Source organism: Pantoea sp. S62 (assembly GCF_016658625.1).
GTDB classification, from domain to species: domain Bacteria; phylum Pseudomonadota; class Gammaproteobacteria; order Enterobacterales; family Enterobacteriaceae; genus Pantoea; species Pantoea vagans.
Genome location: NZ_JACVVI010000002.1, coordinates 400,183 through 453,883 on the forward strand (window position 1 = coordinate 400,183; position 53,701 = coordinate 453,883).

At 53.3% G+C, this 53,701-nt stretch carries 71 protein-coding genes and 1 pseudogene (1 of these 72 cut by a window edge); 57 read left to right on the top strand and 15 right to left on the bottom strand.

Going from position 1 to position 53,701, the window contains the following annotated elements; all coding sequences use genetic code 11:
* The 32 genes from IBT54_RS04405 to IBT54_RS04560 form a co-directional block, all read left to right on the top strand.
* A protein-coding gene (locus IBT54_RS04405) for a DUF1133 family protein (protein WP_201251632.1) crosses the window boundary here: on the top strand, positions 1-534 show its 3' portion. Its footprint begins 36 nt before the window's first position; 534 of the gene's 570 nt are visible here — the last part of the coding sequence; the start codon falls outside the window, past its left edge; the stop codon is at positions 532-534.
* Positions 535-648: 114 nt separating this feature from the next.
* The gene (locus IBT54_RS04410; RefSeq protein ID WP_201251633.1) at positions 649-1,689 is read left to right on the top strand and encodes a site-specific DNA-methyltransferase; all 1,041 of its coding nucleotides are present in this window, start codon (positions 649-651) and stop codon (positions 1,687-1,689) included.
* A 34-nt stretch (positions 1,690-1,723) separates the two neighbouring features.
* Positions 1,724-2,110 (top strand): putative holin, encoded by a 387-nt coding sequence (locus tag IBT54_RS04415; RefSeq protein WP_201251634.1) that lies wholly within the window; start codon positions 1,724-1,726, stop codon positions 2,108-2,110.
* Positions 2,107-2,403, top strand: a complete 297-nt coding sequence (locus IBT54_RS04420; protein WP_236262893.1) for a phage holin family protein — start codon at positions 2,107-2,109, stop codon at positions 2,401-2,403. Before IBT54_RS04415 ends, IBT54_RS04420 begins: the two co-directional genes overlap by 4 nt.
* The gene (locus IBT54_RS04425) at positions 2,396-2,863 is read left to right on the top strand and encodes a glycoside hydrolase family protein (protein ID WP_201251636.1); all 468 of its coding nucleotides are present in this window, start codon (positions 2,396-2,398) and stop codon (positions 2,861-2,863) included. The genes IBT54_RS04420 and IBT54_RS04425 overlap by 8 nt, the downstream gene beginning before the upstream one ends.
* Positions 2,863-3,117, top strand: coding sequence for a hypothetical protein (locus IBT54_RS04430; RefSeq protein ID WP_201251637.1), 255 nt, complete (start codon positions 2,863-2,865; stop codon positions 3,115-3,117). The genes IBT54_RS04425 and IBT54_RS04430 overlap by 1 nt, the downstream gene beginning before the upstream one ends.
* Before the next feature lie 252 nt (positions 3,118-3,369).
* A complete protein-coding gene (locus IBT54_RS04435) occupies positions 3,370-3,711 on the top strand; it encodes a hypothetical protein (RefSeq protein WP_201251638.1) in 342 nt (113 codons plus the stop codon).
* Between the two features lie 175 nt (positions 3,712-3,886).
* On the top strand, positions 3,887-4,051 hold the full coding sequence (locus tag IBT54_RS04440; protein WP_201251639.1) for a hypothetical protein: 165 nt from the start codon (positions 3,887-3,889) through the stop codon (positions 4,049-4,051).
* Between the two features lie 38 nt (positions 4,052-4,089).
* Positions 4,090-5,007: a hypothetical protein gene (locus tag IBT54_RS04445; RefSeq protein ID WP_201251640.1), complete on the top strand. Its 918-nt coding sequence runs from the start codon at positions 4,090-4,092 to the stop codon at positions 5,005-5,007.
* Between the two features lie 14 nt (positions 5,008-5,021).
* On the top strand, positions 5,022-5,279 hold the full coding sequence (locus tag IBT54_RS04450) for a hypothetical protein (RefSeq protein ID WP_201251641.1): 258 nt from the start codon (positions 5,022-5,024) through the stop codon (positions 5,277-5,279).
* A 179-nt stretch (positions 5,280-5,458) separates the two neighbouring features.
* Positions 5,459-5,962 carry a DUF1441 family protein gene (locus IBT54_RS04455; RefSeq protein WP_201251727.1) on the top strand — a complete coding sequence of 168 codons (504 nt, stop codon included), beginning with the start codon at positions 5,459-5,461 and terminating at the stop codon, positions 5,960-5,962.
* 2 nt (positions 5,963-5,964) lie between these two features.
* Positions 5,965-8,082, top strand: a complete 2,118-nt coding sequence (locus IBT54_RS04460; RefSeq protein ID WP_201251642.1) for a phage terminase large subunit family protein — start codon at positions 5,965-5,967, stop codon at positions 8,080-8,082.
* Positions 8,082-8,297 (top strand): hypothetical protein, encoded by a 216-nt coding sequence (locus IBT54_RS04465; RefSeq protein ID WP_201251643.1) that lies wholly within the window; start codon positions 8,082-8,084, stop codon positions 8,295-8,297. Before IBT54_RS04460 ends, IBT54_RS04465 begins: the two co-directional genes overlap by 1 nt.
* An 8-nt stretch (positions 8,298-8,305) precedes the next feature.
* A complete protein-coding gene (locus IBT54_RS04470; protein WP_201251644.1) occupies positions 8,306-9,814 on the top strand; it encodes a phage portal protein in 1,509 nt (502 codons plus the stop codon).
* Positions 9,774-11,861: a ClpP-like prohead protease/major capsid protein fusion protein gene (locus IBT54_RS04475; RefSeq protein ID WP_201251645.1), complete on the top strand. Its 2,088-nt coding sequence runs from the start codon at positions 9,774-9,776 to the stop codon at positions 11,859-11,861. The genes IBT54_RS04470 and IBT54_RS04475 overlap by 41 nt, the downstream gene beginning before the upstream one ends.
* A gap of 65 nt (positions 11,862-11,926) precedes the next feature.
* On the top strand, positions 11,927-12,262 hold the full coding sequence (locus IBT54_RS04480; RefSeq protein WP_083068456.1) for a capsid cement protein: 336 nt from the start codon (positions 11,927-11,929) through the stop codon (positions 12,260-12,262).
* Positions 12,262-12,621 carry a head-tail joining protein gene (locus IBT54_RS04485; protein ID WP_201251646.1) on the top strand — a complete coding sequence of 120 codons (360 nt, stop codon included), beginning with the start codon at positions 12,262-12,264 and terminating at the stop codon, positions 12,619-12,621. Before IBT54_RS04480 ends, IBT54_RS04485 begins: the two co-directional genes overlap by 1 nt.
* 1 nt (position 12,622) lies before the next feature.
* Positions 12,623-13,285 (top strand): hypothetical protein, encoded by a 663-nt coding sequence (locus IBT54_RS04490; protein ID WP_201251647.1) that lies wholly within the window; start codon positions 12,623-12,625, stop codon positions 13,283-13,285.
* A 7-nt stretch (positions 13,286-13,292) separates the two neighbouring features.
* The gene (locus IBT54_RS04495) at positions 13,293-13,847 is read left to right on the top strand and encodes a hypothetical protein (protein ID WP_201251648.1); all 555 of its coding nucleotides are present in this window, start codon (positions 13,293-13,295) and stop codon (positions 13,845-13,847) included.
* Complete coding sequence (locus IBT54_RS04500; protein WP_201251649.1) at positions 13,840-14,439, top strand: phage baseplate assembly protein V; 600 nt, start codon at positions 13,840-13,842, stop codon at positions 14,437-14,439. Before IBT54_RS04495 ends, IBT54_RS04500 begins: the two co-directional genes overlap by 8 nt.
* 38 nt (positions 14,440-14,477) lie before the next feature.
* Positions 14,478-15,947 carry a phage tail sheath C-terminal domain-containing protein gene (locus IBT54_RS04505; protein WP_201251650.1) on the top strand — a complete coding sequence of 490 codons (1,470 nt, stop codon included), beginning with the start codon at positions 14,478-14,480 and terminating at the stop codon, positions 15,945-15,947.
* Positions 15,944-16,450 carry a phage major tail tube protein gene (locus IBT54_RS04510; protein ID WP_135909362.1) on the top strand — a complete coding sequence of 169 codons (507 nt, stop codon included), beginning with the start codon at positions 15,944-15,946 and terminating at the stop codon, positions 16,448-16,450. The genes IBT54_RS04505 and IBT54_RS04510 overlap by 4 nt, the downstream gene beginning before the upstream one ends.
* A gap of 63 nt (positions 16,451-16,513) precedes the next feature.
* Positions 16,514-16,801, top strand: a complete 288-nt coding sequence (locus IBT54_RS04515; RefSeq protein ID WP_147788341.1) for a phage tail assembly protein — start codon at positions 16,514-16,516, stop codon at positions 16,799-16,801.
* A 114-nt stretch (positions 16,802-16,915) separates the two neighbouring features.
* On the top strand, positions 16,916-18,592 hold the full coding sequence (locus IBT54_RS04520) for a hypothetical protein (protein WP_201251651.1): 1,677 nt from the start codon (positions 16,916-16,918) through the stop codon (positions 18,590-18,592).
* A gap of 5 nt (positions 18,593-18,597) precedes the next feature.
* On the top strand, positions 18,598-19,059 hold the full coding sequence (locus tag IBT54_RS04525; RefSeq protein ID WP_370585062.1) for a phage tail protein: 462 nt from the start codon (positions 18,598-18,600) through the stop codon (positions 19,057-19,059).
* Entirely contained in the window at positions 19,034-19,249 is a 216-nt protein-coding gene (locus tag IBT54_RS04530; protein WP_163657268.1) for a tail protein X, read from the top strand. The genes IBT54_RS04525 and IBT54_RS04530 overlap by 26 nt, the downstream gene beginning before the upstream one ends.
* Before the next feature lies 1 nt (position 19,250).
* A complete protein-coding gene (locus IBT54_RS04535; protein ID WP_201251652.1) occupies positions 19,251-20,342 on the top strand; it encodes a late control protein D in 1,092 nt (363 codons plus the stop codon).
* Positions 20,343-20,370: 28 nt separating this feature from the next.
* Positions 20,371-20,718 carry a GPW/gp25 family protein gene (locus IBT54_RS04540; protein ID WP_201251653.1) on the top strand — a complete coding sequence of 116 codons (348 nt, stop codon included), beginning with the start codon at positions 20,371-20,373 and terminating at the stop codon, positions 20,716-20,718.
* Positions 20,708-21,622, top strand: coding sequence for a baseplate J/gp47 family protein (locus tag IBT54_RS04545; protein ID WP_201251654.1), 915 nt, complete (start codon positions 20,708-20,710; stop codon positions 21,620-21,622). Before IBT54_RS04540 ends, IBT54_RS04545 begins: the two co-directional genes overlap by 11 nt.
* Complete coding sequence (locus tag IBT54_RS04550) at positions 21,615-22,169, top strand: phage tail protein I (RefSeq protein ID WP_201251655.1); 555 nt, start codon at positions 21,615-21,617, stop codon at positions 22,167-22,169. The genes IBT54_RS04545 and IBT54_RS04550 overlap by 8 nt, the downstream gene beginning before the upstream one ends.
* Before the next feature lie 2 nt (positions 22,170-22,171).
* Positions 22,172-23,482 (top strand): phage tail protein, encoded by a 1,311-nt coding sequence (locus IBT54_RS04555; RefSeq protein WP_201251656.1) that lies wholly within the window; start codon positions 22,172-22,174, stop codon positions 23,480-23,482.
* Entirely contained in the window at positions 23,482-23,805 is a 324-nt protein-coding gene (locus IBT54_RS04560) for a hypothetical protein (RefSeq protein WP_201251657.1), read from the top strand. Before IBT54_RS04555 ends, IBT54_RS04560 begins: the two co-directional genes overlap by 1 nt.
* A gap of 22 nt (positions 23,806-23,827) precedes the next feature.
* Here the strand turns inward: IBT54_RS04560 and IBT54_RS04565 are convergent, their stop codons facing one another.
* Positions 23,828-23,983 (bottom strand): hypothetical protein, encoded by a 156-nt coding sequence (locus IBT54_RS04565; RefSeq protein WP_201251658.1) that lies wholly within the window; start codon positions 23,981-23,983, stop codon positions 23,828-23,830.
* Between the two features lie 493 nt (positions 23,984-24,476).
* Here IBT54_RS04565 and IBT54_RS04570 point away from each other — a divergent pair, with 493 nt between their 5' ends.
* The 4 genes from IBT54_RS04570 to IBT54_RS04585 all read left to right on the top strand — a co-directional run bounded on the left by IBT54_RS04570 (position 24,477) and on the right by IBT54_RS04585 (position 25,840).
* Positions 24,477-24,665 carry a hypothetical protein gene (locus tag IBT54_RS04570; RefSeq protein ID WP_201251659.1) on the top strand — a complete coding sequence of 63 codons (189 nt, stop codon included), beginning with the start codon at positions 24,477-24,479 and terminating at the stop codon, positions 24,663-24,665.
* Between the two features lie 255 nt (positions 24,666-24,920).
* On the top strand, positions 24,921-25,160 hold the full coding sequence (gene ycgZ, locus IBT54_RS04575; protein WP_201251660.1) for a regulatory protein YcgZ: 240 nt from the start codon (positions 24,921-24,923) through the stop codon (positions 25,158-25,160).
* A gap of 71 nt (positions 25,161-25,231) precedes the next feature.
* Positions 25,232-25,510, top strand: a complete 279-nt coding sequence (locus IBT54_RS04580; protein ID WP_201251661.1) for a hypothetical protein — start codon at positions 25,232-25,234, stop codon at positions 25,508-25,510.
* Positions 25,511-25,576: 66 nt separating this feature from the next.
* Positions 25,577-25,840, top strand: coding sequence for a biofilm development regulator YmgB/AriR family protein (locus IBT54_RS04585; protein ID WP_236262902.1), 264 nt, complete (start codon positions 25,577-25,579; stop codon positions 25,838-25,840).
* Between the two features lie 10 nt (positions 25,841-25,850).
* Here the strand turns inward: IBT54_RS04585 and IBT54_RS04590 are convergent, their stop codons facing one another.
* Complete coding sequence (locus IBT54_RS04590) at positions 25,851-26,135, bottom strand: hypothetical protein (RefSeq protein WP_236262903.1); 285 nt, start codon at positions 26,133-26,135, stop codon at positions 25,851-25,853.
* Positions 26,136-26,435: 300 nt separating this feature from the next.
* Between IBT54_RS04590 and IBT54_RS04595 the strand changes: the two genes are divergently transcribed.
* The gene (locus IBT54_RS04595; RefSeq protein WP_201251662.1) at positions 26,436-26,696 is read left to right on the top strand and encodes a hypothetical protein; all 261 of its coding nucleotides are present in this window, start codon (positions 26,436-26,438) and stop codon (positions 26,694-26,696) included.
* Positions 26,697-27,010: 314 nt separating this feature from the next.
* Here the strand turns inward: IBT54_RS04595 and IBT54_RS04600 are convergent, their stop codons facing one another.
* Positions 27,011-27,172 carry a hypothetical protein gene (locus IBT54_RS04600; protein WP_201251663.1) on the bottom strand — a complete coding sequence of 54 codons (162 nt, stop codon included), beginning with the start codon at positions 27,170-27,172 and terminating at the stop codon, positions 27,011-27,013.
* Positions 27,173-28,350: 1,178 nt separating this feature from the next.
* Between IBT54_RS04600 and IBT54_RS04605 the strand changes: the two genes are divergently transcribed.
* From IBT54_RS04605 to IBT54_RS04630, 6 genes and pseudogenes are all read left to right on the top strand, one after another.
* The gene (locus tag IBT54_RS04605) at positions 28,351-28,590 is read left to right on the top strand and encodes a hypothetical protein (protein WP_033786031.1); all 240 of its coding nucleotides are present in this window, start codon (positions 28,351-28,353) and stop codon (positions 28,588-28,590) included.
* A complete protein-coding gene (gene umuC, locus IBT54_RS04610) occupies positions 28,590-29,852 on the top strand; it encodes a translesion error-prone DNA polymerase V subunit UmuC (protein WP_201251664.1) in 1,263 nt (420 codons plus the stop codon). The genes IBT54_RS04605 and umuC overlap by 1 nt, the downstream gene beginning before the upstream one ends.
* 200 nt (positions 29,853-30,052) lie before the next feature.
* Positions 30,053-30,226: pseudogene (locus IBT54_RS04615) on the top strand (isocitrate/isopropylmalate family dehydrogenase); the annotation flags it as partial.
* Positions 30,227-30,567: 341 nt separating this feature from the next.
* Entirely contained in the window at positions 30,568-30,765 is a 198-nt protein-coding gene (locus tag IBT54_RS04620; RefSeq protein WP_013357527.1) for a hypothetical protein, read from the top strand.
* Positions 30,766-30,928: 163 nt separating this feature from the next.
* Positions 30,929-31,129, top strand: coding sequence for a hypothetical protein (locus IBT54_RS04625; RefSeq protein ID WP_013357528.1), 201 nt, complete (start codon positions 30,929-30,931; stop codon positions 31,127-31,129).
* Positions 31,130-31,426: 297 nt separating this feature from the next.
* Positions 31,427-32,437 (top strand): glycosyltransferase family 9 protein, encoded by a 1,011-nt coding sequence (locus tag IBT54_RS04630; RefSeq protein WP_147788327.1) that lies wholly within the window; start codon positions 31,427-31,429, stop codon positions 32,435-32,437.
* Here the strand turns inward: IBT54_RS04630 and IBT54_RS04635 are convergent.
* The 4 genes from IBT54_RS04635 to IBT54_RS04650 all read right to left on the bottom strand — a co-directional run bounded on the left by IBT54_RS04635 (position 32,431) and on the right by IBT54_RS04650 (position 34,756).
* Positions 32,431-32,760: a DUF1493 family protein gene (locus tag IBT54_RS04635; RefSeq protein WP_147788326.1), complete on the bottom strand. Its 330-nt coding sequence runs from the start codon at positions 32,758-32,760 to the stop codon at positions 32,431-32,433. The two genes, IBT54_RS04630 and IBT54_RS04635, sit on opposite strands and share 7 nt — an antisense overlap.
* Positions 32,760-33,821, bottom strand: coding sequence for a glycosyltransferase family 9 protein (locus tag IBT54_RS04640; RefSeq protein WP_147788325.1), 1,062 nt, complete (start codon positions 33,819-33,821; stop codon positions 32,760-32,762). The genes IBT54_RS04635 and IBT54_RS04640 overlap by 1 nt, the downstream gene beginning before the upstream one ends.
* A gap of 352 nt (positions 33,822-34,173) precedes the next feature.
* Positions 34,174-34,344 (bottom strand): hypothetical protein, encoded by a 171-nt coding sequence (locus tag IBT54_RS04645; RefSeq protein ID WP_013357533.1) that lies wholly within the window; start codon positions 34,342-34,344, stop codon positions 34,174-34,176.
* A 163-nt stretch (positions 34,345-34,507) separates the two neighbouring features.
* Positions 34,508-34,756 (bottom strand): YqjD family protein, encoded by a 249-nt coding sequence (locus tag IBT54_RS04650; RefSeq protein WP_013357534.1) that lies wholly within the window; start codon positions 34,754-34,756, stop codon positions 34,508-34,510.
* Between the two features lie 180 nt (positions 34,757-34,936).
* On the opposite strand from IBT54_RS04650, the gene IBT54_RS04655 reads away from it, so the two are divergent.
* Entirely contained in the window at positions 34,937-35,149 is a 213-nt protein-coding gene (locus IBT54_RS04655) for a DUF2767 family protein (protein ID WP_013357535.1), read from the top strand.
* A gap of 19 nt (positions 35,150-35,168) precedes the next feature.
* On the opposite strand, the gene IBT54_RS04660 is transcribed toward IBT54_RS04655, so the two are convergent.
* From IBT54_RS04660 to IBT54_RS04670, 3 genes are all read right to left on the bottom strand, one after another.
* Positions 35,169-36,179 (bottom strand): Ppx/GppA phosphatase family protein, encoded by a 1,011-nt coding sequence (locus tag IBT54_RS04660; RefSeq protein WP_201251665.1) that lies wholly within the window; start codon positions 36,177-36,179, stop codon positions 35,169-35,171.
* A gap of 23 nt (positions 36,180-36,202) precedes the next feature.
* The gene (locus IBT54_RS04665) at positions 36,203-36,760 is read right to left on the bottom strand and encodes a hypothetical protein (protein ID WP_013357537.1); all 558 of its coding nucleotides are present in this window, start codon (positions 36,758-36,760) and stop codon (positions 36,203-36,205) included.
* A 61-nt stretch (positions 36,761-36,821) separates the two neighbouring features.
* The gene (locus IBT54_RS04670) at positions 36,822-37,151 is read right to left on the bottom strand and encodes a hypothetical protein (protein WP_201251666.1); all 330 of its coding nucleotides are present in this window, start codon (positions 37,149-37,151) and stop codon (positions 36,822-36,824) included.
* Positions 37,152-37,365: 214 nt separating this feature from the next.
* On the opposite strand from IBT54_RS04670, the gene IBT54_RS04675 reads away from it, so the two are divergent.
* The 3 genes from IBT54_RS04675 to IBT54_RS04685 all read left to right on the top strand — a co-directional run bounded on the left by IBT54_RS04675 (position 37,366) and on the right by IBT54_RS04685 (position 38,543).
* A complete protein-coding gene (locus IBT54_RS04675; protein WP_013357539.1) occupies positions 37,366-37,545 on the top strand; it encodes a hypothetical protein in 180 nt (59 codons plus the stop codon).
* 186 nt (positions 37,546-37,731) lie between these two features.
* A complete protein-coding gene (locus IBT54_RS04680; protein ID WP_107319547.1) occupies positions 37,732-38,115 on the top strand; it encodes a hypothetical protein in 384 nt (127 codons plus the stop codon).
* A 14-nt stretch (positions 38,116-38,129) separates the two neighbouring features.
* Entirely contained in the window at positions 38,130-38,543 is a 414-nt protein-coding gene (locus IBT54_RS04685; RefSeq protein WP_201251667.1) for a GNAT family N-acetyltransferase, read from the top strand.
* Here the strand turns inward: IBT54_RS04685 and IBT54_RS04690 are convergent, their stop codons facing one another.
* Positions 38,544-39,206 (bottom strand): MBL fold metallo-hydrolase, encoded by a 663-nt coding sequence (locus tag IBT54_RS04690; RefSeq protein ID WP_201251668.1) that lies wholly within the window; start codon positions 39,204-39,206, stop codon positions 38,544-38,546.
* Between the two features lie 22 nt (positions 39,207-39,228).
* Positions 39,229-40,152: a muramoyltetrapeptide carboxypeptidase gene (gene ldcA, locus IBT54_RS04695; protein WP_179291199.1), complete on the bottom strand. Its 924-nt coding sequence runs from the start codon at positions 40,150-40,152 to the stop codon at positions 39,229-39,231.
* A 166-nt stretch (positions 40,153-40,318) separates the two neighbouring features.
* Here ldcA and emtA point away from each other — a divergent pair, with 166 nt between their 5' ends.
* Complete coding sequence (emtA, locus tag IBT54_RS04700; RefSeq protein WP_081093833.1) at positions 40,319-40,948, top strand: membrane-bound lytic murein transglycosylase EmtA; 630 nt, start codon at positions 40,319-40,321, stop codon at positions 40,946-40,948.
* 10 nt (positions 40,949-40,958) lie between these two features.
* Here the strand turns inward: emtA and IBT54_RS04705 are convergent, their stop codons facing one another.
* Positions 40,959-41,915 carry a sugar-binding transcriptional regulator gene (locus tag IBT54_RS04705; RefSeq protein WP_013357545.1) on the bottom strand — a complete coding sequence of 319 codons (957 nt, stop codon included), beginning with the start codon at positions 41,913-41,915 and terminating at the stop codon, positions 40,959-40,961.
* A 184-nt stretch (positions 41,916-42,099) separates the two neighbouring features.
* Between IBT54_RS04705 and IBT54_RS04710 the strand changes: the two genes are divergently transcribed.
* The 8 genes from IBT54_RS04710 (at position 42,100) to IBT54_RS04745 (ending at position 51,146) form a co-directional block, all read left to right on the top strand.
* Positions 42,100-43,041 (top strand): D-ribose ABC transporter substrate-binding protein, encoded by a 942-nt coding sequence (locus IBT54_RS04710; RefSeq protein WP_201251669.1) that lies wholly within the window; start codon positions 42,100-42,102, stop codon positions 43,039-43,041.
* 2 nt (positions 43,042-43,043) lie between these two features.
* The gene (locus tag IBT54_RS04715; RefSeq protein ID WP_201251670.1) at positions 43,044-43,643 is read left to right on the top strand and encodes a DUF2291 family protein; all 600 of its coding nucleotides are present in this window, start codon (positions 43,044-43,046) and stop codon (positions 43,641-43,643) included.
* Positions 43,643-45,157, top strand: a complete 1,515-nt coding sequence (locus IBT54_RS04720) for a sugar ABC transporter ATP-binding protein (RefSeq protein ID WP_201251671.1) — start codon at positions 43,643-43,645, stop codon at positions 45,155-45,157. Before IBT54_RS04715 ends, IBT54_RS04720 begins: the two co-directional genes overlap by 1 nt.
* 2 nt (positions 45,158-45,159) lie before the next feature.
* Positions 45,160-46,266 carry an ABC transporter permease gene (locus tag IBT54_RS04725; RefSeq protein ID WP_013357549.1) on the top strand — a complete coding sequence of 369 codons (1,107 nt, stop codon included), beginning with the start codon at positions 45,160-45,162 and terminating at the stop codon, positions 46,264-46,266.
* 183 nt (positions 46,267-46,449) lie between these two features.
* On the top strand, positions 46,450-47,280 hold the full coding sequence (locus tag IBT54_RS04730) for a transketolase (protein ID WP_033732315.1): 831 nt from the start codon (positions 46,450-46,452) through the stop codon (positions 47,278-47,280).
* Complete coding sequence (locus IBT54_RS04735; protein ID WP_013357551.1) at positions 47,273-48,217, top strand: transketolase family protein; 945 nt, start codon at positions 47,273-47,275, stop codon at positions 48,215-48,217. Before IBT54_RS04730 ends, IBT54_RS04735 begins: the two co-directional genes overlap by 8 nt.
* A gap of 2 nt (positions 48,218-48,219) precedes the next feature.
* Positions 48,220-49,707, top strand: a complete 1,488-nt coding sequence (locus IBT54_RS04740) for an FGGY family carbohydrate kinase (protein ID WP_201251672.1) — start codon at positions 48,220-48,222, stop codon at positions 49,705-49,707.
* 20 nt (positions 49,708-49,727) lie between these two features.
* Positions 49,728-51,146, top strand: coding sequence for an L-fucose/L-arabinose isomerase family protein (locus IBT54_RS04745; RefSeq protein WP_147788315.1), 1,419 nt, complete (start codon positions 49,728-49,730; stop codon positions 51,144-51,146).
* A 117-nt stretch (positions 51,147-51,263) separates the two neighbouring features.
* Here IBT54_RS04745 and IBT54_RS04750 read toward each other — a convergent pair whose 3' ends face one another.
* Together IBT54_RS04750 and IBT54_RS04755 are read right to left on the bottom strand one after the other, a co-directional pair.
* A complete protein-coding gene (locus tag IBT54_RS04750; RefSeq protein WP_033732318.1) occupies positions 51,264-52,394 on the bottom strand; it encodes a mechanosensitive ion channel family protein in 1,131 nt (376 codons plus the stop codon).
* Positions 52,395-52,490: 96 nt separating this feature from the next.
* Entirely contained in the window at positions 52,491-53,225 is a 735-nt protein-coding gene (locus IBT54_RS04755) for a flagellar brake protein (protein WP_033782778.1), read from the bottom strand.
* Between the two features lie 209 nt (positions 53,226-53,434).
* On the opposite strand from IBT54_RS04755, the gene IBT54_RS04760 reads away from it, so the two are divergent.
* Positions 53,435-53,683 (top strand): GlsB/YeaQ/YmgE family stress response membrane protein, encoded by a 249-nt coding sequence (locus tag IBT54_RS04760; protein WP_013357556.1) that lies wholly within the window; start codon positions 53,435-53,437, stop codon positions 53,681-53,683.
* Positions 53,684-53,701: the final 18 nt, after the last annotated feature.

Genomic DNA, 53,701 nt, shown 5'->3' on the forward strand with positions numbered 1-53,701 from the left:
TTTGAGTTGAGAACGCTGGAGCGCGTCTGGCTTCAGGGGAAATTAAAAATGTGGGGCCGCTGGTCATCAATTAATGAATGCCCCCAGGCACCAGACATGTTTAAAAAACTTTTGAAACGGTATGTCGTCACACATAACGATTTAAGCAACGTCCTCAAGAAACTGAAAAGAATAGGCTGCTCGAAAGAATTAGAGGCATGGGTTGAAAACATGATGCGGGAAAGCCTGCGTTCAAGCCTGACGTTCTGCACAGATGACGAAGCGTTAGTGATGGACAGAGTTATCGCCAGCGTTTTTATTAACGATCAACCGTTGCGCCACCTTATTGAGGGGCATTACCGCGACAGGGTGAGCATGCGCGACCTTGCTGATGAGCTTAATGAGAATCACCCAGATTGGAGTTACTCAACCTGTCGACGCCGGATAAAGACATGGCTATCAGTTGCTGAATATATGCTGTACCAGCCAATGAACGATGCATTCGAATTCAATAGCGCAAGATTTTACTTGAATAGTGAACCAGTGACTGATTAAATATCTGTATGCTTCGCACGATTGCATCCGCAAGCAACCCCTCTTTAAGACCCGCCTCAGAGCGGGTTTTTTTATTCCTGGTTTTTACCTGTATATATTTGTGAAATTATTGTGATGCAAAAAATATCGATGCCCGGCGTTGAATTATTCAATGCTGACTGTTTGCGCGTGTTGAAAACCATGCCAGACGATTCAATTGACCTGATTGTTACCGACCCGCCATATTTCAAAGTTAAGCCGCTAGGTTGGGACAATCAGTGGAAAGGGGACGCGGATTATTTACAGTGGCTGGATTGCTGCTTGGCGGAGTTCTGGAGAGTGCTGAAGCGCAATGGCAGCATCTATCTGTTCTCAGGGCATCGACTTGCATCTGATATCGAAATCATGATGCGTAACCGCTTCAACATTCTCAATCATATCATCTGGGCTAAGCCAAGTGGACACTGGAAGGGCTGCAACAAAGAAAGCCTTCGAGCCTACTTCCCTGCCACAGAGCGAATACTGTTTGCAGAGCATTATCAGGGGCCGTACAAACCAGACACGTACGCTCGAAAATGCAATGAGCTGAAACAACAGGTGCTAAAGCCTTTAATTGATTACTTCCGCGATGCCCGCGCTGAGCTGGATATAACCGCTGCTCAGATAGTTGAGGCGACAGGCAAGAAAAACATGGCTTCGCATTGGTTCGGCACTAGTCAGTGGCAGCTACCCAGCGAGGCCGATTACCTCAAATTGCAGTCGCTATTCACTGAGATAGCCATCGCACGCCATCAGACAGGAACGCTAGCCACACCGAACCACCAGCTGGTGGACACGTATCACTCCCTGAACCGTAAATATCTGGAGTTGCAGGAGGAATTTAAAGACCTGCGCCGGTATTTCGGCGTCACTTTAGCGGTTCCCTATACAGACGTATGGACACATAAACCGGTTCAGTTTTACCCCGGCAAGCACCCATGCGAAAAACCTGCTGACATGCTGGAGCAGATTATTAACGCCAGCAGCAGGCCGGGTGATGTGGTCGCTGATTTCTTCATGGGGTCAGGGTCAACTATAAAGGCGGCAATAAAGCTGGGCCGTTCTGCAATTGGCGTTGAACTGGAAGAGGAACGATTCCGGCAGACGGTTAGCGAATTGAATCAGCTAATCGAGTAAATCAGAATTTATTAATCATTAAGAGGTACCGCTAATGGCTGAGCCATTAAGCACCGGCGCTACGGCAACCGTAGCTGGCTGGGGCATTGTCACGTCTGCGCTGGTGGGGTTTGTCACCTCTGTAGATTACTCAATCGCGTTTGGGGCGTTTGCCGGTTCGATGTGTTTTATCGTCACCGCCAGCAATCTGACGCGACGACAGATATTTGGTTATTTTCTCTTTGGCTATGCAGCTGGCGTATTTGGAGCCGGGTTTGTTGCGGACAAAGTAGAGGACTATCTGGATTACCGCGAAAAACCACTTGATGCCCTGGCGGCTGTCGTTATTTCCGCTGCTGCGGTGCAGGGCTATTTCTGGCTGAAAAACGGCGGCGTTTCAAAACTGCCATTCGTCAAAAAATGGCTGGGGGAGAAATCATGATTAGTAGCGATTTCCTGACAGTGATTGATGTCGCCATTTGCGCGGCTATTGCGTTGCGGCTGATGGCGTTCAGTAAAACAGGGCGAACACATAAGCGTGGTATTTCATGGATAGCCGCAGGTCTGATTCTGTTTTATGGCAATTTCGCATTGCTATGGCTGTTCGGGCAATACCACGCCAGCGGCTGGCCGGTAGTTGTAGCGAACGCGCTGATCTGCACGGCTGTATTTGCGGCGAAAGGTAATGTCGCACGCATTGTTTCATACCCACCAAGGAGTAAAGGTGATGAGTAGAATTATTGAAATCCTTAATTTTGAGGAGGGTTATCGCGAGGCTCCCTATTGGGACACACGCAAATTTCCAACGGTTGCTGGTGGAATCAGGATTGGCCCTCAGAACGCACCGCTTAATCAATATCAGTTTACTGTCCCACGCCGTGCTGGTGATGTCTGGAAACAATGCTTGGTAGAAGCCAAAACCGCCTCAATGAATCGACAGCCCGTAATCGTGGCCGCACTCGCGCAGTGCAACGACGCACGCGGCGACATTCTCTGCAGCATGGCCTATCAGATGGGCGTAACAGGTCTGGCTGGTTTCACTAACACACTTGGCATGATTGCACGCGGTGATTTTGCCGGTGCAGCTGGTGGAATGCTGAATAGCTTGTGGGCGCGTCAGACACCTGACCGCGCGCGCCGTCATGCAGAGGTAATGCGCAGCGGCACTTATGACGCCTACAAAGGTTTGATCTGATGCAAACGCTATTAACCATGTTGGCCGTCATTGCAGGTCTGATAGTGGCTGCATTCGGTCTGGGTCGTAGCAGAGGCAAAAAAGCAGCTGAAACCACAGCAGCAGCTGAGCGGGCATCTGTTAAGGCTGAGGAATCAGAAAAACATATTGAGGTGCTAAAAAATGCTGTCTATGTTCAGCAGGATATTAACAATCTGCCTGATGCTGCTGTGTCTGAGCGGCTGCGTGAACGATGGCGGCGTCAGGGTGATTGATACCGGCTGTGAGTGGGTACGCCCCATTTATGTCAGTAACCATGACATCGATGTCATGAGCGTCCCAACACAGCGGGCGATTCTGGGACATAACGAAACGTGGGAAGTAAATTGCAATTATCAGGATGGCAACCGCTGAGCTCATTATAAGGACCATTTACAAATGCGGCGGATAGCTAAATCCACTCTCCAAATTTGAATTTTAATCCACCAGATCTATAGTTAAGCGAAGCGGATACTATTGAGGTTTATGTGGAAAAAAACACTGAAAGTGAGTACTACCTTCTGCAGATAAGAAAGTTAGCTGCACGTTGCCAGCAGGGAGAATCTTATGTCAGCGTGAAAGAGCAGGTGCGTGCAGTTGTAGAATCCTATAAGAAATTGTTAGGTAAAAATCCGCATAGTCAGGTCAAAGGGTGGTCTGCTTTATTTGATTCCCTCGGAGGCTATCTTAATAATAACTCTGCACCTGAATGGGTTAGCGTTATTTTCTACGCGCGTAAAATTATTAATCTCAAAAAACATACTGCAATCTGCTGTTTGAAGCGTCAACGTGAACAAAGAGCGGACGAGTTGATGAAGATGAACGGTTAGTTAAGAATTAGAATACTACGAATGAGTAGGTACAAAGTCTCCTCAGATATGAGTTCTTAGAGCAGAACATCTATTCATCCTTACGCTTAACTCACATAATAGATAAAAGGCATGGCCTCTTGTTGATTTGACTATCTATAATCATTTAGTTGCAGAAAAATCACTGGAGGTAAATATGTCTGAACGTCCTGATCCAGATTATGTTGAGCCATTACCGGATGATGCTGAAAGCCCAGCTTACCGGGATGATGATGAAGAAGATCAGAAGAGTCCAGGAGGGGGTGAGAAAAATCCTTTCAACGATGATAAAGACTTTCCTAATCCTGCTAAAGATATTTAACAGCCGCCCTAAGGGGCGGTTTTTTATTGGAGCAACCAATGATTGTTACACCCGATGCCACTCTCATTGGTGGCACCAGTATGTCAGGTATATCCGTTCCCGGCTCGACCTTCATGGGACAATTGGCTAATCCATCAAGGCCACCCATAACAATCGATCTTCTTTCCGAAACGCTTCACCCACGACTTAAATTTAATGGTTCAGCGCACTACTACTGGAATAAATCCGGTGTCCTGGAAATGAGCACTATTGATGAGTGGCCTCTGGAGTATCGGGGGGGGAATCCGATAGGGCGCCATGCTCCAGAACCTGCAGCGACTAATTTACAACCATTTTGTCGGGGGCTGACTGCATCTGAATTTCTGGTGGTAAGTGAAGATATTAATTTAATCACTGATGCGACCGGCGCGCCTGATGGTGGCCCTATTGGACTCATCCCTATTGGTTGCAACTCCTATCTGATTTCTCAGGATGTCGATAACGTTACCCACGTTCCGAAAACACGTTATCGCCTGTCAGCAGACTGGCAGCGACTGGTGTTTGCTGTCAGCACGACAAAACGATCCCGGATTCGTCTCCGTTACGGGCAGAACTATAGCGCCTCAACTCCGGCCATCTGGATGACGCAGGGCGCAGATTATGCAAAATGGCTGGTGGCCGGTGATTACGCGATGAGCTGGTTTGTCAGGTCGGGTGACGGCGTGACGTTTCCCGCAGGGTTTGCCCAGATTGAAACCGGCAGCGTTGCCACGTCACCCATAGTTACAGAGGCTGGTACTGCTTCACGGACTGCTCAGACCGTGACAATCGACACTACTGATTACAGGACGGTTACGGTGCGATACTCCGGCTCCTATGGGGAATCCTTTCCGGCAACGGGAAACTCAACAATTTTTCAGGTCCGGCAGCCAGCCGACTGGGGGACCAGATATATACAGGCTATCGTCCTCAGTTGAATTCAGGAGGGATTTTGAAAACTAAATATTTAGAACTCAGTGAACGCTGGGTACTCATTAAAGATGATCTGCAGGACTATGACGTCCTGGTCGAAACCGGGTCAGCCCTGTTCTGTTTGTCGGATGTTATACCCGATGATGAGACACAGGCAGGACATACGGTAAACGCCGGAAGCTGGCTGAAATTCAGCGGGGAATTGTTGGTCTGGGCGAAAACACGCCTCGCAGGTTCAGCCATCTCGGTATCGTCCTATGACCCTACTAGCATATGATAATTATTCTCATTTGAAAAAGGTACTCCCAGCGAGATCGTTTACCGAGGGGGCGGCGACACGCGGAAAACGGCTAGTTTTTTGCATTTTATCGACATCATCATCATCCCCTTAACCTTCTGATATTTCTGTCGTGAACATTTTCACGATGTCGAAACGATTAAAATTTGTTCATCATCATGGATAAAGAATTTAAAAGCCTCCTACTCAACATTAATCAGCTGGCAGCGCTCACCGACATGCATCGACAGACGGTCTCCAGCAAATTGAGCGGGGTTCTGCCTGCGCCTGGAAGCAACCCAAAATTAAAACTGTTTTCAGTGGTGGATATCCTCAAAGAACTTCTTAGCCGGACAACATCTGAAGAGCTGGTGAACGTCGATAAAATGCTGCCGCCTGATCGCAAAGCGTGGTTTCAGTCGGAACGCGAGCGGCTCAAGTTTCAGCAGGAAACCGGAGAATTGATCCCAGCATCAGAAGTCGTTCGGGAATTTTCATCAATGGCTAAAGCGGTGGTTCAGGTGCTCGAAACTTTGCCAGACATACTGGAGCGCGATTGCGCCATGACGCCTGCAGCAGTGGTTCGTGTTCAAAAAGTTATTGATGACCTGCGCGATCAGATAGCCCTGAAAGTCGAAATGGCTGACGCACCGCCAGAGGAGGAACTGCCAGACGAGGAGTAATCATGCACCAGGCCACGGCGGCAGAGATAAGAAAAAATACTGCCTCGATCATCCGTGCGCCCCGCAGGTTGCCGGTAGCGGAGGCGGTGCATAAATTTATGCGCGTCCCCGTGGGTGTAGGGAACTCAGTCGAATGGGACCCCGATTTAGCGCCCTATATCATTGAGCCAATGAACTGTCTGGCATCGCGTGAGTATGACGCTGTGGTCTTTGTTGGTCCCGCGAGAACGGGTAAGACAATCGGCCTGATAGATGGATGGGTGGTCTATAACGTGGTTTGCGATCCATCCGACATGCTGATCGTTCAGATGACGGAGGAGAAGGCGCGGGAACATTCAAAAAAACGTTTGGCGCGCACGTTCCGTGTCAGCCCGGAAGTGGCAAAACGTCTCAGCCCGCTGCGCAATGATAACAACGTTCACGATAAAACATTTTTGGCTGGTAACTATCTAAAAATAGGCTGGCCATCCATCAACATCTTGTCGTCATCCGATTTTAAATATGTTGCGCTGACCGACTATGACCGGTTTCCGGAAAACATAGACGGTGAGGGTGATGGTTTTTCTCTTGCCTCAAAACGTACCACGACATTCATGTCGGCGGGTATGACGCTGGTGGAGGGTTCACCAGGCAGAGAGATAACCAACACAAAATGGCGTCGTCAGTCACCTCACGAGGCACCACCGACAACTGGCTCTCTCTCCCTCTATAACCGTGGCGACAGACGCCGCTGGTACTGGCAATGCCCACATTGTGAAGAATATTTCCAGCCAGAGATGGAGGTGATGACTGGTTATCGAGACGACACCGACCCGGTTAAAGCGAGTGAGGCTGCCCATATCTGTTGCCCTCATTGCAACAACGTAATTAAGTCTGACCTGAAACGCGAGCTGAATAAATCCGGCGTTTGGCTGCGTGAGGGTGAAAAAATTGATGGAGCCGGGAAGCGTTCAGGTGAACCACGCCGCTCTCGCATCGCTTCGTTCTGGATGGAGGGACCAGCTGCGGCTTATCAGACCTGGGCGCAGCTGGTTTACAAATTACTGACGGCTGAGCAGGAGTACGAGGCAACGCAGAGTGAAGAGGCGCTCAGGGCGGTTATTAACACCGACTGGGGCCGTCCGTATCTGCCGCGTGCATCAGTCGAACAACGCCAGTCAGATGTCCTGATGAAACGAGCTGAAGATTATGGCAAACGGCTGGTGCCGCCTAAAGTGCGATTCCTTTTGGCAGCTGTAGATGTTCAGGGCGGCAAACGGCGGCGGTTTGTGGTGCAGATCATCGGGTACGGAGAAAACGGGGAGCGCTGGCTGATAGACCGCTACAACATCCGCTATTCACTGCGACACGATGAAAACGGCGAGGCTCTGCCGATTCGGCCTGATGCCTATCCGGAGGACTGGCAACTGCTGGTCTCAGATGTGCTGGATAAAACTTACCGGCTTCAGAGCAATGAGGAGCAGCGCATGACGGTGATGGCAATGGCGGTGGACAGCGGCGGCGAGGAGGGCGTGACTGGTAATGCGTATAAATTCTGGCGGCAGTGTCGCCGGGACGGGCTGGCCAGACGTGTTTATCTCATCAAGGGCGACAGCACAAAACGCCAGAAAACAATCACCAAAACATTTCCGGACAACAGCGGCAGGGCCGACAGGCGTGCTGAGGTTCGGGGGGAAATTCCTGTTTATCTGCTTCAGACCGATACGCTCAAAGACCAGTTGAGCAACAACCTATCACGCGAGACGCCCGGTGCAGGCTACATCCATTTCCCTGACTGGCTAGGCGAATGGTTTTACGACGAACTGACCTATGAGGAGCGCGGCGCTGATGGCAAATGGCGCAAACCCGGTAAAGGTAATAACGAGGCGTTTGACCTGTTCTGTTATGCGCAGGCCGTAGCCGTTCTGCGCGGGTATGAAAAAATCCGCGACTGGGAAAACCCGCCAGCATGGGCGCGGGAACAGGATGCCAACCCCGGTATCGTGACGGGCGATAAGCCTCTGCAGAAAACTGAATCAAAACCTAAAACCAAACAGCAAAACGCTCCCAAACCAGCGCCACGAAATAGCCTCGCGGCAGATGGATGGTCAGGATCGTCTGGCAACGGAGGATGGCTGTAATGACGAGAAGTGAAATTTACCAGATGCTCCTCACGGTGCGTCATGCATACACCGATTCGCTGGATGGAAAATCAGTTTCATTTACCGGCGTTAACGGTCGGGCCATTACCAACCATGATCCGGTGGCATTGCGCACCGAACTGGATTACTGGGAAAAACGCTGGCGCGCTGCACGCGGTCGCGGCGGTTCGTACAAACTCGCCAGGTTTAATTAGGGATCAATATGGGATTTTTTGAAAAAGCACTCGGCGTTATTTCGCCAGGGTGGGCCGCTGCACGTGCGCAAAACCGCCTCCGGCTGCAGGCTTATGAGGCCGCTCACCCGTCCCGGCTGCATAAAAGCAAGCGAGAATCCCTCTCAGCGGATACCGCTGTATTTGCAGCGGGAACCTCACTGCGTGAGCAGGCGCGCTGGCTGGATGAAAACCACGATCTGGTCATCGGCCTGTTCGACAAAATGGAGGACCGGGTAATCGGAGCGCATGGCATCCACGTTGAACCACAGCCGCTCGACCTTGATGGCAATCTGCACGGCGATTTTGCCAGCCAGCTATCAGCATTATGGGCTGAATGGTCAGTGCGCCCGGAAGTGACCGGGATGTTTACCCGCCCCGAGGCAGAACGGCTGCTGCTGCGTTCTGCACTGCGTGACGGTGAGGTGTTCACCCAGCTGGTGCGCGGCAATGTAGCCGGGTTACAGCACGCCACATCAGTGCCGTTCTCGCTGGAAATGCTGGAGGCTGATTTCGTTCCCTACACCCTGAACAGCACGACAGGGCAGCAAATAAGGCAGGGCATCGTCGTTAACGCATGGGGGCGACCCACTGCTTACAAGGTCTATAAAAACCATCCGGCCTCATTTACCGGCTTTAACACTGAATTCAAAACTATTTCAGCAGACAACATGCTGCATCTGGCACAGCGCAAACGCCTGCATCAGCTGCGGGGAATCAGCCTGATACATGGCGTTATCACTCGTCTGTCGGACATCAAAGACTACGAAGAATCGGAACGGGTCGCGGCGCGTATCGCTGCAGCGCTGGGGTTCTACATCCGGCGCGGTGATGCGCAGTCCCTGGATGACAGCGGTGAATTTTCGGAGCCTGGCGGGGAGCGGTTCTACAACATCGCGCCCGGCATGATTTATGACGAATTAAAGCCGGGTGAAGACCTGGGCATGGTGGAATCAAACCGCCCCAACGTGCACCTCTACGAGTTCAGGAACGGGCAGATGCGGGCCGTTGCTGCCGGTACACGCGGCAGCTATTCCAGCATTGCGCGCGACTACAACGGCACATACAGCTCACAGCGTCAGGAGCTGGTGGAAAGTTTTGAGGGGTACAACGTTCTCCAGCAGTGGTTTGTGGGGCAGCACAGTCGCCCCGTTTACCGTGCATGGCTGGCAATGGCACTCCTGAGCGGTATAGAAATCCCTCCCGATGTAGACCGAAAATCTCTTTATAACGCGCTCTATCTTGGGCCGGTGATGCCGTGGATTGACCCGGTTAAAGAGGCGCAGGCGTGGAAAGCCAACGTGCGTGGCGGTGCCAGTACTGAGGCGGAGTGGGCGCGTGCGCGTGGCAAAAATCCGCAGGAGGTTAAGCGCCAGCGCCTGCGCGAAACCGAATTCAACCGGGAACATGGGCTGGTGTTCGATTCCGACGCCGCCAACGATAAAGGAGTGGTGTTAGATGCAACATCAAAAGAGTCAGACGACTCAAAAACTGATTAATCCTCAAGCCTCGCTGGCCGGTGTCGATGCGGCAAACGGTCAGTGCTGGTATGAGATTCGTGCGCTGGCAGCCGGGCGGGTAGAGATTTATCTCTATGACGTGATCGGTGGCTGGGGCATCACAGCCCAGCAGTTTGTGAATGAGTGCAGAGAGGCTGGCGTGTTTGAGGCCAGCGCCATCGACCTGCATATTCACAGCCCCGGTGGTGATGTGATGCAGGGCTTTGCCATTTACAACACGCTGTCACGCCTTAAAGCCACGATGGATATCTGGGTAGACGGCGTGGCCGCCAGTATGGCGTCCATGATTGTCTGCCTGCCGGGTGCCACTGTACACATGCCGGAAAACGCCTGGATCATGATCCATAAACCCTGGGGCGGTATTGCTGGCGATTCCGATGAGATGCGCGATTACGCAGATTTTCTTGATCGCAATGAGGCGCTGATGCTCAACGCCTACATGAATAAAACCGGTCTGGGGCGGGAGGAGCTTGAGGCAATGCTGAAAGCAGAAACCTGGATGAGCGGTGCAGAGGCCGTTGAAAAAGGTTTTGCCGATACCCTCGAACCTGAACTGCAGGCAGCAGCCTGTATGAATGAAAACAAACTGAAGGACTACACCAACATGCCTCAACAACTCCAATCAATGTTTACGCCACGTGCAGAAGGAAAACCAGCTGCTCAGACGCCAGCGCTGCAGATTCCTGCCCCGCAGGCGGCAGCTACTCCGCCCGCGCCCGTTCAGGCAGGCAACATCGATATCGGCGCACTGGCTGTTCAGTTGCAGCAGCAGATGCAGACGGCGAACGCTGAGCGCGTTAATGCCGTTAGCGCAGTGTTTGAGGCATTCCCGGCCTTTGCCTCTCTGCGCACCGAATGTATCAGTGATATGTCATGCTCAGCGGAAGTGGCACGCGGCAAACTGCTTACCGCGCTGGCTGCCGGTACAACGCCGCTCGCCGGTCCGGGTGCCATTCATCTGCATGCGGGTAACGGCAATCTGGTGGGCGATTCAGTCCGCGCTGCAATCATGTCCCGCGTGGGCTATGCGGAAGCAGAAAAAGACAATGCGTATGCAGGCTATACGCTGCGTGAGCTGGCGCGCGCCTCTCTGGTTGATCGCGGGATCGGTATTGCCGGTCATCAGACCCCGATGGCAATGGTGGGGCTGGCATTCACCCACAGCAACAGTGATTTTGGCAACATCCTGATGGACGTGGCTAATAAAGCGGCGCTGATGGGCTGGAATGAGGCCGAAGAAATTTTTGATAAATGGACGCGCAAAGGGATTCTGACTGATTTCAAAACGGCGCACCGCGTCGGCCTTGAGACGTTCCCGACACTGAGCAAGGTGCGTCCGGGCGCAGAATATAAATATGTCACGCTCAAAGATCGTGGCGAGCCGATTGCGCTGGCAACCTACGGCAACCTGTTCAGCATCGATCGTCAGGCCATTATCAATGATGATCTGTCCATGCTGACCGGGATTCCGCAGGCGATGGGAAGCGCAGCCCGAGCGACAGTAGGCGATCTGGTCTGGGCCGTGTTGACCAGCAATCCAAAAATGTCAGACGGTAAGCCGCTGTTCCATGCTGACCACGGCAACCTGATTAAAGCCGGTCTCAGCATTGAAGGTCTGGACACGGCACGCAAGGCGATGAAGCTGCAGAAATCAGGTGAGCGTAACCTGAATATTCGCCCTGCATTTATGCTGGCCCCCGTTGCTATCGAGTCTCGCGCCAACCAACTGATCAAATCTGCCAGCGTTCCCGGTGCTGATGTTAACAGCGGCATCAATAACCCGATTCAGAACTTTGTGGAGGTCATGTCGGAGGCGCGTCTGGATGACAGCAGCGCGACTGATTACTACCTGGCTGCAGCGCAGGGCCGCGACACTATTGAGGTCGCCTATCTGGACGGCATTGATACCCCTTATCTGGAGCAGCAGCAGGGGTTCACCATTGATGGTGCAGCGTTCAAGGTTCGCATTGATGCAGGTGTTGCACCGCTGGATCATCGGGGTCTGGTTAAAGTCACCAACAAATAAGCCGCCTCCGGGCGGCTTTCTTATATCCGGGCGGCGCAGGCCGCCTTTTTCTTTGGAGAGGAACGATGGCAACGAATTATCAGCAGGACGGCAGAACAATTGATTATCTGAACACCGGGGAAACTGAAATTCAGTCCGGCGAGGCAGTGGTTGTGGGTGCGCTGGTGGGCGTAGCGCATGACGATATTCTGGCGGGTTTAGGGGGCGTACTTCATACGGCTGGTGTTTTCGTGCTGCCAAAAGCGGCAGAGGCCATTCTCACGGGCCAGAAACTTTATCTGGCAGGCGGCAAGGTGACAGCTGAAGCTGGCGAAGCCTCAGCGCCTAATCCTCTTGCCGGTACAGCCTGGGCAGACGCTGAAGCTGGTGACGAGTCTGTTGCCGTGCGGCTGGGCTTCTGATGAACCACTTCCGTTCGCGGCTGGCAAAGGCGGATGCCCGGATTAACCGGGCGTTTGCTGAGGAATCCCCGGCCACCCTGCTTATGGGGGATGAGGCGCGATCTGTCGTAGTGATATTTGAATCGCCCGATTCACCTGTCAGTGTGCCGGGCGGCGGTGAGCTGCAGGACTACTCGCCAGCATTCAGTGCCATGACGGCTGATATTTCCGGGCTGTCTAAGGGGGACGGCGCGGTAGTGAATGGCGTGAATTACCGCGTCACTCATGTGGGAACCGATGAGCAGGGCCGCACCCGCGTTTCGCTGGCGTTCGGTGAGCCGCAAAAACCTCAGCCTGAGATAAATAACTGGAGTAAGTGAAATGGCACGTGAATCGCGGCTAAGGCGGGATTTACCCGTGGATATTGACGTTACCGCTATCTGGCGGATAGCGGAAAAAATCGGAGCCACACAAAAACAGTTTCGTGCCGCGTATTCACGGGCATTACAGCGAACAGGGGCCACGCTGAGAAAGCGGGCAATGGCCGATCTGAAAGATGGTCTTGCGCCGCGCAGCATGAACATGGTGCGCCACCGCCTTCTGTCGTTTCGTATTCAGCCAGCCTCTAACTCCACGCTGGATAATTTCCGGCTGTGGTTTGGTCTGAACGCGGTAAAGTTGAAAGACCTGAAGGGGAAAATCTCTGGCCGTGTGCGGCCACACCATAACCGGCACGACAAAAAAACGGGCCGCTTTATTAAATCGCGGCGTCGGGCCAGTACCGTGGGATTTACCCCTAAAGGAAACCTGCTGTCAGCCCGCACGTTTGAGAATGGGGAGGTCGCACGCAGTCGCCGTGACAACCGACGCACGATAGTGATACGTGACCAGGAAACGCGCCGCACCCGTGATGCTGAAATTGATATCTATGAACCGATGCTGAACTACGTTGAGGACAATGCGTTTGCGGAGGTCATGGAGATTTTCATGCACCATTTCGAGAGTGATCTGCGTGGCCGTGTTAAGGCCAGAATTTCTGTGTGAGGTTTGAATGGCTGAACCGTTAATGATGGGGCAGTACCATGACGCCGTGATTTCGGCGCTGAAAAATATAGCGTGGGTGCAGGATGCTGATGCCTATCCCGAAAAAAACATTCCCCGATTCACTGGATTAACCACGCCCGCAGTGTATTTCACGATTAACAGCTGGGAGCAGGGTGGCGGTAATGAAGGCCAGCTGCAGGTCTCGCTCAGCTGTGATCTGTTTGTCGTGGTGGATTCTGAGGGAGCCAGCGCCAGTAAACCTGAAATTTTTTTGCGAACTGCAGCAGCAGATATCACGCAGTGGATTGACGGTCAGCAATTTGGTCTCAGCCACATAGAGCCAGCTGAATTCATATCGGCTGAACGTGATGAGTTTGATCCCCGTATGGATGATTATCTGGTCTGGCGGGTTTCATACACGCAATCAGCCGCATTTGGTGTTGATCCGTTTGCGCCTTCAGGTGTGCCGTTACGTAAGGTGTGGCTGGGTCAATCACCTGATGTCGGGCGTGCGCACGTCGATGACTATCGGCTGATCTGGGAGTCAGAATCCGATGAGTGATATCAGTGGAGACCTGCAGCGGCGGCTGGCTAATCTCATCCGCCGTGGCGTGATTCACTCAGTCCGCCATGATAAGCAGCCAAAATGCCGCGTCGATCTCGGGGATATCGTCACCACCTGGCTGCCGCTTTGCCAGGGTTTTTCGGGGGCTAACCGTTCCGACTCAAACCCCTGCGCCGTGGGTGATGCCGTTACCGTGCTGTCAGAAGCCGGGGAACTGAATAATGGCCGGGTGTTTCCGGGCTGGAATACTGGCGCAATGCCTGTGCCAGAGGGGAGCGATAGCGAGCATATCACCCGTTATAGCGATGGTACCGAAATCCGGTATGACCGGGAGACTCATGCACTGACAATCAAAATCGCGGCAGGGGGAACATACAAAATTGTTGGAAACGGTACTCTGGATGGCCCTGTTGAAATCACTGAAACGCTGACGGTGCAGGGAAAAACGCAGGTGAACGGCGACATCGGCGCAACCGGGGATATCAGTGACGGCACCGGCACTATGGGGGCTATGCGAGAAGTGCATAACGACCACGACCATCCTGGCGACAGCGGCGGAACGACCGGAAAACCTAATCAGAAAATGTAACCTGCTTCGGCAGGTTTTTTTATGCCTGGAGAAAACAGATGGCTGATTTACATGGGGTTGAAACAATAGAGTTAACGTCTGGCACCGTTGCGGTGACGACGATTCAGACGGCAATCATCGGGCTGGTGGGAACGGCACCTGATGCATCAGCCGGTACGCCAGCCAGTGCGACTACCGGCACGCCCATTCTGGATAATGTGATTGATTTTACGGCAATAGCTTCCGGCAGGGCGGGAAATGTAATTGCCGTTGAGGCCATTGCAGCCGTTCCGGATGCAGCCAAACCTGCCGCGATTCCAACATCTGTACAGTGGGATGCGTCTGCCCTGAAAATCAGCATTACGCTGGGCTGTGATGCTAAGGGTGCAACCACAGCTACAGCCTCCCAGATAGCGGGTGCTATGAAGCCTCTGGCAGATGCAAAGGTGACCGCCGTGGCTACCGGGACCGGCATAGTCACTCCTTTCAGTATTCAGCTGAGCGGCGGAGAGGATGAGCCGTTTCCGATCAATACGCCGGTGGCCATTGTTGGCACAACGATGCTGTCACGCCTCGGTAATGCCGGAACGCTGGCGCAGGCTCTGTCTGAAATCAACGACCAGCGTAACGCGCTGACGGTGGTTGTCCGTGTCGCTGAGGATGCTGACGCCACAAACCAGCGCGCTGCCGTCCTGGCTGGCATCAAAAAACTTTCCGCCAGTAAATCGGTGAACTCCTATCAGCCGCGCATTGTGATTGCCCCCGGATTCAGCGAGGACGATGCGGTCGGAAAGGGGCTTGAAACGGTCGCCGGAAAACTGCGTGCGGTGGCATATGTAGACTGCAAATCAGGGGCGACACTGCAGGAGGTTGTCCAGCGCCGCCAGTCTTATGGCGCACGCGTTGAATTGTTACGCCCCCGCGTTCAGGTCAGCAACGCCGATGGCCAGCTGGTTTACCGGCCTTACTCTGCCTTTGCAGCCGGACTGCGTGCGCGCATTGATTTCGAAAAGGGCTGGTGGTGGAGCAAGTCCAATCAGGACATCAACAATATCCTCGGGGTTGAGCAGATTGATGAATTTATCCTCGGCGACAGAAATTGCGATGCCAACCTGCTGAATATGCAGAACGTCTCAACCATCGTGCGTCGTTCGGGATTTAAACACTGGGGAAACCGTCTGTGCGCAGATGATCCGCAGTGGCATTTTGAATCGGTGCGCCGAACGGCGGACGTCATCGAGGACAGCATTCAGGAGGCCATGCTGCCCTATGTGGACCGCCCCCTGGATCGTGAAAACGCGGATGACATTATCGGCACTATTAATGCCTATATGCGTCAACTGGTGGGCCTCGGTGCGATTTTCGGTGGCAGAGCCTGGCTGGATGAGGAACTGAATACAGCTGAAACGCTGGCGGCGGGTGAGCTGTATATCAATTACGATTTTGGTCCGAAATCACCAACGGAACTGATCAGCCTGCGCGTCCGGGTTAATAACAATTACGCAATTGAGGAGCTGCTGGCGGCATGAGTGATAAAAACACATTACGCGTCTGGACGTTTTTCCGGGAGGGGGTGCGCATTCAGGGCGCACACGAGTTTACGCCACCGACACTGGCAATCGTCAAAACCGATCTTCGTACCGGCGCACAGGACGCACCGACACCCGTTGATGACGGCATGGAGGCGCTAACCTGCCAAATTAAATTCTACGGCATTGATACCGACATGCTGACGGCATTCGGCTTCGTCAGTGGCAGTCGTCGACGATTCACTGCGTATCAGGGCTATCTGGCTAATGGCACCGCGCTGGGAACGATTGAGGAGATTGAGGGATTTGTTCACACGGTCACGCCGGATGCGCGCGGCAAAGACACCCTTTCCGAAAACGCTACCACGGTTGACATTGCGGTCAGCTACTACAAACAGACAAAAGACGGAAAAGAGCTTTTTGAAATCGACACTGAGCGGTTTGCCCGGCGCGTCAACGGCGTTGACGTGCTGGCTGGACTGGCATCAAAAGTCCGCCTGTAAACTATCCATTTGATCCTTCACTCATAACGGCCTACGGGCCGTTTTTTTATTCAGGAGTTACCTATGAGTTATCCCGGTGAAATCCGCACCATTATGTTATTCACCCCGGTCACGCTGGAGGGCGGCGGGGAGTTGAACATTATTAACATGCGCGAACCGCTGGTTCGCGACCGCATCGCGCATGCAAAAGATCGCGGTAATGAAGAGGAGAAGGAGGCGCGAATGATTGCACAGCTATGTAACCTCAGCGAACAGGATATCTGGCTGCTGACAGCAGCGGATTATGCGCAGCTGACGGACGCCTTCAACGTTTTTATGCTCCCGCCCGCAGAGCGACCGAAGGAGAGTTGATCCGGGCAATACGCTTTCTGGGCAGACGGTTGCATTTCCCGATGGGGGACTATCTGGATATGCCATTCAGCACGTTTTCCGATTTTCTGTTTGATGAAATGGAGGCAATAAGCCGTGGCCGGAATAAGTCAAAATCTTAAAGCCACCATAACGTTTGGCGGCAATGTCGACAGTTCATGGAAGCGCTCGGCGACTGACCTGCAGAAGAACCTGAAAGCGGTGGGAAAAGAGTCTGAGCGCCTCACTAAGGACCAGACAAAACTCGCCGCAGAGATCAAAAAAGCGAAGCTGGCCGGAAACAGCATCGGCGATTTGAAACGTCAGTACAGTTCGGTGACGCGAGAGATACGCAAAACTGAGGCTGAGCAACAAAAACTCAACCGTCAGATTCAGCGCGGTGAACGCATACAGGCATTCAAGGGCAAAGCGGGTGGGTTGTTCAGGCGCAGCTTAAACGTCGGTGGCCACCTCGGGGGCATGGTGGCCCCCGGTCTGGGAATTGGCGGCGGTGGCGTGGTTGCGACCGCGCTGGCTTCGCTCATTGCGCCAGCGGCCACCAATGCCGAAACGGCACGGCAGACGGGTGTAGCGCGCAGCTATGGCGTCGACGTGGAAACCTATAACGCGTGGGACTCGCTGGCAAAACAGTACGACATGACCGGCGAGAATTTTGGCGATCTGTTTGAGGAGTACCTGCACAAATCCGGAGAGTATAAGCAGAACGGCAAGCAGGGTGCGCTGCAGGACGCCTTTGAAACGCTGGGGTTCAAAGCGGGTGACATGGCTGGCCTGAGCGACATGGCGCAGTTCAGTAAAATCATTGAGCGTGCGTTGAGTTTGAAAGATGAGTCAAAAGCCTCGTTCGCACTGGATTCTCTTTTCGGCGGTGAAGCCAGCAAGCTGCTGATGCTGGTGAAACAATCCGGCAGGAGCTACCGGGAGTTAATGGATGAGCAGCACCGCTATAACCTCGTCACCAAAGCGGGCGCTGATGGCGCAGTGGAGGGTAACAAAGCCGTAGAAAACCTTAAAACCGTTCTTTTCAGCGCGGGTGCGGAGATATCGGGACAGCTGGGCAATCAGCTTGCTCCCCGCATCAGAGAACTGACTGATGATCTGGCTGAGTGGTTTAAAGGCGGCGGCATCAACAAAGTCGTGAATTTCCTGCGCGATGATCTGTATCCCGGCGTACTGACGTTCGGCCAGGGCGTGGTGTATGTCGGGAAAATTATTTATGCCCTGGCTAAAAAACTCTCCTGGCTGCTACCCGATGAGCGGGGGGATCAAAAAAATGTTTTGAAATCGCTGGCGATGACGGGATCGGTCGATATCGCCAGACTGACGGCAAAACGCAACGGTCAGGAAGAGTGGTTTGATAAACAACTGCAGCAGCATCCGGAATTGCCGGAACAGGTTAAAAAATCTTTTACTGCTACCCATGGTTTTTTCAGCGATGACGATGAGGCGTTTGAAAAATCGCTCAATCCCTATCTGACTGCAAAGAAAGAAAGCCTGCCTGACTTCTCTGATGCCCTGAAAAACAATTCACCCACGCCAGAGACCCAGTCGGGCCGTTACTGGGGTGATCTCAGTGGACGCATTGATTCTGCTGATACACAGCAGAAACAGGTTGAGATGACCGATAACCGCAAATTTGAATACCGGTTTGAAATTAACGGTGCGCAGGGACAGAGCGAGCGCGGGATTGCTGACGAGCTGGAGGCTATAACCAAAACTAACCCTATATTCAACGGTGATAACAGCATGCTGGATGGAGGCGCTATCTGGTGAGTGAAATAATCCCTTTGATTGAGGCGTCCGGACAGGCGCAGCAGTCTGCCATCCGTGGCGGTCAGGCTGCACGGGTCATGATGATGCTGGGCGATTTTGCATTCTCAATTGATACCACAGCATATAAATCGCTTTCACGTGAGGCCAGCTGGAACTGGAGTGAACAGGAGAGAATAGGCAAACAGAGTCTGCTGCAGTACACAGGAAAACCCGGACGGACGGTGCGACTCGATGGAGAGGCGCATGCGTTTTTCCGTAACGGTGTTGATGCAGTTAACGACCTGTACGACCTGGCTGATTTAGCTCAGCCCCAGTTGCTGGTAAGTGGTGAGGGCGATGTGCTGGGCTGGTGGGCGGTAACTCAATTCAGCGATACAACTGATCGGTTCCTGCCGGGAGGCGGACACCGTAATAAAAACTGGACGATGACGTTAAAACATTATGCCGACGATATATCAAACCCGTGATGGCGATGTGCTGGACGCTATTTGCGCAGATCATTATGGCACTGCAAATCTCTCATCCAACGTTTCAGCGGTACTGGAGGCAAATCGGGGGCTGGCAGACAGGGATGCCATTCTTACTGCAGGAGTCGCTATTACGCTCCCGGACCTGACCACGCCGGTTACTGATTCAGCATTTAGTTTATGGGATTAACATGGCTGAACAGATTGTAAATCCAGAGTATGCGCCAGCATTCAGTGTAAGCGCAGAGGGCAAGGACATTACCCGCGCTCTGCAGGAGTGTCTGAGCGAACTCACCCTGACGGATAATGGCGGGGCGACAGCCAAAGCGGATGAACTTAAAATCACGCTGATTTCTCAAACTCTGCCACTGCCATCTAAGGGAGCACGTTTAAGGGTGGCGATGGGCTTTAATGATCAGCTGGTCGATAAGGGGTGGTTTGTTGTTTCGGGGGTGGGCAGTAGTGGGCCACCTCGCCGCGTTGAAATCTATGCCACTGCCGCACCAATGAACGCCCAGAAACATCCCGGTAACGTGTTGAGTCACAAAACGCGCAGCTGGGATGACATCCGGCTTGCCGATCTTGTCAAAACCGTGGCCGCAGATAACGGGCTGAAGCCGAAAGTGGCTGCAGAACTTGCAGATATCCACATCGATCACATTGACCAGGTTGCAGAGTCAGACGCTAATCTGATGTCGCGGCTGGCGAGAATGAACAATGCGATCAGTAAGCCCGCAGGCGGATACTGGCTGTTTCTTGTGCAGGGCGCGATGAAAACAGCTGCCGGTAAGGAGGCAGGAAGTATCACCATTACCCCTGATGAACTTTCCACGTGGTCCTACAGTGAAGGTCAGCGTGGCAGCTCAACCGGGTCAGGTGAGAAAAAAGAGAAGATCAGCGTGCGCTATTTTGATGAGGCTGACGGCAGAACGAAAACCATATCCGTTGATCACGATGGCCCGGCACTGACCAGCCCCTATACCCAGCCTGGAAAATCCACAGCAGACCAGCACGCTAAATCCCGCAAAACTCAGGCGCAGCGAAATGAGCAAAAAATGACGCTGAACGGTCCATGCCGGCCCAGGCATATTGCGCTAACCGCAGAATCTGGCGTTATAACGTCTGGGTTTGGTTCCAGAGAGGATCGCTCATGGCTGGTTGAATCCCTGGTTTTTTCTCTGACGCCATCGGGGCTGAGTTTCACCTATAACCTGGTTGTAAACATTAAAGCGAAAGGCAAAAAGGGCAAAAAAGACAAAACTGGCCCAGCCTATTTCGGCTAATCCCTCTCTACGCTAACGGATAACTCTCATGAACGGTGTAAACATCCGGACGGGCAAACGCCTGTCGGGTTCGGCGCATCTGCGCCAGTCGGTCAGTGACATCCTGACCACGCCGATAGGCAGCAGGGTTTTAGTTCGCGATTACGGCAGTGAGCTGCCGGATTTGGTGGATGCCCCACGTGACGATCTGACCCGCTTAAGAATTATTGCGGCCACAGCAAAAGCGCTAACACGCTGGGAACCTCGCCTTCAGGTGACCCGGGTGGTGGTGTCCCTTCCCGATGATGAATCCACGTTCATTGTGGATGTAGAGGGGATCAATAAAGAAAGCGGCACAGTAACAACTACCGGAGACATAACCATCAATGGCAATTAGTTCTGATGTTATCAATCTGTCTGAGCTGGAGGTTCCGGACGCCATTATCGTGCCTGATGCGTCAGACATTTTTTCCCGCTGGCTGGCACGCCTGCGCGAACTCGACCCGGAGTTTGATGCGCTGGTGGAGTCAGACCCGGCCTATAAGCAGGGGGAGGCGAATGCTTATCAGCTGACCCTGGCATTTCATCGCGTCAATGACGCCGTGCGCGCTGTATTTCTGGCAAGTGCCAGAGGCGCGGACCTCGATCAGATTGGGGCAAATTTCAATGTTAAACGCTACGTCATCATCCCTGCTGATCCTGACGCCGTTCCTCCGGTAGATGCTGAGTTGGAGGACGATGATGCCTACCGGGAGCGCATCCAGTTGTCATGGGCGCAGCTTAATACCGCAGGAGCGCGTAACGCATATCGCTTTCATGCGCGGTCGGCTGATGCTGACGTGCTGGATGCAGATGCATACGGTCCAGAGGATCACAGCCGTCCAGGAGAGGTGGACGTTTATGTGCTGTCGAGAACAGGTGACGGCACAGCCCCTCAGACACTCCTGGATAAAACGTCAGCCAACCTTAGTGCTGATGAGGTTCGCCCGCTGACAGATTTCGTGAGCGTTAAAAGCGCGATCATACAGCGTTACAGCATCACGGCAGAGCTGGAAATCCCCGATGGGCCGGATGCACAGACGGTACTGGATAATGCGGTCAGCGTTGCAACGAGTTACGCAGCACTCTCTCACCGGATTAAAACAGTTATCCCTCTGTCAGCAGTTTATGCCGCTCTGCAACAGCCTGGCGTGGTCAGGGTGAGACTGACCAGCCCTGCAACTGATATTGAGGCGGAGATGGGTAAAGCGCCGTGGTGTCAGGCAATCAGCGTCACGATAAAAGGAGCAGGGCATGGCTGATATATTTCACTCGTTATTACCACAGAATGCCCTTCATCAGGAGCGAGCGCTGGAGCAGGCATCCCGTGAGCAGATTCTCGCTCTTGATACCGGCATGGTCAGGAAAGTTAAAAGTCCGGATGACTGCCCGTTTCATCTGCTGCCCTGGCTGGCATGGGAGCTATCAGTCGATTTCTGGGACGAAAGCTGGACGGAGGAAGAGAAGCGTCAGGTATGCCGCGATGCTGCCTATGTACACCAGCATCGAGGAACTGCTGGTGCTGTACGGCGCGCGCTGGGGGCGGTGAGCCTGCCCACTACCGTTATTGAGTGGTGGCAGGAAAACCCGCGCAGAGCGCCCTACACGTTCCGTATTGAGGTCTACAGCCTGCAGGGCATAGATGACAGCCTATATAGCCGTATAAGGCGACAGGTGAATAAGGCTAAAAACTTACGCAGCTATCTCAGCAGTATTGATGTGATCGCTGACGTTGGTGCAGCAGGGAACTACTACACAGGCGGTGCGGTGACTGCGTACATCGACGCCGTGATTCAGACTGGAGAATAATCGTGGCAGAACAATATTACAGCATCCTCACAAACCGGGGGAAAGAGCTGGAGGCGGCATCCTCAGCAAGCGGCACGCCGGTCATCATCAAGGATTTTGTTATCGGTGACGGTAACGGCATGGCAGCAGCGCCTGACCCGGCTCAGACTGCACTGGTTCGTGAGGTATACCGCCATGCTATCTCTAAACTGAATGTGTCGCAGGAGCAGCCTAACCAGTGGGTTGTTCATCTCGTTGTGCCAGCTGATGTGGGCGGGTTCACTATCCGTGAGGTAGGACTATTAACCGATGCCGGGGAACTCTATGCAGTGGCGAACTGCGCTGCCATTGAAAAACCGGTCACCGGTATCAACGTCAACCTGCAGTTTCGTCTGGCCGTAAACGAAACCGCCAGTATTGAACTCAAGGTGGCTACCGGTGACGGCCTGTTTTTACGTCAGGACGCAAATCTAAGCGACCTGAATAATATCGCTAAAGCCCTGGAAAATTTAGGTCTGAATCTCGTCGGTAACTGGCAAGCCGTGCAGGCGAACGGCGGTAAACATTCGACCGGGAATCACCGTATTTACGTCGACTGGAGCGATGTTGATGGGAAGTTGCACATAACTGTTGATGCAACTGACGTCGGCGAGCTATTCACCACACAAAACCCGCCTACAGCAGCGCAAACTGGCGCATATCCCATGACCGGGGGCTATCTCAATGAGGAGGTTAGCGCGACCGTTATCTCTAATCTTAAAGACGGTAGCGCCGGTCAGGCTCTTTACGCTCCTATGTGGCGCTCGTGTCTGAAGAATCGCGGCGGAGATATGGACTTCAAAGACGGCGCATCGGCTTGTTTCCGTCTGGTAGAGGTTATCAGTAATTATGCATTTGCTGAAATACTGGTTGATGGCTTTGGTATCGTCAGATCTTTTGAATTTCGCAATGATGGAACGATACATGCTCCTAATTCGGTATATGCAGGGCAGGGATTTATTGCGCCGGATGGCAATATTTATGGCCCCGTCTGGGGAGGATATGCGAATAACTGGGTTTTGGCGCAGATTAATGCGCTTAATGTCGCAATAAACAACCAGCTAAACAGCATGAACGCCGATCGCAATAACTGCGTCAGAGCTACAGCTCGCGGAGGGCGACAGCATAAAGTGGGAGGTGACTGGATTGCTGACTGGGAAGCCCCCGCAGGATGTTTTATGACAGGGATGAACACAAATGAAGGTGGCGACGGACGCAAGGCGGGCCTCTATTTCCGAGCCATGTATTACTACACACCTAACTCTGGCTGGGTGCAGGCGGGAGATATTGCATAATGAATGAATTCAAAAACGTCAAAAACTATAAAAATGAGCCACTGGATGATGATGGCGTTTATATGGCCGCGTATTTCTGCGACGAACTGGGGCGTGATTGGTATGAGACCCGGCAGGGCTGGGTGGGTGCAGTAGCAGTGGATGCCAACGAACTGGTTTGTTCCATTGCACGCTCCTCAATGCAGGTTCAGTTGTTTACTATGGTGGAGGGTCAAACGTTATATGAGGTTGACCCTGATACCATTCCAGTTGATCCGCTGGGGAAATATAAGTATGTAAATGGAATGTTTACAGCTATTTCTGATTTAACAAGCGGACCGTAAGTTTAAATTGTTTGGGAAATAATCACAGCTCACTATTCTGCTCGCTGAGCCTAAACTTTTTAGCCAGTCGGTGTAGGGCAACGATAGACATGAATTCCTGACTGCTCTCAAAGAATTCAACCCAGTGAGTGCAAAGGAAAAGTGCGATCACTTCAGTTTCCTCTTCATTAAGCTTCATCTTAATACCTTTCATTAACCTTCAAATAACAATGTGAATGAATGTGTACGGAACCATACCATAACATAAATTAAAGTAGCTTAAATAATATGGTTGCTATTTATAAGTCCTTTAATTTCAGAATGTTGATGTGATCGATCTGTTTAACCGATCAATCTTTCGTTATTGATCGGTACAATGTCTTAGGAGTGTTGAGAGCTTGGGGTTATATTTGAGTGCGGTTAGATGGAGCTAATTGCATGAAGATTAAAACAGTGTGGAGGTTCGTATTAGTTGGATGTGTGATAGCGTGGTTAACAATAATAGTAGAAATGCTAAATCTATATAAAAGATATTTTATTTACTTTTGATCTGCCAACACCAGGCCCGGCTTTTGCCGGGTTTTTTACGTCTAATGAAAATTTATGGAACGCGCCTCGCATGATTTAGCTTTAGTCCTGCATTGTCTAATCGACAGATATACTATGGCACCTCTTACATAACAGGAGGCACTATGGAACAGGAATTTGAGGCACAGGCCTATGATGCAGTGTGCAATATAATTGGTGAGGCTGTCTGGCAGCTGGTGACCGCAGGGGAACCATTAACGCTGGATACCATAACCAACATTATTCCGCAGCTCTTAGAGCATAGTGATGACCTGGCCGCCAGTATTGCGCTGTCAGTATTATTGCAGGATTAAAAGCCGTAGCGATGAGGAAGGTACAGATTTTTCCCATTCATCAACAATCATAAACACTCTGTTTTAAAGATTAACCTCACGACTGTATGAGCATTTAAATCTGTGAGAACGAGCTTTAAACGTCGCTGTAGTGATATGCCTATAGAGCGGCTAGCATCTCTGATTTCTGAACCTGGAAAAAGCTGTACAAGTTTGATTTTTTTGTATAACTTAAGTCCTGCTTACTGCTTATCACTTATACAAACGGAGCTAATCATGCTACAGACCATGCCAGCAAGCAGCCTGAACAAAGAAGTTACTGCTTATTTTAGCCGGGCAGTTATGCCGTCACAACAAGAAACATTAGGAAACATTGTTGTTGAGGTGCTCAAATCAGGCCGGACGCTTAGTCGTAAAACCATCTGTCTTCGCCTTATCGCGCGCCTTGAAAAAGCATCATCGCCAGAAGAAGAACAGCACCTACAGGAACTGGTAAGCCTCTTATTTTCTGAATAGGCTTACTGATAAAGGGGCTGATAACTCGTTGATTATCACGAGTGTAACTGAATAAGAGAGCATTAGCAGTAATGAAAAGTCATACAACAAAAGCGCGCGTTGAGATACTTATTGGTGAGGCTGCATTAGCTCTCTTCGATGAGAAAGCCTCCGTTTCGTGGACCGGCATCTTGAGAAAGCTTGAAGCTCAGCTTTCAGCTGAACATGATGAATCCAGAGTGGAGGTATTCAAAATCGCCATCGAGGACATCAGGACAGAGATTAACCGGCGCGGCTCAGACAGGGATAGTGATAATGAAGTTCAAAGTGCGACTGCATCTGAAGATTCTGACAGATCCAGCCGACATTGATTTCAGCTAATTTTCAGACTAAAGCATAAAAATTTAAAATTTCTTAAAACTGACAGCGATAATGCTATGAAATCTCAGATGCATCAGATAATTAAATCAGACGGATCCGACCTTATTCACGCTCTTGAGAATATTGAAGATATTTATGAGGACGAGAAAAGAATTTTTTCTGATGCCATCAGGACGCTTCTTACTTCATCAGGAAGTGTGACCAGCAGAGAAGTGCTTTTCTATCTGATTGCTGAAATGGAATCGACAAGTGATGTGGTCAGACTGGATGTTCTACGCACATGTCTTGAGATCCTGATAGGACTGAAAGAATCAGAATAGGTTGCCTAATCTAATGCATTTTTTTCAGTAATTGTTGGATCAATTCCAGACAATCGCGATGAATTTCTGAATCACAGGTAGTTTCACTTAGTTGATACAAAGCCTGAATGAGGCTTTCAAGAGTTACAGCGCTACCAGTCAATAGCAGATCAGTTGTTGCGCGCCCTATAAGAGCGCGGATTTCGTCTGAAACATCATGCGCGTTAGTTTTCAACCCGCCTCCATCTGGTGTATATTCATCCAGTGTATCATTATGCTGCCTGATCATCCAATCAGTGACTAACGCGATAAACATTTCCTTACTGCGCTGCGTACTGAAGCCGCTGATGGCCTTTTACCTTACAGGCCTTTAGGACCAGAAAAAAATCAACAGCACAGATGAATCTCAGGACTAACCATTGTCCGTCAGGCTATCCAGTATGTGCCTGTGAGTAGATAAAAGATACAGCGCAAAGATAGCGACATTTGCTTTTTGCACGACTTAGCTGTCATGTCTTAGCACAGTGATTAAGAAAAATTAAAAAGTGCGTCCTTCTGCATCGCGACTACAGTCAGTGGTGAGGTTATCAAAAATCGTGCTTATGGAGGATATACCGTGTTAATTCAAGACGACGAGAAAGGCCACGTCATTATTGGCGAAGCGGCATTACACCTGGCGCTGGCTGAAAAGGAGATTAACGTTATCTCTCTCATCGGCGAACTGGGTCATATGGCTGCGAATGCAACTTGTGATAAAAGGCTCAGCGACATTTCAGAAGCCCGAAGCTGGCTGAAGAAGTACGCTAATCCTGAACATACAGAGCAGTCTGTGCCGTTCCTGCAGACACTTGCAGGTCTGAACGAAGAAAAGCATTAACGCCATAGGACGTAGTCCGGCTCCGGCCGGAAGACGACAGCACCAGATGACCTCATCGGTCGCGTGAAAACGTGTACCGGCCGGAGAAACTGTCAGGGATGACATCTCGGCATATGCTCCGGAAGTTGTACATAAGTTATGCACTGATTCTGTGGATAAAGAAGATGCAATTTTTAACTCGTCCTGCCCTTACAGAGTTTTATACCGTCGTCCACATAAACTCGCTTATGTAATTACATAATTTCTTCATATCGAAACCTGTTTATTCGCCATGCATGATAAGACAGAGCTGGTTCTTTAGTATGCTCTAAATACTACGGTTTCCAGTTTATTCCTGTCATAGGCCATTTTTTCTCTGTCTCCTGCAGCTCGCGTTCCATCTCATCCATCCAGTCAGCTTCAGCTTCAGACTTAGTGTTCTCGACGATGAAGGCCCTCATTGAATGTGGTTTACTAATGTTAATTTCATCGACCATCTTCTTTTCCTCTGCTGAAAATTATTTTGTTACATCACTGATGGATCATCAGCTTCAGTCTGTCGCTGCTATCATCAACAACAGTTCAGTTAAATAATTTTTACCAGTCAGATAAGTGAAAATTTGTATAGGCTATAAGTGCATATTTGAGCTTTACGTCCATACTTAGCATGTCCTTCACCAGGATTTCAGTTTTTTCAGCCACTGCAGGTATTCGGCCCCCGCTGGGGGCTTTTTTTCATCTGCGCCGGTTATCTGCCGTCTAAACCGCGCTTAATTGCTTAGGGTAATAATGTGACGCTTAACTGCGGAGATAGGACATTTGACGCATTTTAGTACTCAGTCGCTAAAGACGGTTTACCTGACGGATGTATTCACTTAATCCTGTTTAAAGATACAGTCATACAGACAGAATCATGAACCCATTTACCGCTTGCGCTTGCAGTTACCGCAATCTTCTTTAGGCTTAAGTCAGGTCGGTGGCTTCGCCGTACCGTGATAAGAATAAAATTTGATGTATTCCTCTTTGAACCGCCTGCAGGGCGGCTTTTTTTTACACCTAAAAGCAGTTGTGTTTACGATACCTGCAGCTGACTTGGTAATCCCTTCATTTCCGGCTAGAAGATCCTGTTCAGCGCACCTGAAGTACTCAGCCACCGTGAGTGGAACGACTGCTATCTGCGGACCTAAGCAGCACCAAAACAGCAACAGTACAGATACTGAACAGGCTACCTATTTATCCTGTGTAAAGAATTCAGTCAGGGTAGACTATCCCAAGAGCGGCACCTTAACTACAGGCATAAAAAAACCCGCGTTACACGGGTATAAAAACTTTCAATTGGGGCAATTCCATCTGTCAGCATTTGCTGACACTAATGATAATACAGAGGTTATGGTAATTAGAAAACAATCATTCAACAATTATCACGTATAGCATCACTACAAGACTCTGCTTACCAAAGACACAAAAATTTTCGACGACATGACGGTTGAATACTGTACTTATTCTGCTGACTTCAGATGAAGGATTTGGGATAAGTTGCACTAAAATTAGCCAAAGAGTTTAAAAATTTAGCATCCTCATAGGCTTTACAATTTTGAGTGTCGTTTCGGCTTGATCAATTCCGCAGATTGATATTACTGTTTATTTATACAGTATCTATTCTGGGGGATGCATTATGCCACGCGACTACGAAATCATGATGGCTTTCAGGCAGGCGATTAAGCGCGATGCCGAAGGCCGATTTACCATAAGTACACTCGACTTTGTAAAAGAGCTTGGCCGGATGAACTGGCATTACACCCTTAACTCTGCGAATAAGTGGATAGAAACACATACAACCACGTTCCGAGATATCTCACCTACAGACGGTGATGAGCGAGTTTTTCAGGTGTTCAATCCGAACGGCGGTATGTGATGTTCGCCCTGGTTGATGTGAACTCGTTCTATGCAAGCTGCGAAACGGTATTTCGTCCTGATCTGCGCGGTAAACCAGTGGTCGTCCTGTCGAATAACGATGGATGTGTGATTGCACGTTCCGCAGAAGCCAAAAAGTTACAGGTGCCGATGGGAGCGCCTTACTTCAAGCTTAAAGACGAATTCAGAAAGCATGGCGTCCATATTTTCAGTTCGAACTATGCACTTTATGCTGACATGTCGAACAGGGTAATGACCACTCTTGAGGGTATGGCCCCAGCAGTTGAAATTTATTCAATCGACGAAGCGTTTATGAATCTCGGCGGCGTGAGCCGTATTGAACCATTGGAGGACTTCGGACGCCGGGTTAGGGGGCGTATCAAGCAGGAAACACATCTCATCGTAGGTATTGGCATTGCGCCAACCAAGACCCTGGCAAAGTTGGCAAATCACGCTGCAAAAAAGTGGTCAAAGACAGGCGGCGTACTAGACCTGTCTAATATTGAACGTCAAAAGAAACTGATGGCGCTGGTGCCGGTTGAAGATGTCTGGGGTGTTGGCCGTCGCATAAGCAAGAAGCTGAATGCCATGGGCGTTATTACCGCGAAAGATCTGTCTGAGCAAAGCACTTACATCATCCGTAAGCATTTTAACGTGGTGCTGGAGCGTACAGTAAGAGAGTTGCGCGGGGAGCCATGCCTGGAGCTCGAAGAATTTGCACCAGTAAAACAGCAGATAGTGTGCTCACGTTCATTCAGTTCACGCATCACTGAATATATTTACATGCGTCAGGCTATTTGCTCTTTCGCAGAGCGGGCAGCCGAAAAGCTGAGAAATGAAAGGCAGTTTTGTAAGCAGATAGCAGTTTTTGTCCGAACCAGCCCGCACGCAGAGGGTGAAATCTTTTATGGCAATCAGGCCTCGCGAAAGTTGCTTACCCCTTCTAACGATACTCGCGACATCATCCGGGTTGCTATGGACGCACTTGATGACATATGGGTAGACGGACACCGTTATATGAAAGCAGGTGTAATGTTAGGCGACTTTTTCAGCCAGGGTGTGTCTCAGCTCAATCTATTTGATGAGTACCGGCCACAGCCTAATAGCGAAGCTCTGATGCGAGTAATAGATGGGCTAAATCAGAGCGGAAAGGCCAATTTATTTTTTGCCGGGCAGGGGATTGAAAGGTCATGGGCCATGAAGCGAGAGATGCTTTCACCTGCTTACACGACCCGCTTTGCAGACCTGCCAGTCGTAAAATGAGAGTAGCTGTTACCAACCTATTATCACTGCCAATCTGAGATTGTAATGAGTGAAATTCATACAGAGTTGCGATAAAAGTTTTCCCCAAAACGCTATGCAACCTATTGGATTCTAAAGCGTTTATTTTCGTTAACAAAGGACATGTAAAGCAATGTTTTCTTGCTTTTTGATCAATAAAATCAGTTAGATAATATGATCTCGCAAAAATAATGCTGCGTCATCTGGAGTGGTTCGAAGCGGCTGACCTGATTGTTAAAGGTGTTGAAGGCGCTATCGCTAACAAGACCGTGACTTACGATTTCGAACGCCTGATGGATGGCGCTAAGCTGCTGAAATGTTCAGAGTTTGGTGACGCGATCATCGAAAATATGTAATGTCTGCTTAAGCCCACATCGCGTTAAACGCGATGTGGGCTTTTTTATGCCTGCCCTTTCACGCTTTTCCCTTCTCTTCGCATCCTCTCCTCATTCATAACGTCTTCAGCATTGATGCTCTTACTAAGGCAATTAACAGGTGTTCAGTATCCCCTTCAACGTATGAATGAATGACTTTTCATTATCAACATCCTGATAAATTCTTACCTGCGACTGAATATTTTAATATTTCTGCAAATTGCATTATCTGATGCCACTACAAAAGAAACTGTGAACGCAAAACTGGCATCTGTTTGTGACTGAATATCGTTACTGTAATACCTCACTCATAAGGAGGATTTATGGACGCTAATTATACAAAAGACGCGATTTATATCTGTCGCCTGATGTTTGGGCAGGCTGTGCTGGAATTATTAGCAGATAATCAGCCGGTCACTAACCGCGCTCTGGAAGCAAAAATAAAGGTGATGTTACCTGATGCGCAGCCTGCGCTGATTTACAATGTCGCTCTTGATCTGTTAAATGAAACGCTAAGTTAATCTTATGCCTGTCTGATAAGCGCCCGGCATTTAATATGTCGGGCCTGGCTATCAGCACGTGACAGCTGATTCATTTTTGTAACGCGTGCCGCAAAAAAAAGAGTTGAACAGGATCCCGTTGTCACAGAGGTGTACGCTTCTGCGAATACACAGGGAGAATATTATGGACGATGAAGCTTTAAGTGATGCGATTGCGGCATGCCGACTACTATTTGGTCAGGCTGTTATGGAAATTGTGGCTGAGGATAAGCTGGTAACCCGCGAAGCCATTACTGAAAAAATTCATCAAATGTTTACCGGTATTGAGCCTGAACCTGTTATGAGACTGGCTATCAACCTGCTGTCAAATAACGTCCACTGCTGATACCGCTGAATGCAGTGATGACACTGGCCGCCGTAGGTGGCCTTTTATCTCTTCCTCACGCTGACGCCCCGCGCAAGTTTTTCTTAATCATTCACCCGGCTAATGAGCCCGGCATAACACTTGCCTGAAAAGCGCCCATCGCCTTTCAACAACATGGCGATCATTGAACCAACCTCGATCTGCGCTGACTAATTTGCTGACTTATGCCGTTACGTTAACGCTTCAGAGACGTTAATTGTGCGAGTCTCACTTTTATTCAGCCAGAACGGCGTAGCCAGTGCGCAGAGGATGTCAGACATGCGGGTTTTAATTATTTGTCGGGATAATATTGGCGATACCTTGCTGACCACGCCACTCATCAGTGCGCTGGCGCAGTCGGGCCAGTATCAGGTCGATGTACTGACCAACAACTACGCTGCGCCCGTGTTGCAGCATAATCCCGATATCCGGCAGCTCTTCTATTACACCAAGTTGCATCACCGTGAGGCAGGGCAGGGACGACTGGCCTGTGTGTTACAGCGACTGAAGCTGATGCTGAATCTGAAAAGGCAGCGTTACGACATAGTGATTCTGGCCAAAAGCCGCTGGGATCAGCATGGCCTGAAGTGGGTTAAAATCGTGCGTCCCGCCAGAGTGATCGCGCTGGGGCAGCAGCCGCATCCGCTGATCAGCGATTTACTGCCGCCGCCCAGTCAGTCACCCTGTCATATCAGCGAAACCCTGTTTAGCCTGGGACGGGATTTGCGTCTCAGCGCCACCGCGCCAGGCAAACTGACGCTGCGGCCGGATGCGGCTATAGCGGCCAGCCTGCGAGACACCTGTGCGATTGATCCCACTCTTCCGGTCTATGCACTCCAGATCAGCGCCCGCAAGCCGAGCCAGCAGTGGGACGCCGCCCGATTTGCCGGGCTGGCTGAGAAAATTTCGGCGCATCATCCCTGCCAGATCATGCTGCTCTGGTCACCTGGCAGCCGCGATAATCCGCGTCATCCGGGGGATGATGAAAAAGCGCGTGAAATCATGGCGCTCTGCCCGCACCTGCCGATAAAGGCGGTGGCGACTACCAGCCTGCCGCAGCTGATTGCGGCTATGTCGTTATGTCAGGGGCTGGTGAGCAGTGATGGCGGGGCAATGCACATCGGTGCCGCACTGGGCTTACCGGTGGTGGCGCTGTTTGGTGACAGCGATCCGGCGTGCTGGCATCCGTGGCAGGTTAACTATCAGGTGCTGCAACCGGCGTCACGTGAGGTCAACGCGCTGAGCAGCCGCGAGGTTTATGACGCCTTCGCCCAAACGATTATTCAGTAATCTGCTTCAGGCCAGCCTCCACGGCTGGCCGCTTCACACAGCATCGCGATCGTTACGGGAGAATATCCGCCAGATTTGAACCACTTCATCGGTGTCATATGCCGCGAGTGCGCCGCCGGAAAATAGCGGGCATCATCATAATGCTCAGAGCAGACGTTGAACGTGGCAAAAAAATCATTCATCAGAATCGCGAACTCCACCTCATTCAGCGGCAGCTGCTGCAGATGAAAACCCGCCCGATCCACTTTCCGGAACCGGCCCAGGGCGGTTGGCTGATTGTGGTATTCAATCAGCGCAATAATAGCGTGAGAGAGATCGTTCATTACCCCACCAGTTTCGCCACGGCCTGCTCGACTTCTTCGGCCTTAATCGACGCCATCGGATGCTGCGACGCCGTTTTATCCGGGCGATGAATAACAATATGGCGATCGCTGTCCTGGCAGGGGCCGGTGTAGCGTGGATTGGCGGTAGAGAACAGGCTGACCGTTGGCGTCTGTGCCGCCACCGCGATGTGCAGTGGGCCGGTATCGCCGGTGACCAGCAGGTCCAGCGTGCGGATCAGGGTAATCAGGCCGCTGAGATTCGTTTTGCCTGCCATTGGCGTCACACGCTTACGGCAGTGCAGCGGCAGGCTTTCGATAAATTGTTTCTCAAGAGACTGCTCAGCAGCTGTACCGGTGACAATAATTTCAGCGTCAGGCCAGCGTTCGAGCAACGCGGTCGCCAGCTGGCTGAATGAAGCCAGCGGCCAGCGGCGAATATCTTTAGATGCCCCTAACTGAAAACCGATACGGCGATGGCTGGCCGTTGCAGCAGGGCGGCTACTTACCTCGGGCAGATGCATCCGGGTCTGTTCTGTCTCTGCGCCCAGCGCTTCGATCAGCTTCAGCTTGCGCTTGATGGTGTGATCGTCGAAATAGCCTGAATAGTGATCAAGATATTTATTCAGCACCGGGGATTCGCTGCCGTAATGATCGCGCACAATCGCCTTACTGCCGGTCAGTACTGAGCTCATAATATCGTAGGGAAAATGGGCGTGTAATATCACTGACAAATCCGGTTTCTGGCGACGCAGTTTGAAAAATAGCGGCAGGAAATTAGCCACTTTGTTATCCCAGATATAGATCTTATCGAACCAGTTATAACGGCTGACCAGGTCCTTATTTTTCTTACTGGAAACCAGAATAAATTTGCTGGTGGGAAAGCGATTCTTCAGGCTCCAGATAGCCGGTGTATTCATCAGGAAATCGCCCAGTGCCGTAGTGGAATAAATCACTACCGTGCCGGGTGTCAGCGTCTGCAGGGCCTGCGGTTTTGTTCTGCCTGAAAATCGAGAATAAAGCGTTAAAAGTCGGTCTATCAGATAAATCTTTTTTTTCTTCACGTCTGAATTCTCTTGAACGTATCAATAATATTAAACAAAAGGTGTTGTGCATTATTAGAGAATATTCTTACGTCTAAAGTTCAGCAGGGGGAAATCTTTTTTATTGGCCGTAGAATATTTGTTTAAACTTTTTCCACAATTTTAGTGTTGTTTATTCAGGGTATATATACAGAATTGTGTAAAAGAGGTAGGCAATTTTCGAAAAGAGTTGGGATGATTCTTATAATAATAATATTTCAGGATTTTTTAATACCGCCCTTAATTACTAGCAGGTTAACTATTAGCGAATTTATTTTACGGGAGCTATTGAATATAAAAAAACAAACCCCGGCATGCGTGCCGGGGCAGGGTATTACGACTGAGGCTGACCCACCGGGCCTGAACCCAGGGTGCCGCCCGGAGAAGACTGGCCACTTGGCGCATGGGGACGGCCATCTTCTTTAATGGCGTCGCTCTTATGCGAGCAGCCCGCCAGAGAGGTTAAGGTCGCTGCCACCAGCAGCAAAGCAGGAATCGTTTTCATGAGGTCACCTTGATGTTGTCAGAAAGAGAACGTAATTAAGACTGGAGACTCACCGTGCGCTGGCCTGTGAAGGCTTATCTTTCAGATGTTTCTCAGCATACGGTCAGCTACAGCCAAAAAAAACGGAAGCCAGTGGCTCCCGTTCTGTTGACGTATGGCGGTATTACTTGCGACCCAGCAGGAAGCCGATAAATACGCCAACGCCTGCAGCAATGGCCAGACCTGCAGCAGGATTGGACTGAACCTGATCGCGAATGGTCTCAGCTGCATCACGTGCAGCATAGCTTGCCTGGTTGGTGTAACGACGCGCTGCGCCCTTAGCCTGATGCTCGGATGAACCGGTTGCTGCACCCCATTGTTCCTGAACTGCGCCAGCGGCTTCTTTTACTTTATCTTCGATTTTTCCTGACATTTAAATGCTCCTTGGTTTTGAGTAAGACTCTCAAAGCGTAGCAAAGATAGTGAGTTCTGCTGCGCCAGTGCCCGATAAGGCGTTAAAAAATCATTTCTGGCTGTTAATAGCGCTGCGTTTGCGGGCCAGCCATTTCCTGTCTAGCCTTTTGAGATGAGAGTCACAGCCGGAGGAGAAACGATGAAACGTGATGCACTGAATGATGATGACTATGATGAAGTCTGCCGCGTTATTGGCGATGCAGTCATTGTACTGATGGAGCGCGGTCATGATACCCGGCGTGGCGAAATCTATGACCTGCTTAAACGGACCCGGCAGCAGCGCGCCCACAGTGAACGGGATGAGCAGCGAATGCTGGATCACGCTATCCGGCTGGTTAAGCCCGACGTTTAGCGAATGTGGAAGCGTTACGTTACTGTAGCAGCACGCCCTGAATCAGGCTGGCTTCAACAATCTCCACCTCATTGATTTTCAGCGCCCGCATATATCCTTCCACCAGTAACAGATTACTCACGTCCGTGGCGCGATAGTCGCCAGACAGTTCACTGTCGCCTTTCCAGACCTGCTGCTGCGAGAGCTGGCTCAGGGCCGCCAGCGTATAGCGGTCGGGTTTGCCCGGTAACTGATTGCGAATCGAAAAACCGTGTACGCCTCCGATGCCAATTACCCGACGACCGGCCACATCCTGTTTGATCTGCGGGCTGACTTCGTTAGTCGCGTAAAACTGCACAAAGCGCAGCACCGACTGCCGCCAGGAACCAATAGGATTGGGGGATTCCGCCTTCGGGCTGTTCTTGAGCACCGTCAGAATAAAGTTTTTCAGCGTCACCGAAGCCAGTCTGCCTTGATAGATATCTGCTACCGGCTTGCCCGCCTGCTGCCGCCATGCAGTCATCTGCATTGACCCGCCGCCAATATCCCAGACCAGTAACTGCTCATCCCGGACCATTGGATCTTTAAGCGCGGCTCTGGCAGAGAGAAAGCCAAGCGTCGCCTCCTGCTGCTGCGAAATAATGCTGATTTGCGCACCGCTCTGGCGCTGCAACTGTTCAATGACCGCCTGACCGTTGCTGGCGTTGCGAAACACCGCCGTCGCCACGCCGCTGATTCGCTGCGGATGAAAGCGCTGTGCGTGCGCCACCAGCTGCTGCAGTGCGGCGGCACCTTCATGAGTCACTGACGGACTCAGCTGGTTATCCGCTGAATGGGCTAATGCGTCGTTCCAGGCCACGGCGCGCTGATCCTGATACAGCACTTTTTCGATGCGCTGCTGGCAGACATTGACGCGCGCCACCGCAATTTTGGTAGTACCGGAACCGATATCCAGACCGGCGCGGATTTGCTGGCAGCGATTGGCCTGGGCCGATGCGACAAAAAACAGCGAGCAGAACAGCGTAAAAACAGACAGCGCAGCAGAACGCATAGCGACTCCGGGGGCAGGGGGGATCAGAGTGAACGGGTGGCGATGCAGGTCGGGTAGACGCTCACCAGGAAATGACGCAGATGGTCAAAGCACCATTCGGCGTCATCAGCCTGCGGACAATAGAACTGGATGGTAATTTTTTCGTAATCGCGCTGACGCTGACGCAGCGGCGACCAGCTCCAGTCGAGCACTGAACGGGCATAGTTAACCAGTGTCCCGGCGGGCAGCTGATGTTGCTGCTCCTGTCCGGTCAGGTAACGATGAAAGCTCGCTTCCAGCTGCAGGGCTTCCTCAAAGTCGTGCTGCGGCAGGTCGGGACGAAAAGCCACATCGATAAAACCACAGACCGCCTTTTCCTGCTGCTGCCAGTCACAGGCCAGAGTCATAAACAACCCCTCCTGCAGGTTAACCTCCTCGACCAGTCGCCGCAGATTCGCTGAGCGATTCAGCACGACAATCTCTTCAAGTCGACCGGTTTCCAGCGTCAGATCAAAGCCACAGGGATTAACAGAGCCATCCGCATTGCGCGTAGCGGGGAAGGGGAAGTCGATATAACCGTTGTTATCCAGACGCTTTTCCATCGGGGAGCCCTGCTGCTTGACGTTTCCTGACAATAAACCATCTGGCAGCAGGATTCATCCCTTATGGACAGGTCCAGGTGATTTGGGTGTCCTGGTAAGGATTAATCAGGCGGAACTGCTTATCTGACAGGCGCTGCGCATAGTAGCCTTCACGCGTTACGGCGGAGGGGACATATTTAAACCGATCCAGTGACTGCAGCGGGCCACTGTTTACGCTGACATTGTCCCGTGTCACGGTGAAGCTGTTAACCAGATCAAAAATCACACCCTGAGTCTGTCCCATCGACTGACCATAAATTGTCGAGACCTCACCCGGACATTCCACCCCTTTCGGGCCAGATGAACATCCAGTCACCATCGCGATGAGGATTAAAATGCTGAGTCGCATCATGATTTTCTACCTGCTTCAATCCCTGGGAGTGTTGTGGCGCAGAGTCTATCCTGTTGCACCACCAATCACTTAATTATAGCAGTTTCCGCTACGCTTCCTGTTTGTGATTTGTTTAATCGTTAAGCAACAGGAATGTAAAGGGGTGACTTTGCTTATCAATAAACGTTATTCTTGGCTCCTTTGCGCACCACTTAGGCAAATCCAGGGATAAATGATGAAAGAAGAAGAAGCAAGTCTAATGATTATTCGCCACGCGATTGACGAGCTGGAAGCCGATAAGAAGCAACAGGTGCTCGCCTGCTCAGCGAATATTCGTGCAGCCATGCAGGCTTATGATAGCGAAAATGCCGGGCTGGCGCTGATGTTAGTGGCCGCCGAGGTGGCAGCCGAATAGTCACTATCCGGCCAGGCAGGCACGCTGTCAGGCTGGCCGGATTACTTTATCTTTTCTCAACTTTCAGGTTTTTTCGCACACCGATTCCACCTTTTAATGGTCTCAGTCACGCTCGCCTCACGTCTCTCCTCTGATTTTTATATGTTAAGCTAAGAAAATTCTCAATGAAATCAGTGGAGACACAACATGAAGGCAGCGTTAATTGCCCTGGGCCTGCTGGCCTGTCACATCGCACCCGCCTGGAGTGAAACCGAATTTCAGCTTAACTGTCCCGGCCGGCCGACCATGACGGTTTCGCGTGCCGAATATGGTTTAACCACCCTGATGTGGCCGGATAATCACTTCCAGATTGCCGCCGGTCAGCAGCGAACCCGCTTAGAAGCGGGCGATCAGGTGGCGATTACCCGCTTTCGCAATGGCGATCAGCTGATTGTGAACCAGCGCAGCCAGGCAACCTTCTTTGTATACCGCGACAGCGATAAACTGCTGCCCTGCAGCCGCAGCGAAAAACGCGATGTCGATGCGCTGACCCTGGAGCGCTACGACGATCGTCAGCGTTCCGACAGTTAACCCCGGGAGCCACTATGCAACCTGAGATTACCGACAACGTTACCGCGCAGGATCTGGATGAGGTCAGGCTGGGCCTCAATGCCTTCAACAGCAAATTTATTGATGTGAATACGATCAGGTCAATTGGGGTATTTATCCGTGATGAGCAGGGCAAAAAGCTGGCCGGGCTGACCGGCTCAACCACCGGTAACTGGCTGCGGATTGATATGCTCTGGGTGAGTGAGGCGCTTCGCGGGCAGGGGGCAGGGAGTAAGCTGATACAGGCTGCCGAGCAGGAGGCGCGGGATCGCGGTTGCCGTTATGCACAGGTGGATACCGCCAGTTTTCAGGCGCGGCCGTTTTATGAAAAACTTGGCTACACCCTGCGGCTTACGCTGGCGAACTACATGGATCATCATCAGCGGCACTATCTGACCAAAGAACTGTAATCAGAACAGCGGATTTTCCCGCAGATCCAGGGGATGTTGTTCAGCTTCATCGATGGCAGCCAGCCAGCTTTGCAGCGTCACTTTTTTCCAGGAAAGATGCCCGCGCGTGGTGCTCATCAGCACCACGTCGGGGCGCAGCGAGCGGTAAAATTCCAGCGTCTGACTCAGCTCAGCCGGATTACTGTCCGGCACCAGCACCGTAATCCAGTTGTCATGAGAACGGGTCACGGTATCGCCGACAAACAGATAGGTCAGCCCCAGCGGCGAGGTATAGAGAAAGCTGCAACTGCCCGGTGTGTGTCCGGGCGTCGGCAGCAGATGGAAATCGCCGAAGTGCGTCTCCGGCTGCGAAAAGGTGTCATCAGGCTCCGCAAAACGGCTGATGGGGCCTAATGAGCGGCTGTGGCAGTAAAGCGCGCTGCTGAAACGCTGCTGGATCACCGCCGCACCAGGCGCGGATTCGTGCCAGTGGGTCAGATAGTGACGGATCACGCCGCCGGTATCAGCAATCACTTCATGATCGAGCGGGTTTTCTATGCGGCCAATCAGCAGATTGCCGCGCGGGTGACGCAGCATAAAGCCATGCATCATCAGGTCATTAACGGCATCTTCCACCGGGAATTCCGGGGTTGAGATCCACAAATCGTCATACAACGGCTTCAATGTCGATCTCCTGAAACGCTCTCTAATCCCGCAGGACGGGATGCCCGGTCGCCTGCAAATGGGCGTTGCCCTGGCTGACCGCTAATCGTGCGCTGGCACCCAGCGGCAGTGTGACGGTATCAGCGGCATGACCAAAATCTAATCCACAGATCACTGGCAGACCGGTAGTATCACGCACGCGCTGCCAGACGGTACTGAAATCAAACCCATTGTCATAGTCCGACAGGGCCGTGCTGGTGAAGCTGCCGGTGACGATTGCCCGCTGTCGCGCCAGAATGCCGCTCTGCTCCAGCTGAATCAGCATGCGTTCAATGCGGAACGGATGCTCATTCACATCTTCTATCACCAGAATGCCGTTCTCAATCTGCGGCATCCACGGCGTGCCGATCAGCGAGCAGATCATCGCCAGGTTTCCGCCCCACAGCGTACCCTGCCAGTCGCCCTGGTCTGGGGTTTCGCTCTGCCATTTCACCTCTACTGTAGGTGATGTCAGTGCCTGCCAGAAGTGGTGCAGGGTAAATTCAGATAAGGTCGCGGCACCGAAGTTACCGGCCAGCATCGGTGCACTGAAGGTAATCAGGCCAACCTGTGCCAGCAGCGCCAGCTGAATCGCGGTGAAGTCGCTGTGGCCGCACAGCGCCAGCGGCTGATTCAGCAGGCGGCGTTGCAGGCCAACATAGTCGATGGATTCCAGTAGCCGGCTGGCTCCGTAACCGCCGCGCACCGCCAGCACCACGTCGGGCAGCGCAGTGAGGCTGGCAAGCTGGTTGATATCCGCAAGGCGTTCCGCGTCGGTGCCGGCGAAGCGCTGAAAACGGCGGGTGATCACCTGCTCGTTCTCCACCTGATGGCCCGCCGCGCGCAGTCGTGCAATGCCCTGCAGCGCCGCAGGCTGATTATGGCAGTAACCGGAGGGGGAGATAAGACGAACTGAACGTGAAATCATCATACTTTCCTGCTGTTAGCGCTCATGACTGACGGCGATGATGGCGAAAAGCCCCGCTGAAGTCACGGTGCACGCCGCATAATCGTGTATTTAGGATAAACGGTAATTTTGCTCTCAGGCTGCCTGGGTATGATAGCATTCGCCATAACCGCGATGAGACGAAAAATTGCTGAAAATCCGACACCTTATACTCTCGGCTTTACTCCTGACTGGCTGTGCCAGCGAGCCACCGCACCATGCCGTTAAGCAGCGCAACACGCCGTTAACGCAGGCACCGCCTTCCAGCGTCAATGGAACCTGGGCCATGTTTACCGAAGATGCCGCCAGTCATTATGGCGTTGATGAGAAGTTGATCAGCGCCATTATCAGTGTCGAATCGGGTGGAAATCCGGGCGTAGTGAGCCGTTCCAATGCGGTAGGGCTGATGCAGATTAAAGCGTCGACCGCGGGGCGCGAAGTCTATCGCACGCTGGGCCGCCGGGGTCAGCCGTCGAATGCCGAGTTGCGCGATCCGGCCAAAAATATTGATATCGGCACCGCCTATATCCGCATCCTGCAGGACTCTGCGCTGTCGGGCATCCGCGATCCGCTGACCCTGCGCTACGCCACCATCGTCTCTTATGCCAATGGTGCCGGTGCGCTGCTGCGAACATTTTCCCGCGATCGCGATCGGGCTATTGCGATGATCAATGCCATGTCACCGGATGAGTTCTATCAGCATGTGCAGAACAGGCATCCGGCGGCGCAGGCACCGCGCTATCTCTGGAAAGTCACCACCGCTTACCGCACCATCTGACCGGTTTTGACTACGCCTGCGGCGTGAGCAGCAGCCGCGCCGTGGGATAGTCAATAATCAGCACCTTGATATAACCGCCCAACAGCGCACCACGAATCGCCTGCGCTTTCTCCCGTCCCCCAGCCAGCCCGACGACCTGCGGGCACTGTTTCACCTGCGCCAGCTCCATTCCGATCACCGGATCTTCTTCCGCTTTCAATACCGGCTGGCCGCAGGCGTCAAAATAGTGCAGGCAGATATCACCGACCGCACCGCGTGCCGCCAGCGTCTGCAGCATTTTGCCATCGTAGTAATTGCCAGAATTGCGCAGCAGCGCCGACGGCTCCAGATCGCCGATGCCGACAATCGCCAGATCGACCTGCTCAAATTTACTCAGCACCTCGGCAACCTCGGCATTGGCCGACAGCCGCTGGCGATCGCTGACCGAATGCTCAATCGACTGCGACGGCAGCAGCCAGGCGGGGCAGTTCAGTAGCGCCGCCAGATTCTGGGTCAGAATGGTGGCCTGCACGTTGCCGTTGGCACCGACGCCGCCCAGCAGCTGGATCACGCCTTTACAGGCGCTGTTGAGCGGATGCAGCGCATCCACCATCGCCCGGATAGTGCCGCTCCACGACGAGATCCCGATCAGTTCATCGTTGCGCAGCCGGGTCTCCAGATAGTGAGCGGCCGCCGATCCAATCGCCTGCTTAATCTGCAGTGACGACGCCTGATCCGGCACATCCACCACAATCGCCTGCGGCAGGTTGTAGGTCTGCTCAATCGCCTTTTCCAGTTCCGGATAGACGTTGGCCGGTGGCACCACACTGATCTTGACCACACCCTCTTTCACGCTGCGATTAAGAATGCGTGAGACAAACGACTGCGATAGGGTCAGCGACTGCGCGATCTCTGACTGCTTCAGCCCTTCGACATAGTAAAGCGTGGCAATCTTCACCATCAGTCGCTGTTCATCCTGTTTTGCCATCGGTTTTTCCCTCTCTGAATCTGCCCGGTATTGTTAACCAGGATGATCAAAATCACAACGCAGGCTAATTTGTGATCGTTTTCGCTTTTTAACGATCGCGCATTGGACGGCGCGTCAGCGCAGGCGCATAGTCATTATGCATATAAAATCGCCTGTGAATATATATTCAAAGCGGAGAAAAGTAATGACTCGTCCTCTGATTAAACTGACCCTGCTGGCTTCGATGTTCGCTTTTTCTGCAACGGCGCTGGCGGCAGAGCAAGGCCTGCTGGCGATTATTACCCCATCCCATGACAACCCGTTTTTCAAAGCCGAGGCAGAAGGCGCGTTAGCCAAAGCCAAAGAGCTGGGTTACGCCACGCTGGTGGCGTCGCACGACGATGACGTTAACAAGCAAAACCAGCTGATTGAGACCGCGATTGCGCGCAAAGCGAAAGCGATCATTCTGGATAACGCCGGCGCGGACGCCACCGTCGGGCCGGTGCAGAAAGCCAAAGATGCCGGTATCCCGACCTTTCTGATTGACCGTGAGATCAACAAAACCGGTATCGCCGTGGCGCAGATCGTCTCCAATAACTATCAGGGTGCGCAGCTGGGTGCTGAGAAATTTGCAAAGTTGCTGGGCGGCAAAGGTGAGTACGTTGAACTGCTGGGCAAGGAGTCTGACACCAACGCGGGCGTGCGGTCGCAGGGCTATCACGACGTGCTGGATGACTACACCGACCTGAAAATGGTGGCGCAGCAGAGCGCTAACTGGAGCCAGACCGAAGCCTTCAGCCGCATGGAAACCCTGCTGCAGAAACACCCCAACATCGTTGGTGTGATCTCCGGTAACGACACCATGGCGCTGGGCGCGGAAGCCGCGCTGAAAGCCACCGGGAAAACCTCGGTGATTGTGGTGGGCTTTGACGGTAGCGACTACACCCGCGATTCGATCCTCAACAAAGGCAACATCAAAGCGACGGTACTCCAGCCGGGCTGGGATCAGGCGCAGATGGCGGTCACGCAGGCGGACTACTACCTGAAGAACGGCAAAGCGCAGAAACAGGAGAAGCAACTGATGGACTGTGTGCTGATTGACGACAGCAACGCCGCTAAGCTGAAAAACTTCAACCTGGCGAAATAACCATGAAACGGATACTGGCGGTATTGACCGGTATGGTGCTGCTCAGCGCCTGCACCGTGGTGGATCTGGATGCGGACGGTAACCCGATTCTGCCGAAAGATCCGCACGCGAAACCCAGTTATACCACCCAGACGCCGCAGCAGATTGCGGAGGAGACCTGGCAGCCGCGGGTCATGACCACCGCGAACAGCCACGCGCTGAGCTGGGCCGACATGGAGGCGAAAAGTCAGACGGTTAAACCCGACGGGCGTGAAAGCGTCTTCGTACGGGCCAGCGGGACGGCCAGCGCCCTGGATGAGAGTAATCCGCGTGAACGCACGCTGACGCTGACGATCAACGGCAAACCGGTGGCAGTCAGGGTCGGGCCGGTGCTGCGCAGCAACGCTATTCGCGACGCCGCCGGGTTCCGTTTCGAGGAGTTTACAAATCAGGTGCAGTACGCCCAGCTGACGCGGGCGCTTAATCGTCATGCGGTGAAGCAGCTGCCGCCACTGGATGCCAGCTGGGTCAACCAGCCGGTACAGGCGCTGCTGGCGGTGAGCATCGGTCACAACAGCGTTGTAGAGGTGGTGGCGGTTGAGCTGAAGCGGGAGACGCCCTGATGAACGATGAGATCATTCTGCGGGCCGAACAGATATCGATGCTGTTTCCCGGCACGCTGGCGCTGGATCGCGTCGACTACCGGGTCTGGCGCGGCAAAGTTAACGTCATCATTGGTGAAAACGGGGCGGGGAAATCGACCCTGATGAAGATTCTGGCCGGGGTGCAGCAGCCCACCGCCGGTTCGCTGTTCCTGAATGGCGAGCCGCTGATGCTGAGCAGCACCCGTGACGCCGCCCGGCACGGTATCGGCATGGTGCACCAGGAGCTGAACCTGTTTGAAAACCTCACGGTGGCGGAGAACCTCTTTCTGGGCCGGGAGATCCAGCGCGGCCTGTCACCCATCAATGAGGCGGAGCAGGCACGCCGCACCGCCGTACTGATGGCGCGGCTCGATCAGCCGATCTCGCCCACTGAGCGGGTCGGCAATCTCAAAGTGGGTCAGCAGCAGTTGGTGGAGATCGCCAAAGCGCTGGCGGAAGATGCAGACATTCTGATCCTCGACGAGCCGACGTCGGCACTGAGCAAAACCGAAGTGGAGATCCTGTTCCGGGTGATCCGCGACCTGACGCAGCAGGGCGTGACCCTCATCTACATCTCCCACCGGCTGGAGGAGCTGATGGCGATTGGTGACGTGATTACCATTCTGCGCGACGGACGTTTCAAGGCGGAAGCCCCGGTGAGCACCATCGATGTGCCGTGGATCGTGCGCGAGATGCTGGGCAGTGAACCGGTCACGACCCTTTTGCCGGATCGGCGTGAATTTGGCGCGCCGGTGCTGGAAGCGCAGCACATTACCTGCGTCAGCCCCAACGGCAATACGCTGGTGGATGACGTCAGTTTTCAGGTGCGGGCCGGCGAAATTGTCGGGATCTACGGACTGATGGGCGCGGGTCGCACCGAACTGTTTGAGTGTCTGCTCGGCAGCCAGCGCCACTATCTCGGCAGGCTGTGGCTCGACAGTAAACCACTGCCAACCCGTCTGCCGACCGCCGATCGCATCCGTATGGGCATGAGCCTGGTGCCGGAAGATCGCAAACGCGCCGGGATTTTCCCGGTCTCGTCGGTCGCCAGTAATCTCACCATCGCCAGCCTGTGGCGGCGACTGTCGCACCGTTTTGCCATTGCGCATCAGACGGAGCAGCAGGCGGTGAACCAGACGGTGGGCAACCTGGCGATTAAAATCTCGTCGCCGGACGTCGCCATCAGTGCACTCAGCGGCGGCAATCAGCAGAAAGTGGTGATTGGTCGTGCGCTGCTGACCAACCCACGTCTGCTGCTGCTGGATGAGCCGAGCCGCGGCATTGACGTCGGGGCCAAAGCCGAGGTATTTCGCACCATGGTGGCGCTGTCGCAGCAGGGCATCGCCGTGCTGTTCTCCACCTCAGACCTGAAAGAGATTATGGCGGTAGCCGATCGCATCCTGGTGATGTCGGGCGGCAAACTTACGGCTGATCTTCCCCGCGACCAGGCGGAAGAGGCAGCGCTGGTGAAAGCAAGTGCGCAGGGGTTCTGAGCATGAAAAGCAATAACAGCGTCGCGCTGAACACACTTCCGGCTAAAGCGTTCAGTTCACGCGAAAGCATTCTGCTGCTGCTTCTGAAACTGCGCACCTTTATTGCGCTGATTCTGATTGTCGGCTTCTTCGCCATCACCGTGCCGGACTTTCTCGCCACCGGCAGCCTGGTGATCATGGTGAAACATATCGCCATCAACGCCTTTCTGGCGCTGGGCATCACCTTTGTCATTATCACCGCAGGCATTGACCTGTCAATTGGGGCCACCTTAGGGCTATGCGGCATGATCGCCGGCTGGCTGATCACTAAAGGCATTGTGCTGCCAATGTTTGGCATCGCTATCTTTCCCAGCGTCTGGGTCATTGTGCCGGTGGTGCTGTTGGTCGGCGCGCTGATTGGCGCGGGCAACGGCTGGATCATTACCCGCTACAACGTGGCCCCCTTTATCTGCACCCTCGGCACCATGTACATCCTGCGCGGGGCGGCAATGCTTACCTCTGGCGGCGAGACCTTTCCCGGTTTGCAGGGCAATCCGCTACTGGGCAATACCGGTTTCGACAGGATTGGTGCGGGGACGTTTCTCGGGCTGCCGTATGCCATCTGGATGATGGTGCTGCTGGCGCTGGTCATCGCCTATATCGCCCGTCGTCTGCCGTTTGGCCGTCAGGTCTATGCCATCGGCGACAACGAGCGTGCCGCTGAACTGTCGGGGGTGAAAACCCGGCAGGTGAAAATTCTGGTCTACACCCTGTCGGGCTTCTGTGCAGCCATTGCCGGCATCGTGGTCTCATCGCAGCTGGTCGCCAGCCATCCGGCGAACGGCACCGCGTTTGAGATGAACGCGATTGCCGCCGTGGTGCTGGGCGGCACCTCGCTGGCGGGCGGACGCGGCACCATTGTCGGCACGCTGATTGGGGCGTTTGTCATCGGCTTTCTGGCGGATGGCCTGATCATGATGGGTGTCAGCGAATTCTGGCAGATGGTCATTAAGGGCATTGTCATCATCATCGCGGTCATTATCGACCAGACTCAGAGCCGGATGCAGCAGAAGGCGGCGGTGGTGGCACAGAAAGCATTAATCGAGGAGGGCTCACCAGCAAAATCCTAAACGCACTGAGCCAGGCAGGCGGAACTGCTGCATGTTTCTGCTCACGGGGATGGCCTGCACGGGTTAACGGGCAGAGTGGCATACAAAGGGGAGCGCCAGTGTAAGGCACGCCTTTTCTGGCAGAAATTTTTTTAACCGACATGAATATATATTCATAACCGATTTAAAATTCAGAGGTAGTGTATGAATCCTTTCAATCTTCCGGTCGAAGACCTTGAGCGTCGGGCGCGTGCTATCCGTCGTCGCATTATCCAGCTGAATGCGGGCAGCCCGGCAGGTGGTCATACCGGTGCCGATCTGTCGCAGGTGGAGATCCTCACCGCGCTTTACTTCCGCATTCTGAACTGCGCCCCGGATCGCACTGACGACGATCAGCGTGACATCTACATCCAGTCTAAAGGACACGCGGTGGGCGGTTATTACTGCGTGCTGGCGGAAGCGGGCTACTTTCCGACCGACTGGCTGGCAACTTATCAGCATGCCGACTCACATCTGCCCGGCCATCCGGTGCGGCAGAAAACGCCTGGCGTTGAGCTGAATACCGGCGCACTGGGACACGGACTGCCGGTGGCGGTGGGTATCGCTATCGCAGCGAAAAAAGATAACAGCTCGCGCCGCATCTTTGTGGTGACCGGCGACGGGGAACTGGCCGAAGGCAGCAACTGGGAAGCAGCACTGGTCGCAGCGCATTACGGCCTCGACAACCTGATCATCATTAATGACAAGAACAAGCTGCAACTGGCGGGCGCGACCCGCGACATCATGAACACCGATCCGCTGCCGGAAAAATGGCGCGCCTTCGGGCTGGAGGTCACCGAATGCAACGGCAATGAGATGGCGGCGGTCGTCGACACTATTGAAAATCTGCCGAAGAACGGCAAGCCGCAGGTGATCGTGGCACATACCGAAAAGGGATTTGGTATCTCCTTTATTCAGAGCAAAGCCGAATGGCATCACCGGGTGCCGAAAGGCGAAGAGATCGCGCTGGCACTGGAGGAACTGAAAGATGAGTAATGCACAACATTTAGCAAGCGTCATGGTAACGGCCTTTATCGACGCGGTGAATCGCGGCGTGGATCTGGTGCCGGTGGTAGCTGACTCCACCTCAACCGCCAAAATCGCCCCCTTTATCAAGGCGTTTCCCGACCGGCTGATCAACGTCGGCATCGCCGAGCAGACGCTGGTGGGCACAGCGGCCGGGCTGGCGCTGGGCGGCAAAGTTGCGGTGACCTGTAACGCCGCGCCGTTTCTGGTATCACGCGCCAATGAGCAGGTGAAAGTGGACGTCTGTTACAACAATACCAACGTCAAACTGTTCGGGCTGAATGCCGGGGCCAGCTATGGCCCATTAGCCAGCACCCACCACAGCATTGATGATATCGCGGTGATGCGCGGTTTCGGCAATATCGAGATCTATGCGCCTTCCTGCCCGCTGGAGTGCCGCCAGATCATCGACTACGCCCTTGAGCATGTCGGCCCGGTCTATATCCGTCTGGACGGCAAAGATCTGCCGCAGCTGCACGACGAAAGCTACCGGTTCAGTCCGGGTGCGATCGACCTGTTGCGGGAAGGCAGCGACATCGCGCTGGTGGCGATGGGCTCAACGGTTCACGAGGTGGTTCACGCCGCTGAGCAACTGGCTGAACAGGGCATTTCAGCCGGTGTGATCGCGGTTCCATCGATTCGTCCCTGTGATACCCAACAGCTGCGCAACCTGTTAAATCACTACCCAGCGGTGATTACCGTAGAAGAGCACAACGTCAATGGTGGTGTCGGCAGCCTGGTGGCCGAAGTGCTGGCGGAAGGCGGCTGCGGCATCCCGCTGTTACGGCTCGGCATTCCGGATGGCGAATATGCGATTGCCGGCGATCGCGCCTCGACCCGTGCCCGTCATGGCATTGATGCCAGCAGCGTAGTCAACAGTGCAGCACGCATCTGCGCAGGAGCATAAACATGGTGGGACCCCTGATTCTGGCGATCGACGAAGGCACCACCAACGCCAAGGCGATTGCGGTTGATCGCAGTGGCCGCGTCGTGGCGCGCGGCAGCCAGAGTTTAACCCTGCAACATCCGCAGCCCGGACTGGCGGAGCAGGACCCTATGGCAATCTGGCAGGCGGTAAAGCAGGCAATCATCCAGTGTCTGTCAGCCTGTGATGGCGCGCCTGTTGCGGCCGTGGCGATCAGCAATCAGCGCGAGTCGGTGCTGATCTGGCAGCGGCGTGATGGTCAGCCGCTGACGCCACTGGTGAGCTGGCAGGATCGACGCTCAGAGGCATTCTGTCGCGATCTGCACCAGGCGGGCAAAGCGCCACGTATTACCGGCTTAACCGGGCTGGCCGTTGATCCGATGTTTCCGGCCGCCAAGCTGACCGGGATGCTGGCCGCCATTCCCGACGGTGCGGCGCGGGCCGCAGCCGGTGAGCTTTGCATCGGCACCGTCGACAGCTGGCTCAGCTGGCAGCTCAGCGCAGGTGAGGTATTCGTTACCGATCACGCCAACGCCGCCCGCACTCAACTTTATAGTCTGCATCTTAATGACTGGGACGACGAGCTGCTGTCGCTGTTTCAGCTACCGCGCGCCGCGCTGCCACGTATTACCTCCTCCGCCAGCGAACAGGGCGTGGTCGCGGTGCGTGACATTCCCGGCTTAGCGCCCGGCACGCCCATTCTGGCGCGCATCGGTGACTCCCATGCTGCGCTGCAGGCACAGCGGCGCGGCGAGTCAGAAGTGGTGAAAGCCACCTACGGCACCGGCTCCTCACTGATGATGTCGATGGCGACGCCGCTACTGACGGAAAATGGCCTCAGCACCACCGTGGCCTGGCACGACGGCACGCTGCGTTATGCGTTTGAAGGCAACATCACCCACACCGGTTCCGGTGCCGCCTGGCTGGGCAAACTGCTCGGCGTGCAGGATCCGCGTGTGCTGACCGCCATGGCGCAGCGCTGCGACGACAATCAGGGCATCTATTTTGTCCCGGCGCTCTCCGGCCTGGGCGCGCCCTGGTGGGATCTGCAGGCGCGCGGCATGGTATGCGGACTGACGGACGCCGCCACGCCCGACGTACTGGCGCGTGTCGCGCTGGAGTCGATCGTCTGGCAAATCGCCGACGTCTTTTTTGCGATGGAGCAGGCCAGCGGCCAGCAGCTCCCGGCCCTCTGTGTGGATGGTAGCGCCACCGAAAACAGCTGGCTGATGCAGTTACAGGCGGATGTGTTACAGCGGCCGCTGCAGCGGGTGCCGACCGCCGAAGTATCCGCGCTGGGCGCGGCGCTGCTGGCGGGCAAAGTACTGGGATGGTGGCAGCAGGGCAGTGATATGCAGGCGCTGCAGGGCGGGAGCGTCATCATGCCGCGTGAAGAGCACGCGCAGCGTATGCAGGAAAACTATAAAGGCTGGATCGACGCCGTTGCACGCTGTCGTTATCAGCCACATTAATCCTTAACCGGAGCAGAGCCATGTCAACACTTCCTCAGCAGTTAACCTTCGGTGTCATCATTGGCAACCGGGGATTTTTTCCCAGCTATCTGGTGGGCGAGGCGCGCCAGCAGGCGGTTGCGCTGTTTGAAAAGATGAACATTAATACGGTGATGCTGGATGAAACGCAGACCAATCTGGGCGGCGTCGAGACGCGGCAGGAGGCTAAAACCTGTGCTGCGCTGTTTCGTCAGCATCGCGAAGCGATTCACGGCATTGTGGTGCTGCTGCCTAACTTTGGTGATGAAAAGGCCATTGCCGAAGCGCTTCGTCTGGCCGGGCTGAATGTGCCGGTACTGGTGCAGGCGGAAGAGGACAACCTGGATAAAATGGGGCTGGCGACCCGACGCGACAGCTTCTGCGGCAAAATTTCGCTCTGCAACAACCTGCGACAGTATGGCATTCCGTTTACCCTGACCCGCCAGCACGTCTGCGCCTTGAGCGGCGAGGTTTTTCAGCAGGATTTACAGCGCTTCAGCCAGCTCTGCCGGGTAGTGAATGCGATGCGGCGGGTGCGCGTTGGCGCGATTGGTGCGCGGCCCGCCGGATTCAACACCGTCCGCTACAGCGAAAAGCTGCTGGAGAAGATGGGCATCGCGGTAGAAACCCTGGATTTATCGGAGATTTTTACCCGCACAAACCGGCTGCGTGATGACGATATCCGCGTGGCAGAGAAGCGCGAGATCCTGGAAGCCAACGCCGATGCGCGCGGCATTCCGGGGGACAAAATGGTGACTATGGCCAAACTGTTTGTGGTCATCAGCGAGTGGATCAGTGACAACGATATCGACACGACGGCCATTCAGTGCTGGACGTCGCTGCAGGAAAACCTGGGCATCAACGTCTGCTCAATCATGAGCGTGATGTCGGGACAGCTGATGCCCAGCGCCTGTGAAGTGGACGTGATGGGCGCGCTGTCGATGTATGCGCTTGCCAGCTGTTCGCTGAGTCCTGCTTCACTGGCGGACTGGAACAACAACTTTGGCGACGAGCGGGACAAATGCGTGCTGTTTCACTGCGGAAATTTTGCCAGCGCCAGCCTCGAGTCACCGACCATGGGCACGGCGGATATTATTGGCACCACCGTGGGCAAAGAGAACACCTGCGGTGCGGTGCATGGCCGGATGAAGCAGGGCGACCTTACCTATTTCCGCCTCTCGACCGACGATTTCAGCGGCGAAATCAAAGCCTATGTGGGCGAGGGAATGTCGGTCACCGATCCACTGGACACGGTCGGCTGTCGTGCGGTCATTCAGGTGCCGCAGCTGGAGACGCTGCTGGCGTGGATCTGCCGCAATGGCTTTGAGCACCACGTGGCGATGAACCACTCGGCCACGGCCGGTGTGCTGCAGGAAGCATTCAGTGAGTATCTCGGCGTGAGTTGTTACCGGCATCAGTAAGCGATGAGAGTGAATCGCAGAACGCCAGTAAGATCAATGCGAGGCAGCCGATGCGACCACAGTTCTGGCCGCATCGGCTTCATGGCCCGCCATTTTCAGGACAGGAGGGCGGGCATGTTAGCGCGCCATTCTGCGCACTTCGCCATCGTCACTTTCCACGGCAACCAAATCCACCGGCGGCAGATTACCCCCGCTGAACTCAACCTGACGGATCGGGAAGGCGAAGCGGATATTGCGCTCTTCAAGAGCCGCCATGAGCTGCAGGTTAATCTCCTGCTGTATATCCATGTACTTGTTGTAATCCGCATCCAGCACAAAATAGACCACTTCAAAAGTCAGCTTTGAGTCCTCGAAAGCCAGGAAGTGGGCGCGGTCAAAACGGGTGGTCTCAACGCCCTGGATAATCTCTTTCACCAGCGGGCTGATCTCGCGCACCTGCTCAGAAGGCGTGGCATAGCTGATGCCAAACTTAAACACGATGCGGCGTTGCTGCATGCGCTTGTAGTTGTGGATGGTCTGCTGCAACAGAATGGTGTTTGAGCAGACGATCTGCTCGCCACTCAGGCTGCGCAGCCGGGTGGTTTTCAGGCCGATATGTTCAATGGAACCGGCTATATCACCAAAGACAATGAAATCGCCATGCTCGAATGGTTTATCGAAGCCTATCGCCAGCGACGCAAACACATCGCTCAGCACGGTCTGAATCGCCAGCGCAATCGCGATCCCCCCGACGCCCAGGCTGGCGACCAGTGCGGTAATATTGATGCCCATGTTCGACAGAATGGCCAGGAACATCATGATCCAGACCACGACCCGCAGCAGAATCCCGAGGATCACCGTCGTCACCGGATTCCGCACGTGCAGGGGATCGCGCAGCAGGCTTTTCAGCCAGAGCCGGATGCCGCAGTCGATCCACAGCGCGAGCTGTACGATCAGCGCCAGGAACCAGCCGTGTGCGATGGTCACGCTCCAGGATTCGGGCAGGTCCACAAACTTCAGGGCAATCAGCAGTGAAAAGATCAGCAGCAGGGTCTGGCTGGTGCTGCGCAGTATCTCCACCAGAATCGCGGTCGCGCGGACATGACGATGTTCGCTGTAAAGCGCAATCCGGTTGGAGATAAAGCGAATCAGGGTACGTAATACCCAGTAAATCACCAGCGTGGAAACCACCACGATGGCGCTGTTGAGCCAGAGTTCCTGATTAAAAAAGAGGGAGTGAAAACGACGTGAAGAGAGCCAGTTTTCCATTGGGGAGGGTCTCCTTGCTGGGTTCCGGTTTAAAAGAAAATAAGCAAGAAGCATAGCCTGGATGCGGCCCACCTGTGTGGCGCATCCCTGAAGACGTTACTGGAAACGGGTCGATTTATCGCGAGCCAGTCGCTCAAGAGCAAAAATAATCTGCTGAAGCTGCCGCTCCTGCGCCGGGTTCAGCGTGGCAAAGCGAAAGCTCAGTCGGGGCGTAATGCGGGTTTCATTCTTGCGTGTCACCACGCAACGCTCGCCAATGTGCAGCAGCTTCACCGGCACGTCAAAAATGCCATACTCGCCCAGCTCGACCCGGAACGAATTGAAGCTGTCGCCGTTCTGTAACCCGTCCGGCAGCGGTTCATCCACCAGCACGCCGATGCCGCCCAGTGACAGATCCTGTAAACGCAGGCGCGTTTTACTGCCATCCGGCCACAGGGTATGACACCAGAACTGCGGCTCCAGCGGTGCGCAGACGCGGAAAAACTCACGTCGCTGAATCTGCCACAGCAGCTCCGGCAACGGTGCGCTGAAGGCGGGTAATCCTTCAAACTCCACCCTCTCCAGCGAGGCAAGGCTGAACTCTACCTTCGCGCCATAGGTTTCAGCGGTAATGCTGAGATCGTCGCTGGTCAGGGCGTATTCGTTATCCAGATTATTACTGCCCAGGTCAAACAGCAGGCGATCTTCATCGGCAGCCAGCATCCGGCTGATAAACTGCCCGCGCGCGAAGCGCACCAGTAGTGGCGTCTGCAGGTGCAGCAGATCTTTCATTACGCCCAGAACCGCCAGCGTGCCACGTTTTAAATATTGTTCCTGGTCGGCTTCTTTCACGTCCTGCTCCGCAAGGGGTTACTGTATTGATGCTGTTTTTTTGCCTCATCCCGGTTATCGGCGCGGCAAAAAAAAGCTTTAGCCGGTGAATTCTTAAAAAATAGTGTGACCCGTGAGGCGTTTTTCAAAAAGCTGGCTATACTTATCGCGGTAAACCGCTTGATAAATCAGGCGTTCACGCTTTAATCATAAAAAGGAAGGAGCAACAGATGGGTATTATTTCCTGGATCGTCTTTGGCTTAATCGCGGGTATTCTGGCGAAGTGGATTATGCCGGGTAAAGACGGTGGCGGTTTCATTCTGACTATCGTTCTGGGTATTATCGGTGCCGTAGTGGGTGGCTGGATCAGTACGCTGTTTGGCTTCGGCCGCGTCGATGGGTTTAACTTCGGAAGCTTTGTGGTCGCTGTTATCGGTGCCATTGTGGTGCTGTTCGTATACCGCAAAGTACGCAGTTAACCGTAACGGTTTCAACAG

Excerpts from the sequence above, each read along its gene's own strand:
- IBT54_RS04635 (WP_147788326.1), bottom strand. The coding sequence starts at position 32,760 with ATGAACGATCTCTCTCACGCTATTATTGCGCTGATTGAATACCACAAT.
- IBT54_RS04420 (WP_236262893.1), top strand. The coding sequence starts at position 2,107 with ATGATTAGTAGCGATTTCCTGACAGTGATTGATGTCGCCATTTGCGCG.
- IBT54_RS04645 (WP_013357533.1), bottom strand. The coding sequence starts at position 34,344 with ATGAAAACGATTCCTGCTTTGCTGCTGGTGGCAGCGACCTTAACCTCT.
- IBT54_RS04580 (WP_201251661.1), top strand. The coding sequence starts at position 25,232 with ATGAAAAGTCATACAACAAAAGCGCGCGTTGAGATACTTATTGGTGAG.
- IBT54_RS04680 (WP_107319547.1), top strand. The coding sequence starts at position 37,732 with ATGAAGGCAGCGTTAATTGCCCTGGGCCTGCTGGCCTGTCACATCGCA.
- IBT54_RS04585 (WP_236262902.1), top strand. The coding sequence starts at position 25,577 with ATGAAATCTCAGATGCATCAGATAATTAAATCAGACGGATCCGACCTT.
- IBT54_RS04750 (WP_033732318.1), bottom strand. The coding sequence starts at position 52,394 with ATGGAAAACTGGCTCTCTTCACGTCGTTTTCACTCCCTCTTTTTTAAT.
- IBT54_RS04530 (WP_163657268.1), top strand. The coding sequence starts at position 19,034 with ATGCCGACGATATATCAAACCCGTGATGGCGATGTGCTGGACGCTATT.
- IBT54_RS04440 (WP_201251639.1), top strand. The coding sequence starts at position 3,887 with ATGTCTGAACGTCCTGATCCAGATTATGTTGAGCCATTACCGGATGAT.
- IBT54_RS04720 (WP_201251671.1), top strand. The coding sequence starts at position 43,643 with ATGAACGATGAGATCATTCTGCGGGCCGAACAGATATCGATGCTGTTT.
- IBT54_RS04510 (WP_135909362.1), top strand. The coding sequence starts at position 15,944 with ATGAGTGATAAAAACACATTACGCGTCTGGACGTTTTTCCGGGAGGGG.
- IBT54_RS04465 (WP_201251643.1), top strand. The coding sequence starts at position 8,082 with ATGACGAGAAGTGAAATTTACCAGATGCTCCTCACGGTGCGTCATGCA.
- IBT54_RS04485 (WP_201251646.1), top strand. The coding sequence starts at position 12,262 with ATGAACCACTTCCGTTCGCGGCTGGCAAAGGCGGATGCCCGGATTAAC.
- IBT54_RS04415 (WP_201251634.1), top strand. The coding sequence starts at position 1,724 with ATGGCTGAGCCATTAAGCACCGGCGCTACGGCAACCGTAGCTGGCTGG.
- IBT54_RS04735 (WP_013357551.1), top strand. The coding sequence starts at position 47,273 with ATGAGTAATGCACAACATTTAGCAAGCGTCATGGTAACGGCCTTTATC.
- IBT54_RS04535 (WP_201251652.1), top strand. The coding sequence starts at position 19,251 with ATGGCTGAACAGATTGTAAATCCAGAGTATGCGCCAGCATTCAGTGTA.
- IBT54_RS04475 (WP_201251645.1), top strand. The coding sequence starts at position 9,774 with ATGCAACATCAAAAGAGTCAGACGACTCAAAAACTGATTAATCCTCAA.
- IBT54_RS04505 (WP_201251650.1), top strand. The coding sequence starts at position 14,478 with ATGGCTGATTTACATGGGGTTGAAACAATAGAGTTAACGTCTGGCACC.
- IBT54_RS04725 (WP_013357549.1), top strand. The coding sequence starts at position 45,160 with ATGAAAAGCAATAACAGCGTCGCGCTGAACACACTTCCGGCTAAAGCG.
- IBT54_RS04745 (WP_147788315.1), top strand. The coding sequence starts at position 49,728 with ATGTCAACACTTCCTCAGCAGTTAACCTTCGGTGTCATCATTGGCAAC.
- IBT54_RS04590 (WP_236262903.1), bottom strand. The coding sequence starts at position 26,135 with ATGTTTATCGCGTTAGTCACTGATTGGATGATCAGGCAGCATAATGAT.
- IBT54_RS04660 (WP_201251665.1), bottom strand. The coding sequence starts at position 36,179 with ATGCGTTCTGCTGCGCTGTCTGTTTTTACGCTGTTCTGCTCGCTGTTT.
- IBT54_RS04685 (WP_201251667.1), top strand. The coding sequence starts at position 38,130 with ATGCAACCTGAGATTACCGACAACGTTACCGCGCAGGATCTGGATGAG.
- umuC (WP_201251664.1), top strand. The coding sequence starts at position 28,590 with ATGTTCGCCCTGGTTGATGTGAACTCGTTCTATGCAAGCTGCGAAACG.
- IBT54_RS04650 (WP_013357534.1), bottom strand. The coding sequence starts at position 34,756 with ATGTCAGGAAAAATCGAAGATAAAGTAAAAGAAGCCGCTGGCGCAGTT.
- IBT54_RS04430 (WP_201251637.1), top strand. The coding sequence starts at position 2,863 with ATGCAAACGCTATTAACCATGTTGGCCGTCATTGCAGGTCTGATAGTG.
- ldcA (WP_179291199.1), bottom strand. The coding sequence starts at position 40,152 with ATGATTTCACGTTCAGTTCGTCTTATCTCCCCCTCCGGTTACTGCCAT.
- IBT54_RS04560 (WP_201251657.1), top strand. The coding sequence starts at position 23,482 with ATGAATGAATTCAAAAACGTCAAAAACTATAAAAATGAGCCACTGGAT.
- IBT54_RS04565 (WP_201251658.1), bottom strand. The coding sequence starts at position 23,983 with ATGAAGCTTAATGAAGAGGAAACTGAAGTGATCGCACTTTTCCTTTGC.
- IBT54_RS04760 (WP_013357556.1), top strand. The coding sequence starts at position 53,435 with ATGGGTATTATTTCCTGGATCGTCTTTGGCTTAATCGCGGGTATTCTG.
- IBT54_RS04675 (WP_013357539.1), top strand. The coding sequence starts at position 37,366 with ATGAAAGAAGAAGAAGCAAGTCTAATGATTATTCGCCACGCGATTGAC.
- IBT54_RS04545 (WP_201251654.1), top strand. The coding sequence starts at position 20,708 with ATGGCAATTAGTTCTGATGTTATCAATCTGTCTGAGCTGGAGGTTCCG.
- IBT54_RS04460 (WP_201251642.1), top strand. The coding sequence starts at position 5,965 with ATGCACCAGGCCACGGCGGCAGAGATAAGAAAAAATACTGCCTCGATC.
- IBT54_RS04655 (WP_013357535.1), top strand. The coding sequence starts at position 34,937 with ATGAAACGTGATGCACTGAATGATGATGACTATGATGAAGTCTGCCGC.
- IBT54_RS04665 (WP_013357537.1), bottom strand. The coding sequence starts at position 36,760 with ATGGAAAAGCGTCTGGATAACAACGGTTATATCGACTTCCCCTTCCCC.
- IBT54_RS04425 (WP_201251636.1), top strand. The coding sequence starts at position 2,396 with ATGAGTAGAATTATTGAAATCCTTAATTTTGAGGAGGGTTATCGCGAG.
- IBT54_RS04495 (WP_201251648.1), top strand. The coding sequence starts at position 13,293 with ATGGCTGAACCGTTAATGATGGGGCAGTACCATGACGCCGTGATTTCG.
- ycgZ (WP_201251660.1), top strand. The coding sequence starts at position 24,921 with ATGCTACAGACCATGCCAGCAAGCAGCCTGAACAAAGAAGTTACTGCT.
- IBT54_RS04490 (WP_201251647.1), top strand. The coding sequence starts at position 12,623 with ATGGCACGTGAATCGCGGCTAAGGCGGGATTTACCCGTGGATATTGAC.
- IBT54_RS04570 (WP_201251659.1), top strand. The coding sequence starts at position 24,477 with ATGGAACAGGAATTTGAGGCACAGGCCTATGATGCAGTGTGCAATATA.
- IBT54_RS04740 (WP_201251672.1), top strand. The coding sequence starts at position 48,220 with ATGGTGGGACCCCTGATTCTGGCGATCGACGAAGGCACCACCAACGCC.
- IBT54_RS04550 (WP_201251655.1), top strand. The coding sequence starts at position 21,615 with ATGGCTGATATATTTCACTCGTTATTACCACAGAATGCCCTTCATCAG.
- IBT54_RS04455 (WP_201251727.1), top strand. The coding sequence starts at position 5,459 with ATGGATAAAGAATTTAAAAGCCTCCTACTCAACATTAATCAGCTGGCA.
- IBT54_RS04515 (WP_147788341.1), top strand. The coding sequence starts at position 16,514 with ATGAGTTATCCCGGTGAAATCCGCACCATTATGTTATTCACCCCGGTC.
- IBT54_RS04605 (WP_033786031.1), top strand. The coding sequence starts at position 28,351 with ATGCCACGCGACTACGAAATCATGATGGCTTTCAGGCAGGCGATTAAG.
- IBT54_RS04620 (WP_013357527.1), top strand. The coding sequence starts at position 30,568 with ATGGACGCTAATTATACAAAAGACGCGATTTATATCTGTCGCCTGATG.
- IBT54_RS04410 (WP_201251633.1), top strand. The coding sequence starts at position 649 with ATGCAAAAAATATCGATGCCCGGCGTTGAATTATTCAATGCTGACTGT.
- IBT54_RS04540 (WP_201251653.1), top strand. The coding sequence starts at position 20,371 with ATGAACGGTGTAAACATCCGGACGGGCAAACGCCTGTCGGGTTCGGCG.
- IBT54_RS04625 (WP_013357528.1), top strand. The coding sequence starts at position 30,929 with ATGGACGATGAAGCTTTAAGTGATGCGATTGCGGCATGCCGACTACTA.
- IBT54_RS04715 (WP_201251670.1), top strand. The coding sequence starts at position 43,044 with ATGAAACGGATACTGGCGGTATTGACCGGTATGGTGCTGCTCAGCGCC.
- IBT54_RS04480 (WP_083068456.1), top strand. The coding sequence starts at position 11,927 with ATGGCAACGAATTATCAGCAGGACGGCAGAACAATTGATTATCTGAAC.
- IBT54_RS04730 (WP_033732315.1), top strand. The coding sequence starts at position 46,450 with ATGAATCCTTTCAATCTTCCGGTCGAAGACCTTGAGCGTCGGGCGCGT.
- IBT54_RS04445 (WP_201251640.1), top strand. The coding sequence starts at position 4,090 with ATGATTGTTACACCCGATGCCACTCTCATTGGTGGCACCAGTATGTCA.
- IBT54_RS04600 (WP_201251663.1), bottom strand. The coding sequence starts at position 27,172 with ATGGTCGATGAAATTAACATTAGTAAACCACATTCAATGAGGGCCTTC.
- IBT54_RS04630 (WP_147788327.1), top strand. The coding sequence starts at position 31,427 with ATGCGGGTTTTAATTATTTGTCGGGATAATATTGGCGATACCTTGCTG.
- IBT54_RS04470 (WP_201251644.1), top strand. The coding sequence starts at position 8,306 with ATGGGATTTTTTGAAAAAGCACTCGGCGTTATTTCGCCAGGGTGGGCC.
- IBT54_RS04500 (WP_201251649.1), top strand. The coding sequence starts at position 13,840 with ATGAGTGATATCAGTGGAGACCTGCAGCGGCGGCTGGCTAATCTCATC.
- IBT54_RS04710 (WP_201251669.1), top strand. The coding sequence starts at position 42,100 with ATGACTCGTCCTCTGATTAAACTGACCCTGCTGGCTTCGATGTTCGCT.
- IBT54_RS04705 (WP_013357545.1), bottom strand. The coding sequence starts at position 41,915 with ATGGCAAAACAGGATGAACAGCGACTGATGGTGAAGATTGCCACGCTT.
- IBT54_RS04670 (WP_201251666.1), bottom strand. The coding sequence starts at position 37,151 with ATGATGCGACTCAGCATTTTAATCCTCATCGCGATGGTGACTGGATGT.